Annotated in this window: 56 protein-coding genes, 2 tRNA genes and 1 pseudogene (1 of these 59 only partly in view); 33 read left to right on the forward strand and 26 right to left on the reverse strand. The window is 61.5% G+C overall.

Going from position 1 to position 56,451, the window contains the following annotated elements:
* Positions 1–108 precede the first annotated feature (108 nt).
* A complete protein-coding gene (locus tag HZR20_RS12650; protein ID WP_181687105.1) occupies positions 109–882 on the forward strand; it encodes a hypothetical protein in 774 nt (257 codons plus the stop codon).
* A gap of 581 nt (positions 883–1,463) precedes the next feature.
* On the opposite strand, the gene HZR20_RS12655 is transcribed toward HZR20_RS12650, so the two are convergent.
* Entirely contained in the window at positions 1,464–2,471 is a 1,008-nt protein-coding gene (locus tag HZR20_RS12655) for an NAD(P)/FAD-dependent oxidoreductase (RefSeq protein WP_181687106.1), read from the reverse strand.
* A 266-nt stretch (positions 2,472–2,737) separates the two neighbouring features.
* Between HZR20_RS12655 and HZR20_RS12660 the strand changes: the two genes are divergently transcribed.
* Together HZR20_RS12660 and HZR20_RS12665 are read left to right on the forward strand one after the other, a co-directional pair.
* Positions 2,738–2,950 (forward strand): hypothetical protein, encoded by a 213-nt coding sequence (locus tag HZR20_RS12660; RefSeq protein WP_181687107.1) that lies wholly within the window; start codon positions 2,738–2,740, stop codon positions 2,948–2,950.
* Between the two features lie 203 nt (positions 2,951–3,153).
* Positions 3,154–3,543, forward strand: a complete 390-nt coding sequence (locus HZR20_RS12665; protein ID WP_181687108.1) for a response regulator — start codon at positions 3,154–3,156, stop codon at positions 3,541–3,543.
* Positions 3,544–3,673: 130 nt separating this feature from the next.
* Here the strand turns inward: HZR20_RS12665 and HZR20_RS12670 are convergent.
* A pseudogene (locus HZR20_RS12670) lies at positions 3,674–5,616 on the reverse strand (3-hydroxyacyl-CoA dehydrogenase NAD-binding domain-containing protein).
* A gap of 207 nt (positions 5,617–5,823) precedes the next feature.
* Between HZR20_RS12670 and cysE the strand changes: the two are divergent.
* The 3 genes from cysE (at position 5,824) to HZR20_RS12685 (ending at position 9,483) form a co-directional block, all read left to right on the forward strand.
* Entirely contained in the window at positions 5,824–6,378 is a 555-nt protein-coding gene (gene cysE / locus HZR20_RS12675) for a serine O-acetyltransferase (protein WP_181687109.1), read from the forward strand.
* Positions 6,379–6,415: 37 nt separating this feature from the next.
* Positions 6,416–6,988, forward strand: coding sequence for a DNA-3-methyladenine glycosylase family protein (locus HZR20_RS12680; RefSeq protein WP_181687110.1), 573 nt, complete (start codon positions 6,416–6,418; stop codon positions 6,986–6,988).
* A 236-nt stretch (positions 6,989–7,224) separates the two neighbouring features.
* Positions 7,225–9,483: a beta-glucosidase gene (locus HZR20_RS12685; RefSeq protein WP_258560445.1), complete on the forward strand. Its 2,259-nt coding sequence runs from the start codon at positions 7,225–7,227 to the stop codon at positions 9,481–9,483.
* Positions 9,484–10,143: 660 nt separating this feature from the next.
* Here HZR20_RS12685 and dnaJ read toward each other — a convergent pair.
* From dnaJ to HZR20_RS12720, 7 genes are all read right to left on the reverse strand, one after another.
* Complete coding sequence (gene dnaJ / locus HZR20_RS12690; RefSeq protein WP_181687111.1) at positions 10,144–11,313, reverse strand: molecular chaperone DnaJ; 1,170 nt, start codon at positions 11,311–11,313, stop codon at positions 10,144–10,146.
* Positions 11,314–11,595: 282 nt separating this feature from the next.
* Positions 11,596–12,294: a competence/damage-inducible protein A gene (locus HZR20_RS12695; RefSeq protein ID WP_181687112.1), complete on the reverse strand. Its 699-nt coding sequence runs from the start codon at positions 12,292–12,294 to the stop codon at positions 11,596–11,598.
* A 67-nt stretch (positions 12,295–12,361) separates the two neighbouring features.
* Entirely contained in the window at positions 12,362–13,117 is a 756-nt protein-coding gene (locus HZR20_RS12700) for a DUF5803 family protein (protein ID WP_181687113.1), read from the reverse strand.
* Complete coding sequence (locus tag HZR20_RS12705) at positions 13,114–13,800, reverse strand: DUF2110 family protein (protein WP_181687114.1); 687 nt, start codon at positions 13,798–13,800, stop codon at positions 13,114–13,116. The genes HZR20_RS12700 and HZR20_RS12705 overlap by 4 nt, the downstream gene beginning before the upstream one ends.
* Positions 13,800–14,324, reverse strand: a complete 525-nt coding sequence (locus HZR20_RS12710; protein ID WP_181687115.1) for a transcription factor — start codon at positions 14,322–14,324, stop codon at positions 13,800–13,802. Before HZR20_RS12710 ends, HZR20_RS12705 begins: the two co-directional genes overlap by 1 nt.
* A gap of 55 nt (positions 14,325–14,379) precedes the next feature.
* Complete coding sequence (locus tag HZR20_RS12715) at positions 14,380–14,931, reverse strand: tRNA (cytidine(56)-2'-O)-methyltransferase (RefSeq protein ID WP_181687116.1); 552 nt, start codon at positions 14,929–14,931, stop codon at positions 14,380–14,382.
* Positions 14,932–14,954: 23 nt separating this feature from the next.
* A complete protein-coding gene (locus HZR20_RS12720; RefSeq protein ID WP_181687117.1) occupies positions 14,955–15,644 on the reverse strand; it encodes a DsbA family protein in 690 nt (229 codons plus the stop codon).
* 91 nt (positions 15,645–15,735) lie between these two features.
* On the opposite strand from HZR20_RS12720, the gene HZR20_RS12725 reads away from it, so the two are divergent.
* From HZR20_RS12725 to HZR20_RS12745, 5 genes are all read left to right on the forward strand, one after another.
* Positions 15,736–16,494 (forward strand): DUF2797 domain-containing protein, encoded by a 759-nt coding sequence (locus HZR20_RS12725; RefSeq protein ID WP_309484934.1) that lies wholly within the window; start codon positions 15,736–15,738, stop codon positions 16,492–16,494.
* A gap of 85 nt (positions 16,495–16,579) precedes the next feature.
* Entirely contained in the window at positions 16,580–17,569 is a 990-nt protein-coding gene (locus HZR20_RS12730; protein ID WP_181687119.1) for a DUF7490 domain-containing protein, read from the forward strand.
* On the forward strand, positions 17,566–17,898 hold the full coding sequence (locus HZR20_RS12735; protein WP_181687120.1) for a hypothetical protein: 333 nt from the start codon (positions 17,566–17,568) through the stop codon (positions 17,896–17,898). Before HZR20_RS12730 ends, HZR20_RS12735 begins: the two co-directional genes overlap by 4 nt.
* Before the next feature lie 43 nt (positions 17,899–17,941).
* The gene (locus tag HZR20_RS12740; protein WP_181687121.1) at positions 17,942–18,343 is read left to right on the forward strand and encodes a hypothetical protein; all 402 of its coding nucleotides are present in this window, start codon (positions 17,942–17,944) and stop codon (positions 18,341–18,343) included.
* A gap of 134 nt (positions 18,344–18,477) precedes the next feature.
* Positions 18,478–19,608 carry an outer membrane lipoprotein carrier protein LolA gene (locus HZR20_RS12745; RefSeq protein ID WP_309484935.1) on the forward strand — a complete coding sequence of 377 codons (1,131 nt, stop codon included), beginning with the start codon at positions 18,478–18,480 and terminating at the stop codon, positions 19,606–19,608.
* Positions 19,609–19,663: 55 nt separating this feature from the next.
* Here HZR20_RS12745 and HZR20_RS12750 read toward each other — a convergent pair whose 3' ends face one another.
* The 6 genes from HZR20_RS12750 to HZR20_RS12775 form a co-directional block, all read right to left on the reverse strand.
* Positions 19,664–20,011, reverse strand: coding sequence for a helix-turn-helix transcriptional regulator (locus HZR20_RS12750; protein WP_181687123.1), 348 nt, complete (start codon positions 20,009–20,011; stop codon positions 19,664–19,666).
* A 25-nt stretch (positions 20,012–20,036) separates the two neighbouring features.
* Positions 20,037–20,777 carry an NRDE family protein gene (locus HZR20_RS12755; RefSeq protein ID WP_181687124.1) on the reverse strand — a complete coding sequence of 247 codons (741 nt, stop codon included), beginning with the start codon at positions 20,775–20,777 and terminating at the stop codon, positions 20,037–20,039.
* A gap of 42 nt (positions 20,778–20,819) precedes the next feature.
* Positions 20,820–22,316, reverse strand: coding sequence for an o-succinylbenzoate--CoA ligase (menE, locus tag HZR20_RS12760; RefSeq protein WP_181687125.1), 1,497 nt, complete (start codon positions 22,314–22,316; stop codon positions 20,820–20,822).
* Between the two features lie 45 nt (positions 22,317–22,361).
* Complete coding sequence (locus HZR20_RS12765) at positions 22,362–23,402, reverse strand: mandelate racemase/muconate lactonizing enzyme family protein (protein WP_181687126.1); 1,041 nt, start codon at positions 23,400–23,402, stop codon at positions 22,362–22,364.
* On the reverse strand, positions 23,402–24,358 hold the full coding sequence (locus tag HZR20_RS12770) for a 1,4-dihydroxy-2-naphthoate polyprenyltransferase (RefSeq protein ID WP_181687127.1): 957 nt from the start codon (positions 24,356–24,358) through the stop codon (positions 23,402–23,404). The genes HZR20_RS12765 and HZR20_RS12770 overlap by 1 nt, the downstream gene beginning before the upstream one ends.
* A 270-nt stretch (positions 24,359–24,628) precedes the next feature.
* Positions 24,629–25,519: a 1,4-dihydroxy-2-naphthoyl-CoA synthase gene (locus HZR20_RS12775; RefSeq protein WP_181687128.1), complete on the reverse strand. Its 891-nt coding sequence runs from the start codon at positions 25,517–25,519 to the stop codon at positions 24,629–24,631.
* Between the two features lie 108 nt (positions 25,520–25,627).
* Between HZR20_RS12775 and HZR20_RS12780 the strand changes: the two genes are divergently transcribed.
* Entirely contained in the window at positions 25,628–25,939 is a 312-nt protein-coding gene (locus HZR20_RS12780) for a PRC-barrel domain-containing protein (protein ID WP_181687129.1), read from the forward strand.
* Here the strand turns inward: HZR20_RS12780 and HZR20_RS12785 are convergent.
* A complete protein-coding gene (locus tag HZR20_RS12785; protein WP_181687130.1) occupies positions 25,936–27,393 on the reverse strand; it encodes a DHH family phosphoesterase in 1,458 nt (485 codons plus the stop codon). The two genes, HZR20_RS12780 and HZR20_RS12785, sit on opposite strands and share 4 nt — an antisense overlap.
* Positions 27,394–27,514: 121 nt before the next feature.
* Between HZR20_RS12785 and HZR20_RS12790 the strand changes: the two genes are divergently transcribed.
* Positions 27,515–27,588, forward strand: a tRNA-Lys gene (locus tag HZR20_RS12790).
* Between the two features lie 440 nt (positions 27,589–28,028).
* Positions 28,029–29,378 carry a DEAD/DEAH box helicase gene (locus tag HZR20_RS12795; RefSeq protein WP_309484936.1) on the forward strand — a complete coding sequence of 450 codons (1,350 nt, stop codon included), beginning with the start codon at positions 28,029–28,031 and terminating at the stop codon, positions 29,376–29,378.
* Positions 29,379–29,396: 18 nt separating this feature from the next.
* Here the strand turns inward: HZR20_RS12795 and HZR20_RS12800 are convergent, their stop codons facing one another.
* Positions 29,397–29,798, reverse strand: a complete 402-nt coding sequence (locus tag HZR20_RS12800) for a hypothetical protein (protein ID WP_181687132.1) — start codon at positions 29,796–29,798, stop codon at positions 29,397–29,399.
* 103 nt (positions 29,799–29,901) lie between these two features.
* Between HZR20_RS12800 and HZR20_RS12805 the strand changes: the two genes are divergently transcribed.
* From HZR20_RS12805 to HZR20_RS12815, 3 genes are all read left to right on the forward strand, one after another.
* Complete coding sequence (locus tag HZR20_RS12805; protein WP_181687163.1) at positions 29,902–31,416, forward strand: DUF790 family protein; 1,515 nt, start codon at positions 29,902–29,904, stop codon at positions 31,414–31,416.
* 130 nt (positions 31,417–31,546) lie between these two features.
* Positions 31,547–31,801: a hypothetical protein gene (locus HZR20_RS12810; RefSeq protein WP_181687133.1), complete on the forward strand. Its 255-nt coding sequence runs from the start codon at positions 31,547–31,549 to the stop codon at positions 31,799–31,801.
* Between the two features lie 345 nt (positions 31,802–32,146).
* Complete coding sequence (locus HZR20_RS12815) at positions 32,147–33,832, forward strand: hypothetical protein (RefSeq protein WP_181687134.1); 1,686 nt, start codon at positions 32,147–32,149, stop codon at positions 33,830–33,832.
* Positions 33,833–33,989: 157 nt separating this feature from the next.
* Here HZR20_RS12815 and HZR20_RS12820 read toward each other — a convergent pair whose 3' ends face one another.
* The gene (locus HZR20_RS12820) at positions 33,990–34,553 is read right to left on the reverse strand and encodes a DUF7122 family protein (RefSeq protein ID WP_181687135.1); all 564 of its coding nucleotides are present in this window, start codon (positions 34,551–34,553) and stop codon (positions 33,990–33,992) included.
* Positions 34,550–35,458 carry an RsmB/NOP family class I SAM-dependent RNA methyltransferase gene (locus HZR20_RS12825; protein WP_181687136.1) on the reverse strand — a complete coding sequence of 303 codons (909 nt, stop codon included), beginning with the start codon at positions 35,456–35,458 and terminating at the stop codon, positions 34,550–34,552. Before HZR20_RS12825 ends, HZR20_RS12820 begins: the two co-directional genes overlap by 4 nt.
* Before the next feature lie 95 nt (positions 35,459–35,553).
* Here HZR20_RS12825 and HZR20_RS12830 point away from each other — a divergent pair, with 95 nt between their 5' ends.
* Positions 35,554–36,291, forward strand: coding sequence for a proteasome assembly chaperone family protein (locus tag HZR20_RS12830; RefSeq protein WP_181687137.1), 738 nt, complete (start codon positions 35,554–35,556; stop codon positions 36,289–36,291).
* Positions 36,292–36,379: 88 nt separating this feature from the next.
* On the forward strand, positions 36,380–37,036 hold the full coding sequence (locus tag HZR20_RS12835) for a LysE family translocator (RefSeq protein WP_181687164.1): 657 nt from the start codon (positions 36,380–36,382) through the stop codon (positions 37,034–37,036).
* A gap of 25 nt (positions 37,037–37,061) precedes the next feature.
* Here the strand turns inward: HZR20_RS12835 and HZR20_RS12840 are convergent, their stop codons facing one another.
* Positions 37,062–37,748 (reverse strand): HD domain-containing protein, encoded by a 687-nt coding sequence (locus tag HZR20_RS12840; RefSeq protein ID WP_181687138.1) that lies wholly within the window; start codon positions 37,746–37,748, stop codon positions 37,062–37,064.
* Positions 37,749–37,976: 228 nt separating this feature from the next.
* On the opposite strand from HZR20_RS12840, the gene HZR20_RS12845 reads away from it, so the two are divergent.
* Positions 37,977–38,732: a GNAT family N-acetyltransferase gene (locus HZR20_RS12845; protein WP_181687139.1), complete on the forward strand. Its 756-nt coding sequence runs from the start codon at positions 37,977–37,979 to the stop codon at positions 38,730–38,732.
* Positions 38,733–38,878: 146 nt separating this feature from the next.
* On the opposite strand, the gene HZR20_RS12850 is transcribed toward HZR20_RS12845, so the two are convergent.
* The 3 genes from HZR20_RS12850 to HZR20_RS12860 all read right to left on the reverse strand — a co-directional run bounded on the left by HZR20_RS12850 (position 38,879) and on the right by HZR20_RS12860 (position 41,432).
* Positions 38,879–38,953: transfer RNA gene (locus HZR20_RS12850), tRNA-Val, on the reverse strand.
* A 140-nt stretch (positions 38,954–39,093) separates the two neighbouring features.
* Positions 39,094–40,545: a response regulator gene (locus HZR20_RS12855; protein WP_181687140.1), complete on the reverse strand. Its 1,452-nt coding sequence runs from the start codon at positions 40,543–40,545 to the stop codon at positions 39,094–39,096.
* Between the two features lie 350 nt (positions 40,546–40,895).
* Positions 40,896–41,432 (reverse strand): cob(I)yrinic acid a,c-diamide adenosyltransferase, encoded by a 537-nt coding sequence (locus HZR20_RS12860; protein ID WP_181687141.1) that lies wholly within the window; start codon positions 41,430–41,432, stop codon positions 40,896–40,898.
* A gap of 387 nt (positions 41,433–41,819) precedes the next feature.
* On the opposite strand from HZR20_RS12860, the gene HZR20_RS12865 reads away from it, so the two are divergent.
* The 8 genes from HZR20_RS12865 to HZR20_RS12900 all read left to right on the forward strand — a co-directional run bounded on the left by HZR20_RS12865 (position 41,820) and on the right by HZR20_RS12900 (position 48,935).
* Positions 41,820–42,545 (forward strand): nucleotide exchange factor GrpE, encoded by a 726-nt coding sequence (locus HZR20_RS12865; protein ID WP_181687142.1) that lies wholly within the window; start codon positions 41,820–41,822, stop codon positions 42,543–42,545.
* 139 nt (positions 42,546–42,684) lie between these two features.
* Positions 42,685–44,619 carry a molecular chaperone DnaK gene (dnaK, locus tag HZR20_RS12870; protein ID WP_181687143.1) on the forward strand — a complete coding sequence of 645 codons (1,935 nt, stop codon included), beginning with the start codon at positions 42,685–42,687 and terminating at the stop codon, positions 44,617–44,619.
* Positions 44,620–44,839: 220 nt separating this feature from the next.
* Positions 44,840–45,643 (forward strand): aldo/keto reductase, encoded by an 804-nt coding sequence (locus HZR20_RS12875; RefSeq protein WP_181687144.1) that lies wholly within the window; start codon positions 44,840–44,842, stop codon positions 45,641–45,643.
* A gap of 50 nt (positions 45,644–45,693) precedes the next feature.
* The gene (locus HZR20_RS12880) at positions 45,694–46,773 is read left to right on the forward strand and encodes an ATP-NAD kinase family protein (protein ID WP_181687145.1); all 1,080 of its coding nucleotides are present in this window, start codon (positions 45,694–45,696) and stop codon (positions 46,771–46,773) included.
* A gap of 159 nt (positions 46,774–46,932) precedes the next feature.
* Complete coding sequence (locus HZR20_RS12885) at positions 46,933–47,967, forward strand: PhoU domain-containing protein (protein ID WP_181687146.1); 1,035 nt, start codon at positions 46,933–46,935, stop codon at positions 47,965–47,967.
* A gap of 56 nt (positions 47,968–48,023) precedes the next feature.
* On the forward strand, positions 48,024–48,206 hold the full coding sequence (locus HZR20_RS12890) for a DUF7525 family protein (protein ID WP_181687147.1): 183 nt from the start codon (positions 48,024–48,026) through the stop codon (positions 48,204–48,206).
* Positions 48,207–48,245: 39 nt separating this feature from the next.
* Positions 48,246–48,470 (forward strand): DUF7123 family protein, encoded by a 225-nt coding sequence (locus HZR20_RS12895; protein ID WP_181687148.1) that lies wholly within the window; start codon positions 48,246–48,248, stop codon positions 48,468–48,470.
* Between the two features lie 36 nt (positions 48,471–48,506).
* Positions 48,507–48,935 (forward strand): SRPBCC family protein, encoded by a 429-nt coding sequence (locus HZR20_RS12900; RefSeq protein ID WP_181687149.1) that lies wholly within the window; start codon positions 48,507–48,509, stop codon positions 48,933–48,935.
* 484 nt (positions 48,936–49,419) lie between these two features.
* Here HZR20_RS12900 and HZR20_RS12905 read toward each other — a convergent pair whose 3' ends face one another.
* Positions 49,420–51,525 (reverse strand): AAA family ATPase, encoded by a 2,106-nt coding sequence (locus HZR20_RS12905; RefSeq protein ID WP_181687150.1) that lies wholly within the window; start codon positions 51,523–51,525, stop codon positions 49,420–49,422.
* Between the two features lie 123 nt (positions 51,526–51,648).
* On the opposite strand from HZR20_RS12905, the gene HZR20_RS14655 reads away from it, so the two are divergent.
* Positions 51,649–51,783, forward strand: a complete 135-nt coding sequence (locus tag HZR20_RS14655) for a DUF7128 family protein (RefSeq protein WP_258560446.1) — start codon at positions 51,649–51,651, stop codon at positions 51,781–51,783.
* 1 nt (position 51,784) lies between these two features.
* Here HZR20_RS14655 and HZR20_RS12910 read toward each other — a convergent pair whose 3' ends face one another.
* Positions 51,785–52,213 (reverse strand): DUF5796 family protein, encoded by a 429-nt coding sequence (locus HZR20_RS12910; protein ID WP_181687151.1) that lies wholly within the window; start codon positions 52,211–52,213, stop codon positions 51,785–51,787.
* 91 nt (positions 52,214–52,304) lie between these two features.
* Between HZR20_RS12910 and HZR20_RS12915 the strand changes: the two genes are divergently transcribed.
* Together HZR20_RS12915 and HZR20_RS12920 are read left to right on the forward strand one after the other, a co-directional pair.
* Positions 52,305–53,156 carry a shikimate kinase gene (locus tag HZR20_RS12915; protein WP_181687152.1) on the forward strand — a complete coding sequence of 284 codons (852 nt, stop codon included), beginning with the start codon at positions 52,305–52,307 and terminating at the stop codon, positions 53,154–53,156.
* Positions 53,153–53,458, forward strand: a complete 306-nt coding sequence (locus tag HZR20_RS12920) for a chorismate mutase (RefSeq protein ID WP_181687153.1) — start codon at positions 53,153–53,155, stop codon at positions 53,456–53,458. The genes HZR20_RS12915 and HZR20_RS12920 overlap by 4 nt, the downstream gene beginning before the upstream one ends.
* Positions 53,459–53,473: 15 nt before the next feature.
* Here HZR20_RS12920 and HZR20_RS12925 read toward each other — a convergent pair whose 3' ends face one another.
* The gene (locus tag HZR20_RS12925) at positions 53,474–54,154 is read right to left on the reverse strand and encodes a carbonic anhydrase (RefSeq protein WP_181687154.1); all 681 of its coding nucleotides are present in this window, start codon (positions 54,152–54,154) and stop codon (positions 53,474–53,476) included.
* A gap of 178 nt (positions 54,155–54,332) precedes the next feature.
* Between HZR20_RS12925 and HZR20_RS12930 the strand changes: the two genes are divergently transcribed.
* Both HZR20_RS12930 and HZR20_RS12935 read left to right on the forward strand, forming a co-directional pair.
* On the forward strand, positions 54,333–54,818 hold the full coding sequence (locus tag HZR20_RS12930) for an Lrp/AsnC family transcriptional regulator (protein WP_181687155.1): 486 nt from the start codon (positions 54,333–54,335) through the stop codon (positions 54,816–54,818).
* A gap of 352 nt (positions 54,819–55,170) precedes the next feature.
* Positions 55,171–56,451: the 5' portion of a proton-conducting transporter transmembrane domain-containing protein gene (locus HZR20_RS12935; RefSeq protein WP_181687156.1), read on the forward strand. The gene runs 204 nt beyond the window's last position; the window shows 1,281 of its 1,485 coding nt (coding positions 1–1,281); it begins with the start codon at positions 55,171–55,173; the stop codon falls past the right edge of the window.

Consider the following 56,451-nt stretch of genomic DNA (forward strand, 5'->3'; position numbering starts at 1 on the left):
GTGCTGAAATGTGCCGTCAGAAACGTCGAACTAGCGCTTGACGCCTCTACCCGTGGAAATTAAGCATCTAAACAAGGCCCAGCCACTGTAATAGGCGGAAGCCTAACTGTGGCTGGCATTGCGAGTGGATCACAAAGTCACACACTGAGTGAATTCAAAGAAGACCTAAATAATGCGTTTGAAATTAGGGACCAAGGAGGCTCAATTGAGGAGTGGAGAAGCTATCTTGTGAATCAGGGTTACTCTGTAGGCGACGCTGTTTACAGCTACCCAGAAGATCATCCCGATGGGGTCACTAATATTATTGAGCCTGACCACTTAGCAAATAAGAAGGATTTGGATATCCATATTTCTTTAGTAGGCCCGAAAGATCTCTCGGATTATGGAGAGACATATGCTGCGTCACTCGATATGAAATATATTGAAGACGGCGATCTAATACATGACACACAGGGAGAACCTCCGGTTGATCTCGCTGGATTTGGTTACCATGACCCGCATTGGGAATTAATCACTAATGATCTCTCAGAGGCCACAGAGACCTCCGAAAATATAAATTATCGAGATGGGTCCTATTCAACCGGAGGGTTAGCGTTTGATGTATATGACGAAGACCTAACTATAGTTACTAATGGCTCACCTACAGAGCAGTGTACAGTGTTTTTGAACCCAACTGGTGACGCAGACCCGGAAGAACGGATTGTCCATGGTGACTACCATCATACTTGGAATGAGATAGAAATTCAAGGTGTTTCTATTAATCCGTCAGGTTTGTCAGTAGTTGTAAGCGATGAAGCTCAAGAATGGGAAACAGATACTACAAGGTACGGTGAAGAAATTCTTAAACTTTCTCAAGCAGACGCAACTCCGCCACTGTTTTAGAAGTCTCTGTTTTTGCTTGAACCGTTTGAATTTCATCTGTCAGTTGACCCATCATCATTTAATACCCGCTCTTGTCCTCACTGTTGCATCCGGTCGCTTCTCAGTCGTCGATGTCGGTCACGTAAAGCCGCGTGCAGACGACATCCCTAACAGACGCTCCACTTATTCGAGTGCCTCGACAACCGTTTCCCAGGGCATGGCAGGTCTGTGTTCCGGGGTCACCGGGCGGAGGACCTCGCCATTTTCGTCGATCGCCGTCGTTCTGGCGACGTGTCCCTGGTAACCGGCCTGAATCACCCATGAATAGCCGACCAAAGCCTCCCATTCAATACACGCCGAGACCCGGATCCGTTCCGGGGGTCATAAGCTGGGCTCGACAGAAAATCTTGGCGACCGTCCGATCGGACGGCTACGCCGCGTTCGCACACGCTGGACTGCAGTAGCCCCGTTCGGCAGCGTTCGAATCGGGGTGTGCCTTGAACGATTCGCCACAGCCGTTGCAGGTGTACGTTTCGAAGTCCGACATGCCATTCGGTGGGTGACAGCCCGGAAACCAAGATAGTTTTGGACGTCTCAGTTCGTCACTGGAGCGCGCGACCGGCTTTGAGGCCACTCCGGAGAGCGGCCCGCGTCCGCCCGATGCCTTCGACCCAGTCGCCAGCGAGTGCAAGATCCGCGTCGAGAGCGTCCTCGACCAGCGATTCGTCCGGTCCACGAGTCGGGACCGCTGCTCCCCATCGCTGGTACTCCCACCAGGTCGGCTCGTCGAGTCGGTCGTCATCGAGCAGTTCCACCGCACGCTGACTCGCGATCTCGGCGGCGGCGGCCGGTGACGTCTGGGGATGGGTCACCGCCCACCCCGGGCCGAACTGGACGATGACCATTCCTTCGCCGTCTGGCACGTGGCCCGGCTTGTGCCCTTCGTTCGAGACCCATGCGACGTCGTAGACACCCTCCTCGCTGACGAGACCGAAGAATTCGGTATCGACCTCGAACGGATAGTGCAACGCAACGGTATCCATCGTCCGGTAGGGAATCTCGTCTGCGGTCGTCGCTAATCGACCCCGGAGCGGATCGTCCCAATCGGCCGTCTCGAACAGCACTGAGGCCGATGCGCCCGGTACTGCCAAGACGACTGCATCGAAGTCCTCTTCGCCGTCTTCGGTCGTCACTCGCCAGCCGTCCGAGAGTCGCTCGAGTCGGGTGACCCCGACGCCGACTTCGAGATCCGCTTCACTTTCTTCGATCATGCCACGGACGATCCCATCGAGGCCGTCACGCGTCGTCCAGCGTGGATTCTGCGGCGTCTGTCCGGGGGCGATCTCCCCGTCGGCGTCGAAGCGCCAGACTGGAGTCTCAATCTCGACGAGGACATCGCTTGCTGCCGTCTCGATGACGGATTGTAAGTTCTCGTCCCCGACTTCGAGGTAGTTCGCACCGAAGTCGAAGATACAGCCGTTCCGGCGTCGACTCGCCATGCGACCTCCAACAGTGTCCATTTCGTAGACTGTCGTGTCGGCGTCATCGAGTGCGTGGGCCGCCCCAGCCCCGGCGATCCCGCCGCCAACGATACAGATGCGTTTAGTCATGCCCACACTTCGATGGGTGGCACCTAAAGAGCCGCCTTGGAGGCAGGTTCTGTGACAATTTCGGGGAGACTGCTCTGGAATGGGCCAGTGAGGGCCGTCTTGTTTGCTCTTGGGGCCACATACGGAGAGATTTTCTGCCCCGAAATGGGTCGACCTCGGCATTTTCGCGGGGCCGGCGACGAGTTGCTTTCACTACCGACGCTGGCTACTGTGCGTAATTATATCTAATTACTTTTTTGTGTCTCCGGTGTTGAGGTGGTCAGTACATGCTGCCGATCGAACGACTGCGGTCGAGGCTCCGGGCTGGCACGCGAACTGATGCCGTGCTCGTCGGGTTGCCGCTCGCGTTTATCGGGATCTTCGCCGTTTCAAACGGCGTGTGGGCGTCGACCGATAATGCGCTCATGCTGGCTTCGATCGTCTGCGCCTCACTTATCCTCGACAGCTTGTTTGTCCATCCGCCGACCGAATCGGGGTGAGTCTGACCGTCGTCTCAGTAGCTGTGACTCGGGTGGATACATCTACCAGACAGATCTGGCTAGTACCGACGAATACCTGTTGGCGATGAGCACTTGTGCCGACAAATGGCTACGAAGTGTACTGTTGTGACTTGGTGTGTCCAGCTATGCCCAAAACTAACTCAACGTTCAAGGGAGGGAAGGCCCAATCTCTACGTATCCAAATGACGGAGACGATCACAGTCTTGCTGGTCGACGAGGATCAGGACATCCTCGACATCACGGCCACGTTTCTCGAACGGGAAGACGAAGCACTGGACGTACTGCCAGTGACTGAGACAGCGACAGCGCTCGAAACAGTCCAAGAGCAGCCAGAGCGCGTCGATTGTGTGATCAGTGACTACAGCATGCCCGAGATGACTGGCGTCGAGTTTTTCCAGTCTGTCCGGGAGGTTGATCCGGACGTTCCGTTCTTCTTTTTCACCGGTCGTGACCGTCAGCAGATCGAAGCCGAACTCGGTGAGCAGTCAGTCACCGGCTACGTCCAGAAGGGGACTGGTACCGAACGATATGCCGACCTGGCGACAGAGATTCGTGACGCGGTTGACGCCTGATCAGGCTCTGGTAGACGCGAGATCAGTTCGTTCTCTACTGTGCCCGGTCGGTGTTGGCGAGCCATCGATCGGCAATCGACCGATCCGAACACTCGCCGTTGCAAAACCCAGTCGCCCCAGGATCTGGTGTTTATCTTCCGTCGAACGTGGGTTCGCGATCTTCCTGGAACGCGTCGATTCCTTCCATGAGGTCGTCCGTGTCCCGGAGCAACCCGAAGGCGCGTGATTCGATTTCAAGCCCGGCCTCGATATCGTCCTGGCCCTTGTGCATCGCACGCTTGGTCAGTCCCTGGGCGATCGGTGGCCCCGCTGCGAGGTCGGCCGCGAGTTCGTCGACCCGCGCCTCGAACTCGTCGGGATCGTGGACCTCGTTGACGAACCCGTACTCGGCCATCGATTCGGCGTCGAAGTGGTCGGCCGTGAAGATGATCTCCTTGGCCCGGCCTTCGCCGACGATCCGCTGGAGACGCTGGGTCCCGCCCCACCCGGGCATCAGCCCGAGATTGTGTTCGGTCTGTCCGAAGCGAGCGTCACTCGTGGCAATCCGGAGATCGGCGTGGGTCGCCAGTTCCATGCCACCGCCGAGACAGAAGCCGTCGATTGCCGCGAGGACTGGCATCGAACTCTCCTTGACCGCGCCGAATATTTCCTGGCCCTTCTGGGAGAGTTCCGCGACGTCGACCGCGTTCCCCTCGGTGATCGAGGAGAGGTCTGCGCCTGCCGAGAATGCGCGATCGCCTGCGCCTGCGAGAACCACCACGCGAACCGCGTCGTCATCGTCGAGGGTTTCGATCGCGTCAGCGAGTTCCTCGAGGAGGGTCGGGCTGATCGCGTTCATCCGCTCGGGTCGATCGATCGTGAGTCGGCCGATCCCGTCCTCGCGGTCGACCAGTAGTGTTTCGTAGTCGCTCATCGGTCAGTGAACCCTCCGGCGTCGGCTGCGGTCCGCAGATAATCGGCTACGTTGTACCGCTCGGCCCCGGACTCCTCGTAGGCTGCATCGAGTGTCTCGACGAGCGTTTCCAGCCCGGCCGCATCCGCCAGGGTGACTGCCCCTTCGGGAAAACCAGCGCCCAGCTGCATCGCCTGGTCGATCGCCTCGATCGTGGCGACGTCGTCTGCAAGCAGGTTCGCCGTCTCGTTGGCCATCACACCCAGTAGGTGGTGTTCGACTTCTGTACTGACGGGGGCTCCCTCATAATCCGTGCCGTCGTCGTAATCGTAGAAGCCCTCGCCGGTCTTGCGGCCGAGACGATCGTCATCGACGGCTGTCTCGAGCAAGGGGGCCGGTTCGTAGGCGTCGCCCAGGACCTCGTGGAGATAGTCCATGATGTGCAACGTGACGTCGTTACCGATCGTGTCGCTCAACTCGAAGGCACCCATCGGCAGGCCGATCGATGCCGTCGCGGTCGAATCGACTTCCTCGACGGTTGCAACCCCCTCCTCGACTAGCCAGGCAGCCTCGTTGAGCATCGGGATGAGGATCCGGTTGACGATGAAGCCCGGACTGTCCTTTTGCACCCGGACGGGCGTTTTCCCGAGATCCTCGGCAAGTGCCTCGACTGTGTCGAGGATCTCGTCGTCGGTGTGGGCCCCGCGAATGACCTCGACGAGATCCATCCGGGTCGGTGGATTGAAGAAGTGCATCCCGCAGAACTGGCCCGGACGATCGGTCAACTCCGAGAGATCGGTAATCGAGAGGCTGGAGGTGTTCGTGCCATAAATCGCCTGTTCGGGCGCGTATTCGTCGACTTCAGTGTAGACGGCTTCCTTGATGTCCATGTCTTCCGGGACGGCCTCAATGACGACGTCGGCGTCACTGACAGCGTCCTCGACCGGGACGACCGGATCGATCCGGTCGCGTGCCGCGTCGGCGTCGGCCTCGGTGATGTACTCCCGATCGGCCATCTTCGCCAGGCTCGAGTCAATCTGGTCGTAGCCGTTCTGGACAAGGTCCTCGTTGATGTCGCGCAACCGGACCTGGTAGCCCGACAGAGACGCGACTTGCGCGATGCCGTGGCCCATCGTTCCCGCACCCAGTACCGCAATCGTGTCGATATCGTTGATGGTCATACGTTCGTTCGGGAAGACGACTGGCAGGCTGTTTAAACTTCGCTTCCGACAACAATTCGTCAATTTACGCAGTTACATCGCACTCGCGTTGATCGAACGGGTTTAAATACGAGAGTCGGCTAGCCGGTATATACACGGTCGACTGTCCGGCCGGTGTTCTTCACTGGACCACCCAGCACGGACGGCGACCCGCTTCAGCCCCTATCCATGTTTGAGCACATCCGCGAGGACGTTCGTACAGCGAAGGCAAAGGATCCGGCGGCTCAATCCACACTGGAAGTATTTCTCACCTATCCCGGCCTGCACGCGGTCTGGCTGTATCGTGTGGCACACGTCCTGTGGGGGGACGGGTATCGACTCACGGCCCGCCTCATCTCCCATTTGAGCAGGCTCCTGACTGGCGTCGAAATCCATCCGGCTGCCGATATCGGCGACCGGGTGTTCATTGACCACGGCATGGGCGTCGTAATCGGTGAGACGGCCGATATCGGTGACGACGTGATGATGTATCACGGCGTGACGCTGGGCGGCAACTCAATGCGGCGGACCAAGCGCCATCCGACCGTCGAAGACGGCGCAACATTGGGCGTCAACGCGACGTTGATCGGCAATATCACGATCGGCGAGAACGCCACAGTCGGCGCAGGGGCGACAGTCATCGAGGACGTACCCGCGGGTGAGACAGTCGCCGGCGTCCCTGCCGAACCCATCGACGGGACGGCGACGCTAGAAGCACCTGTCGCCGGCGAGGACGACGACTGACCACAATCTTTTTCGGCCCAGAATTTGCCGATTGTCCATGGCGGACCCATATGATTCACTCCGGGACGATCCGGCGATGGCAGCGCTCGTGGACGAGCATGGCGAACTCTCTATCGAACCGGCCGCGGACCCCTTCGAGCGTATCGTCATTTCAGTGGTCCGTCAACAACTGGCGATTGCCGCCGCCGACGCGATTGAGGAAGCGCTCTTTGACCACTTCGAGGTGACGCCGACGGCCTTACGGAACGCACCCGTCGAAGAGCTACGGGAAGTCGGTGTGTCCGAACGGAAAGCGGAGACGATCCGCAACCTCGGGAAAGCGTTCGCCGACCGTGACTATTCGCGCGAGGCGTTCGCCGAACGATCCGACGAGGCGGTGATCGACGAACTGACCGAAATTTCCGGAATCGGACCCTGGACAGCGAAGATGTTCTGCATGTTCGCGCTTGGTCGAGAGGATGTCTTCCCGGTCGAAGACCTCGGCATCCGACGCGGGATGCAGACAGTGTATGGGAACGAGATGACGCGCTCTGCGATGGTCGATCACGCCGAAGTGTGGCGCCCGTATCGGTCTGTCGCATCGCTGTACCTCTGGCAGGTCGTCGACTGAGCCGACCTGCTGGCAGGAGAGAGCGTCCACCTCTCGTTGAAATCTATGATGCATCTTTTCAGCAACGGTTATTACGGTAGAGGATAACGTTCGGATCGACGCTGACCCACACGTGTAGACTGGCTGCTCGTCGCGGGTTACATCGACCGGGCGGCTTGGCCGTTTGGCACTCGTTGCGGATCTGCTCGATGGGCACCCGTGACGCGGGGTCTAGCAACGATCGAGAGACATACATCATGACATCCGAACAGATGACCGCTGACTCGGGCACTGACGTGGCCAGTGATCGGGTCGAGAACCTGGTGAATCGACTGACGCTCGAAGAGAAGATCGACATCGTCCACGGGGACGTCGATCCGGATGGGATCGCGACGGGATACGTCCCGCCGAACGAACGACTCGACATTCCGTCACTGTCGTTGATCGACGGGCCGCTGGGCGTCCGTGCCGGTGATGGAACGGCGGCGACTGCGTTTCCGGCGTCGGTCGCGCTGGCCTCGGCCTGGGATCCGGACCTCGCCCGAGAGATGGGCGAGACGATGGCGGCCGAAGCGCGCGCACTGGATCAAGATGTGCTGTTGGCTCCCGGATTCAACATCATGCGGGTGCCCCAGTGTGGTCGCCTCTTCGAATACTACTCCGAAGACCCGCACCTGAACAGTCGGATCGCAGTCGGGTCCGTCGAGGGAATCCAAGCAGGCGACGTCGCTGCCTGTGGGAAACACTACGTGGCGAACAACCAGGAGACTGCTCGGATGGAAATGAACGCCAACGTCGGCGACCGGGCGCTCCGGGAACTCTATCTGCGCGCCTTCGAGGCCGTCGTCAAAGAGGCCGACGTCGCCTCGATCATGGCTGCCTACAATCACGTTAATGGCACTCACGCGACCGAGAATCGGCGACTGCTTACTAACATTCTCAAAGACGAGTTCGGGTTCGACGGCTTTGTCGTCTCGGACTGGTGGGCGACGACGGATGGTCCCGCGGCCGCCAGGGCGGGACTCGATCTCGATATGCCGGGGGCCACGATCGCTGAGATGGCAACCGACAGGAACGTCCTCTATCGGGCGATCAACACTTTCTCGACGTTCGACTGGTTCTCTCAGGACGATGCGACGGAACTGATCACCTCGATCGTCGGCCTCGAATCGAGCGAGTGCCGAGTACATCGCTCAGAGAAGTTCGACGGCGACCTTCTGGAGGCAGTCGAAGATGGTCGGATCGACGAGTCGGTCCTCGACGAGAAGGTCCGCCGAATCCTCGGGCAGATGGATCGGTTCGGTCTACTCGACGGCGAACAGCCGGACGGTGAGATCGACACCCCGGCCCACCACGAACGATCCCGTGACGTCGCCCAGCGTGGGACCGTCCTCCTGCAAAACGAGGACGACATGTTGCCACTCTCGACCGATGACCTCGACGAGCTCGCGTTGATCGGCCCGCACGCCGACGAACCGAAGGTCGGTGGCGGCGGCAGTTCCGAGGTCGATCCCTCCTCGAAGATCGGGCCGCTCGACGGCATCAAGTACCGCGTCAGCGGTGACGTCGACGTGACCTTCGAGCGCGGTGGCCCACCTGTCCAGGGCGGCGACGACCGGGACGTCACCGTCTGGAACCTCTCTGCGGAGACCGTCGTCGACTCGGTGTTCGGTGACGACGACGACCCTGCAGACCCCCCGATGGGCCCGGCAGTCGAGGCTGCCAAGGACGCTGATGTCGCTGTCCTCGTAGTTCAAGACGCCGCGACGGAGGACTTCGACCGCCCGCTGTCGCTGCCGAACAATCAGGACGAACTCGTCTCGACGGTTGCTGAGGCCGCCGAGGAAACAGTCGTCGTCCTTCGGACGGCAGGCCCCGTCGAAATGCCCTGGTCCGACGAGGTCGAGGCCATCGTCGAAGCCTGGTACCCCGGCCAGGAGGACGGTCGCGTCATCGCGTCGCTCCTGTTCGGCGATGCCGAACCGTCCGGTCGACTGCCGGTCACGTTCGGCGAGCGCCCCGGCGATTACTCCGTGAACACCCGCCGGCAACACCCCGGTATCGAAATGGATGCGGAATACTCCGAGGGAATTTTCGTCGGCTACCGACACTTCGACGCCGAGGACATCGAGCCGCTGTTCCCGTTCGGCCATGGCCTGAGCTACACTGACTTCGAGTACGACGAGGTGACCGTTGAGGCAGGTGACGGCCCCGAAGCGACGGTGGAGGTCACCGTCGAGAACGTCGGCGACCGCGACGGCTACGAGGTCGTCCAGGCGTATCTCGGCCAGGATGACCCATCGGTCGAACGCCCGCCCAAAGAGCTGGCTGCCTTCGAGTCGGTCGAACTTGCTGCCGGCGAGGCCCAGACAGTCACGCTCTCGATCGAAGAGCGTGACTTCGCCTACTACGACGAAGACGAGGCAGCCTGGACGGTCGAAGACGGCGACTATACGGTGTCGGTTGGTCGCTCTTCCCGGGATATCGTCACGACCGAGACCGTTACCGTCGAGTAAGAGTCTCTCAGGTCTTGCTCGAGTGTGGCGTGGTATAGAACGCGTCCCTCAGTCTATTTGTCCAAGTCTTGTCGAGATCTCTGTCCAAGATGGAGGGCGCGTATCTGGGACTGTCTGATTTGTCGCTGTGTGACCAGTCGCTGAGTCATCGGGGAACGAGTATCCGAATCACGTCTTCTCCACGTTCGTGAGCTGTTTCTTGACAGAATTCAGCAGTCACTCGTGAAAGTGCACCCAATTCTCAGTTCGGATAAACTCTGTTTCACCACAGGCACCGCACGATTCCGGAGCCTCGAAATTGTGATTGGCCGGTGACTCATGAACTGGCGTTCCAGCATGCGTCACGTGACAGTTCGTACAGACGAATTCTTCTACTTTCTCAGGACTGTGGGCCATATAATAAAAAACACAACTTAGATATATAAAACTATTGTCCTTTTTCGACATTCTCGCAAGCGCGTCCGTACAGCGAAGCCGTCCAAATTACGTCACGAAACGAAGTTTCAGTATTGACTACAGACGCTATCTCTTCCCTTGTTCTCCGAACCCTACTCTCCAGACATTTCTCCCCGGGCCATCCTGCAGTGGCTCGGCAGTGCACGATTCTATGACACGCGACGGGGTTCGTCCGATCCTCGCTGTTTTGTAAGCTCGTCGCGGTTACAACGAACTTTTCAGCCGGTCGAAAAAGCCCTGCTCGACGTCGATCTCTTCGCCGCTGGCCTCGGCAAACTGTTCGAGTGCATCGCGCTGTTCGTCGGAGAGCGATTCGGGCGTATACACCTGGGCTGTCACGAGTAAGTCGCCGTGACCGCGCCGGCGCAGTCGCGGCATGCCTTTGTCTTGCAGGCGGAACGTCTCGCCGCTCTGGGTTCCCGCCGGCACGTCGAGTTCGACGGGGCCGTCCAGGGTCGGCACTTCGATCGTATCGCCGAGGGCGGCCTGCGGGAACGTGATCGGTGCCGTGTGATGCAGGTCCGCCCCATCGCGTTCGAATTCTTCGTGATCTTCGATTTCTATTTCGATCAGCAGGTCGCCGTTCGGGCCGTTGTTCTCACCGGGCGCACCCTCCCGGTCCATACGAAGGGACTGGCCAGCTTGGATCCCGGCCGGCACTTCAACGGAGAGTGTTGCTTCGTTGCGGACCTGGCCATTGCCACTACAAGTCGAACACGTTTCGGTGTGGAGTGATCCTTCACCGTCACAGCGCGGACAGGTTGTCGTCTGTTGGACGCGACCCATCGGCGTCCGCTGGACGCGAGTTACCTGGCCACGCCCCTCACATTCGGGGCAGTCTCGACTGTCCGCACTCGGCGGGTGCCCGCTGCCGCCACAATCTGAACACGTCTCCGGGCGCGTGACGCTAAACTGTTTTTCGACACCCTCGTGGGCATCTTCGAGATCGATCGTCAATCTGGTTTTGAGGTCTTGACCCTGCTGTGGCCGGTTCGATTGGCGGCGACCACCGCCACCGAAGAACTGGTCGAAGATGTCACCCATATCGCCAAAGGGCCCGCCACCGCCAAAGGGGTCACCGCCGGCGCGTCGCTGTCCACCGGCGCGCCCCCCGCCACGACCGCTATCGTCGAAGCCACCACGCTTTTCGGCTTGCTCGAAACGATCGTGGCCCAGGCGGTCGTAGGCCTGGCGCTTTTCGTCATCGGTCAGGACTTCTTTGGCTTTCTTGACTTGCTTGAACTTCTCTTCGGCGTCCGGATCGTCACTGACGTCGGGGTGATACTCGCGTGCCTTCTCGCGATAGGCTTCTTGGATGTCCTCGTCGCTCGCGTCCCGTGAGACCCCCAGTACGTCGTAGAAATCCTCGCTCATTCGTTATCCCGAGGTAGGCGATTGAGACACTTCAAAAGCCCGGGTCGATGACGGTCGTACGCAACTGCTCTCTGCCGCCACCCAAACTGCGCCGGTGGCACTGATTTCTGCGGGACGATGATTTAAGCCCGACGGTACCAATCACCAATATATGTTCGTTCCATTGGCGGCCGGCGTCGATGCGGCGGTGATCAATGCGGCCGGGGCTATCGTCACTATCGGCAGTATCGTTCTCGCCTTGGCCTGGTGGCGGCACCTCGCACGCTGAGCCTGGGTGTGCGGTCACGCCTGGTCTTCCGGGCGGTCGACGCGTTCGCGAAGCCACGCGGCGGCCGCCTCGACTTCCGTTTTGTCTGGGCCGGAGAGTTTGAGCCGAACGGTCTCACCGGGATAACTCCCGATCGTCACGTCGAATCGTTTGCCTGCGGTTTCGATGCGATCGAGGAGTGCGCTTTCGGGTTCGGCTGCGTAGACCGTTTCGACGTGGATCGTTTCGCCGGCGAACTCCTCGGCGACTTCTGCAAACATCGCCTTCATTTCTTCGGGCACGCCCGGCAGGACGTAGACGTTCGCCAGCACGCACCCGGGCGCGACTCCCTCGTGGTTTCGAATCATCCGCGCCCCCTCGGGTATCTTGGCGGTCCCCTCCGTGAGATCGTCACGGGCGTAGCCGTGGTGGGATTCGATCCACTCCAGTGCGTCCTGGCTCGCTTCGAGGTCGACCCCGAACGTCTCAGCCACGGCATCCATCGTCACGTCGTCGTGTGTCGGGCCGACGCCTCCGGTCGTAATTACGGCGTCGTAGCGTCTGCGGTAGTCATCGACGACGGTGGCGATTTCGTCGATCTGATCGCGAATGACTGTCACCCGTTCGAGCCGGACGCCACGGTCGGCCAGCTGGCGGCCGAGCCAGGCGGCGTTCGTGTTGACCGTCTCCCCGGCCAGCAACTCGTCACCGATCGTGACCAGCGCCACGCGCATACGCTCTCTCGGGCCCTGGGGGACATAGCAGTGACGCACTCACGAGAACGGTTTCCTTCCGTGTCAGCTAGCCCATCCCCGGCGGCGGCCCACGATCCCGGGGGTCGTCCTCGGTGTCGACATCGAGCCCTAGCTCCTCCCGCTGGCCTTCGAGCTTCGAAATCTGTCGACGATAGTACGCCAGGCCGACCAGGCCAATCGTCAGCACGATCCCGCCCAGGCCGCCAAATAGCAACACGTCACGGTTCCGATAGAACGACACGAGGATCGTGTCCCGATCGACCGATTCCCACCTGACGACGACGCGTTCGTCTGCCGTCCGCGTGGTGTAGTTTCCGGGGACGGCACGCGAGACGAACGGAAGCGCGATTGCCCGTCCCGGTGGGAGGTGAACCTCGTGGGACCCGGAAACGACGACAGGCGTCCGGACATCGGGACCCGAACGGGCGACGGTGAACGCCGCAGTCCCGTTCCGTGCCGGGGGCTCGAGCGTCACCTTCGATCGACCTGTCTCGACTGCGAAAGCCGAATTGTTGACGACGGTCCCGTTCGGATAGCGAAACTTCAGTGCGGAGATCGGCAACGCCTGATTCGAGCCGAAGGCGTCTTCGAGGAACAACTCGATCGACGAGCGGTTGTTCACGTCCAGTACCGCCGTGTAGTTGTTCGTGTAGATGTGATAGGTCGCTGATGCGTTCGTCTCCCAGTCGTAGGTCGCGTTCTCCTCCAGATCGGCGTCGCTGACTGGCGAGAGACAGCCCGAAATCGCGAGTAGCACGAACAGGCCGACAACCGCGAGTGCGAGACGTCGCCGCCCGGTCATGGCACGATGGCTAGTAGTTCTGATGGGAGATACTGCCCGATACTGGCAAGTAACCCCGGCGGATCTGTCTCCTCCCGGCAGACGATACTCTGTTCGAGTAGTCCCAGTCGCTCGACGGTGACAATGTCTTCGGCGTGGCCAGCGCGGTTGACCGTCGCGCGCACTTCCGCCCGCGTGGCACTATTGACGGTGACCCGTCCTTCGCCCCGCGTCCACGCAAAGAGGCGATCGCGCTCGGCATCTGCCAGACGGCCGACTGCGGTGCCGTCGTCGGTGTCGCCCTCGTAGACGAACCGTATCGGGAGATGTTGGACGAGGCCGAACCGCGTCCGGAGCTGTGCTGGGGTCCCCTGGCCGAGACCGATGCTATCGGTTGGAATTCGGACCGTCCGGCCGGCATCAAGCACGAAGCCCTCGTCGTCCCAGGCTTCGAGCGTCCCGATGTATTCATCGCCGGCCTCGAGATGGGGCGTGATCGCGCCCCAGCGGTCGGCCAGGACGTTCCGGGCGACCGTGGCGTCGTCGCCGCTGATCGTTACCGACGGGAAATCGTCGTCACGGACACCGACATCGTAGGTTACGTCCAGTTCACCGAGATCGTCCGCCAACAGCGATTCGAGCGAATCGAGCGTTCGCTCGCGGGCCTCTCCCTCGACGTAGCACTTGGTAGCGAGAACGACCATCAGGCGTTGACGTCGATGTTGAGTTCGTCGACGAGCGCGTCGATGCGGTCGTCCATCGCATCAACCAGCGCCGTATTCTCCATGGACTCCAGTTGTGACCCACAGTCGGGACACTCGAAGTCGAAGTCCATCGCCTCCTCGAACTCGAAGCGGATACCACAGGCCTCACACAGGTAGAACTGGTGATCGAGTTCGTACTCGCGTCGATCGGTCAGTCCCTCGTAGAGTTCGTACATCTCACCTTCGAGTTGCTCGGGGATGTTGTCGTACTCGAACGTCCAGAGGTAAGTCAGCCACCCCGAGTCTTCGTCCCGAAGCCGGCGATAACTCGCCAGGTCGTTCTCGTAGAGAATGAACAGCGCTCGGCGGACGTCGTTGAGTTCCAACCCGAGTTCCTCGGCGAGTTCCTCGTCGGTCACCTCGCCCTCGGGCGGCGCAGCGGCGACGGGCATGCCCTTCGGTCCCACCAGCTCGTGGAGGTATTTCTGGATGACGGGATCCTCAAGGTATTCCTCAAAAGCCATTGTGTGCCCCTGGGGCCGTGAGTCGTTTAAATTCACCGAACCGCCGGTGGCGACATCACTCCTGTGGGTCGGCCTTCGAGTCGACGACCCGCTTGCCAGTCTCTTTGGGGATCACACGCTTCTCGGCGTCTTCGAACTCGCGGTCGAGTTCGCGCCCCTCGAACAATCGGTCGAGAAAGACAGCCAGCGCGGCGATCTCGGAGTGGGGCTGGTTGGTCACGCCCACATTCCAATCGGCGTGCTCGTACACTTCGAAGGGCACCTTCTCGGCACCGACGACGACCAGCAGCGGCCCGTCGTGGTGACGGGCCTGGATATCTTCGGTGACAGCCTGTACTGGCTCGCCGTACATCGTGAGGTGGGCGATCGCCCCGTCCCAGTTGCGTATCTGGCCGAGTGGTGCGTCCGTCACCGTTACCTCGAAGGGGCCACCGAAGCGATCGGTGATATCCGCAACTGTGTCCCGGCGGCCTGCCGCGACGTCTTCGAGGATGAGTCGGTCGGCACCCAATGCTCGTGCCGTTAGCCCGACGTGTGTCGTCGTCCGTTCGTCGCGACCAGGTCGATGTCCGAGGCGCAGCACCGTGACCGGTGGTCGTTCGTTCATGTATCTCTCTCGGATTCAGGCGGTTAGCTGGTTTCGATCGCTTCGTCGATCAGCGAGCGAACCTGGTCGGTCTGGAGTGCGTTGACTGCCTGGCCGCCGACGACGATCGCAGGCGTCCCACGAACACCGGCGTCTGAGGCAGCCTGCGTCGTCTTTCGAACTGCCTGATCGTACTCGCCGTCCTCCAGTGCCGTTCTGATCGATTCCGAGTCGTCGACGCCGGCCTCTTTGGCAAATCGTACCAGCTTGTCAGTCGTCGCCCACTGCTCGCTCTCGGGTGGCTGTGACCGCATGACGTGTTCGTGGAACGTCCAGTACCGGTCCGGGTCGGTATGCCAGACTGCCAGCCCTGCTCGTGCCGCCCGCGGTGCGTCGGGACCGAGGAACGGGCCGCGTGACGTGTAAGAGAGCGTTCTATACCGCAGGTCGATCGAACCCGGTTCGACGTAATCGGAAACGAGCGTGCCCAGCGAGCCAGTCGAGAAATCCGCACAGTAGGGACACTTCCAGTTGCCGATGTACGTAACGGTCACTGGCGCGTCGCCGGACCCCATCATAGCGTACGTGTACTCGTCGGGATTCGACGGGATCGGTGCATTGGTGACGGGACTGTCGATCGAGACGGTCGTCACGGCATCCGTCGAACTCCCACACCCCGCCAACGCCACGCCACATGCCGCGAGTACCCCACGTCGCGTCGCAGTACGTTTCATGCCGCTTCGTTGCAGGCACCTGCATATATGTCGTTCGTCACTCCGTTACTGTCCCGGCAACGCTAAGAACACCCTTCTCCAAGGGGATCGCGTGCAAGTTGTCGGGTACGAAACTGACGTCGGGGACGGCAGTCCCGCCCTCATCGTCGGTGAGGACGGATCGATCCGCCGGGAGTCACTCGATACCGGACGTGACCTCGCGTACACGCTTGAGACGCGCCATTGTGCCGGGACGATCGACGACGGCGGTCACCTGGCCTGCGAGGCACCGGAGACCCCATACTGCCCGCACCATACCGATCGGTGGCCCTGTGCGCGCTGTCGGGGCGACTGTGATCTCCCGCTTGAAAGTTGTCGCGAGGAACACGCGATCTATCTGGCGGCCTTTGCCCCGGACGTGTTCAAGGTCGGTGTGACGCGGTCCTGGCGGCTCGAAACCCGGCTTCGCGAACAGGGGGCCGAACGTGGGGCACACGTTCGGACTGTCGAGAACGGCCGGATCGCCCGCCAGATCGAAGCAGACATCGCCGAGACAGTCGGCGATAGCGTTCGCGTCGATCGCAAACGATCCGGTCTCCATCGAACTGTCGATCGAGATGTCTGGGAACAGCTTCTTGCTGAATTCGATATTCGGGACCGGTTCGTCTTCGAGTACGGGCTGGAACTTTCAGCCCAGCCCATTGCGGAGACGCTGTTGACGGGCACCGTTCGTGGCACGAAGGGGCGATTGCTCGTCCTGCAGCGACACGGCACCGTCTATGCTGTTGACATGCGCGATATCGTGGGCTATGAGGTCACCTCGACAGCATCGGATCAGGACGTCCAGGCCAGTCTCGGATCCTTCGAGTGAGGGCTGTCGAGTCGCCGCCGGACATAATCCAACAGTGTAAATACGTACCAAAAAACACTTATTGGCCACCGACGCTCCGGACAGTATGCGACGTGAGGGGTATCTCGCCGCCGCGATTGCGCTCCTGTCGGTCCTCGCTGTAGCCACGTTCCTCCTCGTTCCAGGGGCAGTTGCAACACACGAGACGACCGATCCCAGTAGCATCGGCATCGAAGAGGTGACTGTCGCCCCGGGGACAGTCACCGGTAACGCCGTGACCGTCCAGTTCGGGGTGGCACTCGATCATCGGGGTGGGCCAGCCGAAAACATCTCGCTCACTGTTCGGGCCATCGACGCCGAATCCGGGCTGGTCGCCGCTGAAACGTCGACGCAGGTCGCCGAGATCGTCGGCGATCGCGAACATCGGGCGAGAGCGAATCTGACGGTCGCTCGCGAGGGCGGGTACGACCTCGTGGCGATCCTCTACAGCGACGGTGAACGAATCGGCGTCGAGCGTGGATCGATCAGCGGCGTCGCGGGACTCTCCCCGACGACGATCGATTTCAAGCGCTTTGAGACGTCGATCCCGACTATCGACTACACGATCGAATCGGCTGGGGACGACCAGACAAGCCTGGCCGTTCGGACACGGCTCTGGAACAAAGGTGTCGAGCCAGCCGAGGGCGCGACCCTGGAGGTGGTCGCTCGGCAGTCGGATTCGAACGTCATCGCGGATCGGGCAACGATCGATGTCGATCGACTCGACTCCGGACAGACTGTCGCGCCGGACGCAGGACTGACAGTTCCCAGCGGCTACGGGTATCATCTGGATGCAATCCTGAAACACGACGGCGTGGTCGTCAGTTCCGCGTCCTCGATCGCGGATCTGGACCCGGAGCGGGAGATTGAAGCCGACACCACTTTCGAGAGTGTCCCATTCGAGGCTTCGGACTTCACCGAGGCCGAGGACGTGGGTGACTCGGACAGTCCGTCCCGACACACAACAGTGTCCGGACCGGGATTGGGGCCACTTTCGGCCCTGCTTGCCATGGCTGGCATCGCTCTCGTCTCGCGGCGATACGGAGGTGACCAATGACAACAGAATCAATCGGCGAACCTGACGGTACCGACGACGAGGGGGGACAAGACACTGACCGCGAAACGACCGAAGACAAAGCCAGGCAGCCATTGCCCGACGAACGGACTAGCAAGATCGTCGAGTATCTCGAACTCGGCGCGCTTTCCGTCCTCGCGTTGCTCGGTATCATCGCCGTCTTCGGGGCGTACACGAGTGCAATGGGCGCGATCGACACCTGGGTCGCCAGGGAATACGACTCGATCTTCAGGACGGTGTTCAACCTCGTCGTGCTCGGGTTGGTCGGGATCGGTCTCTCTGTACTCGTCCGTCGTCGGTTCGAATCCTGAATTGTTCGGAACGCTTTTCCACCGCGCGACGTTTCTCAGCCACATGGCAGACGACAACGAACGCGAGCAGGGCGAACCAGCGGAAGACGCTAACGGCGACGAGGACGAACAATCGTTCCGCGAGCGCGTCGAGGAGATCCGTCAGGAACGCGCCGAAGAGGGAGAGGACCGAGACATGGAAGATCGCCGCGAGCGCATGGAGGAGGCCATGGGTGGCGGTCCGGGCATGGGCGGCGGTGGCAATCCGTTTGCACAGATGATGAGTGGGATGATGGGTGGCGGCCCGGGCGGTCCGGGTGGCCGCGGTCCAGGCCAGATGGGACCGGAGGGCGAGGAGAGCGACAGCGGCAACGAGGAACTCTCCCGCGAGATGCGAAAGCTTCGTGACGAAGTCCACGACGTACGACGCGAACTCGAACGGATCGCGGACGCCCTCGAAGAATAAGTTCGCGTCGCGCCTCGTCGACGTTGTGCTGTGGGGCGACCGAAACAGCTATCATCGTCTCGATGGTGTTCCCGAACAGTTGGATGGATAGACTGCGTTCGAGGTCCACGATTCTGATCGCTGTGGTGATCGGCGTGGTCCTTCTTGGGAGTCTTGCGATCGGCGTCTGGGTCGCGGCTGAACCACCCGATTCCACCCCATCGTTCGACGATGTCCAACAGCAGCGAGGCAGTGTCAATGGACTCGTTGGCGTCCGAAAGACGGTATACAAGCGAGGCAACACGACGAGTGAGTCGGTCGAACGCGTCTGGTTACGACCGGGCACTGGTCAGTATCGTATCGAGGATATCCACGATGATCCCCAGTGGCCTGAACGGAAAGTGGCAAATGGGAGCAGTCTATGGCTGTACGACGATGATGCACAAACGGCGATACAGATCGACATTTCACAGACAGACCGCTCGTCGAGCGGCGATCGGATTGCTCGGTTGCTTGCCGTCGTGAGAGCGGCAGATGGACCGGTGACGGCGGGGAGTGTTGATCCGCTCCCTGTCGTCCCCGTCGCTAGCGAGCGTGATGGGACCACCAGGGGCATTGCTGGGCAAATTACTGTCGCGTACACTGGGACGGCGACCGTCGCCGGCCGGGATACGTACGTCCTGTCCCTTCGATCGACGGCGAACGCGGCCGGGGTGGTGTCGAACTTCTCACAGACGGTCTGGCTCGATCAGGAGTGGTACGTGCCGCTGAAGCGAACGACTGAATATCATCGTGACGGGACCCCTGTCAAGATCACGGTCAGCTACGAGAACGTCACGTTCAACCCCGGACTGTCCGACGAGCGTTTCCAGTTCGATCTGCCACCCAATGGGACTGTCAAAACCAACGAGACGCCAACACAGCAGCAGTTCGTCGATATCGCACAGCTACAGGCCGTCGCCAACTACTCCGTCCCGGAGCCGATACTCCCGGATTCGTTCGACCTTCGTGAGACGACCCGAACAGTCGGGAACGTCCGGAGTATTGGCCTGCGATACGCAAACGAGACGGCGACCGTGGCCGTCTCGAAAAGCAATCTAACCTGGTACCAGCCCCACACGGAGGGCCGGAATGTGTCCATTGGCTCTGAAACCGCAACGCTTCGGAACATCGGGACGGAACTCCGTATCTCCTGGACGTGTGCGGACGCTCGCTATTCTGTCGCTGGAACCGGCCTCTCAGCCGATCCGTTGATCGAAATCGCCAGGTCAGTCGCGTGTCGCTGATCGGGGATTCGGCCACGCACCACTCTCGTCAGATACCCTGCCGGAGTCTCGGCGGTCATTCCTCGTAAGCGAGGTTCATCAACCATTGCGTGAACTGGTCGCTGTGCATGTTGACCTCTTCGTCGCCGACGAACGGCGAGAGCATGTCGCCGGCCATCAACAGCGAGAAATCGAGGTCCTTCGCGGTTGGTGTTAGCAAGTACGTGTTGTGTCCCTCGTAGACCGCCTCATTGCGGTTGATGAGGTCTTGCTCGGCCAGGGAGTCGACGATGCGCGATCCCTTGCGTGAACTCACGTCCAGTTCTTTCCAGAAGTCACTCTGATGGATACCACCGGACTCTCGGACGAGTTCGAGGCCCCGGCGTTCGTCCTCTGAGAGGTCCAGTTCCGACTCGGCGCTCATACACACACTTGGGGCAGGTTGCCGCTTAAACTTGACCTTCGACACGTTGGTATTCGGTCTCACAGGGCGGCCCGCCGGCATACCAGTACGTCCGCCCGCCGTCACCGAGTTGTACCAATGACGACGAACGTGTGCCAAACCCGTCCCCATGCACGCAGACGCCGTACTCGTGATCGGCGATGACGCTCGCTGCTCGATCGAGCCATTCGTCGCCGGACTCGCCGGGGGTTGGTTGCAATGCTGTTTGTAGCTTATTCGCGTTTTCGGCCTGTTCACGCCCAGATGTCGCCCGAAATGCCGGTATCTGGTAGCGACCGTCAGCCCCGACGTTGACCACGACGTGGACACCAGGGTCGAGGGTCCTGACCGAGAGCGATCCGTCCCATTCGAGCAGTAGCGCCGCTCGGTCGTCAGCCACGACGAGATTGAACCCATCGTAACTGGTTCGATCGACAGCGCGTTCGACCGTTCGAGCCGCCTTCTCGGCGGTTTCGGTGTCGAGGGCGTCCTTGACCAGCAATCCACGTGAGCGCTCAGCGGGTGGCCCATCGTCGAGCCAGCGGTTCGTGATCGCGGCAAGGACGCCGTGCTCGTTGTATCCGAACCACGTGCCGCCCGCTGACTCGTCACGCGGTGCGAGTATCGCCGGGTTTGTCCCCCAGACGGTCGGGGGCTGGGCGGGACGGTCAGTGGCTTCGTCGCGGTTCGCGGCGACTGCAACTGGCACGTCGGCGAAGACCTGCCAGGCGAGGACCAGCGTACACACGCGGTTGGATTCGGTCTGGACCGGCGTAAAATTCTCGACTGTTCAGCTGTGCCGGATTTTCTCGACGACAGCTGCCCGATCGACGGTGCCCGAGACGGTCCGTGGAATGGCTTCGCCAATTTCGATCGACTTGGGGACCTTGTAGGGTGCCAATTCGTCCCGACAGGTCCTTTCGATCGTTTCGGTCGATAGCTCTGCACTCCCGTTTGGCACGACCAGTGCGGCGACACGCTCGCCCCAGTCGTCGTCCGGCACCCCCACGACCACCGCTTCGGCGACATCAGTACGGGATTCGAGTACGTTGACGACCTCCCCTGGCTCGACGTTTTCACCGCCTGTGACGATGCGATCGTCCTGTCGCCCGACAACGTACAGACGGCCGTCCTCGTCGCGATAGCCAAGGTCGCCGGTGTGGAGGCCGCGTTGGTCGAACACCGCCTCGGTTTCCTCGTCGTCGAGATAGCCCGGAGTGACTGTCGGCCCCTCGATGACGATCTCGCCGGTCGCTCCGGGCGGGACTGACTCGCCGTCGTCGATGACGGCCACCTGCGTAAACAACAGTGGCTGGCCGACTGTCCCGGGATTGTCGAAGGACTGGCTGGGGGTTGCGGTGGCGACCTGTGACGCCGTTTCGGTCATGCCGTAGGTAGGGTAGACGGGAACGTTCTCCCGCTCACAACGGTCGATCAGATCCCGGGACGCTGACGCGCCGCCAAGCAACACGAACCGAAGCGAGTCCGGCCGGTCCCAACCGGCATCGAGCAGTCGCGACAGCATCGTCGGGACAAACGAGACGCCCGTCACGTCGTAGTCGGCCATCGCTGCGGCGGTCCGAGCTGGCTCGAATTCACGCTGGAGGATCACCGACGTGCCATAGAGTGTCGATCTGACGAGTGGAGCGAACCCGCCCATGTGGGCCATCGGGATCGAGACGAGCCACCGATCGGATCGAGTGACTCCGAGTCTGAACGCCGAGGCGATCGCGCTTGCAAATAGATTCGTGAGCGTGAGTTGCACGCCCGCCGGTTCGCCCGTCGATCCAGAGGTAAACATCACGAGGTGGGTCTCGGAGGGATATCGTGCCCTGGGTGTGATGCCGCCAGTCGCTGATGGGAGCGTCGGTACTGCCTCGGTAGGGGATGTATCGACACTGAACAGCGCAACGTCGGCGAGATCGCTGACCGCCTCCGCCGTCTGTTCGGTACAGAGGACAGCATCTACTTCGGCTTTGGTGGCGAGTGTCTCCAGTTGGTCGACCGGCTCGCGGACGTCGAGGGGGACGACCGCTGCGCCCAGTCGCCAGGCGGCGTGGGTCGCCCTGACGAAATGGATACTGGTCTCCATGGCGATCCCCACTCGCTGGGGGCGTCCATCACAGGCCGCCTGAAGCCGACCCGCGAGTCGATCGGCCTCGTCGAACAGCTCCTCGTAGGTCCAGGTGGCCCCCGTTTCCGCCTCGACGACCGCCGTGCGATCGGGCGTCGAACTCGCTCTGGCGGTCAACGGATCGATCTGGGGCCAGGCGTCGAGTGTTCGCATTGGGGAAAATTCGGCCCGGCCCCTACTTGAGTGGCCCCCCGATTCTCACCAACTTACAGGCCCGCCGTCCGGACGATCAAGGCTCACACCGATCCCCGGTGCCACCGGGACGCCCATTCGGCCCTCTCGCACGGGTGCTGGGTCCTTACCGAGGTCTTCAACCAACAGATCGCCGGTCGCCAACCCACAGGCACGATCGATCCCGAGGCTTGCAGCCAGATGGAGCGCTGCCGTCCGAGCAACGGCACCGTCGATCGTTGTCGTTACGATCGGTTCGATCGCATGCTTGCGTGCTGTCCGTGCCACGGCCGCGGCCTGGTCGAGGCCACCGAGTACCATCGGCTTGAGGACGACTACGTCTGCGGCGTCGGCACTTCTGATTGCGTCGATTCCACGCTCTCTGAGTGATTCGTCAAGGGCAATGTCGACGCCGTGATCTCGAAGTTCGGCATGCCCGTCAAGATTGTCCGGAGGCAGTGGTTGTTCGATGAGACTGACGTGCAGGTCGGTGATACCTTCCAGGGCGTCCTCAGCGTCTGCACGAGTCCAACTGCCGTTGGCGTCGAGACGAATCGAAGCCTCACGTTCTCTGCGCCGGATCGCTCGCAGTCTCTCGAGATCATCCGCGAGTGGTCTGGCACCGACTTTGACTTTCAGACACTCGAAGCCGGCCTCGACGGCTGCCGTGGCTGCCTGGGCAGTTGCGTCCGGGTCGGCGTCACCGATCGTCGCGTTGACCGGGACCGAGTCGGCGACGGTAGCGGTGTCGGCCGCAAGCCACCGCGCCAAGGAGACGCCTGCGTCCCGAGCAGCAGCGTCGGCTTCAGCCAGTGCAATGCCGTGTCTGGCCGCTGGTGTCTCGACGGGATCGACAGACGCCGGCGCTCGATCGCCGTCGGCGACTGCCCGAAGCGTTTCCTGACACGCATCGAGCGATTCCGTCCAGCCCGGAAGCGGCGTCGCCTCGCCGACGCCACGGACGCCATCGCGTTCGACGACGACCAGAAAGCCGTCACGGGACTCGATCGGGCCGGTGGCCGTTCTGAGTGGGGACGCGAGCGGGAGGTTGAACGGTGCTATCTTCATCAGATCACCGTCGGAAGCGCCAGTCCGACCGTGAACAGCAGTCCGTGAGCAGCCATCAGTTGGCCAGTGCGTTCAAGCGCCGGGTTCAACGCTTCGCCGCTCTGTTCGGTCAGGACCGTCCGCGTGACCGAGATTGCCAGCGGAATCGTCACCAGCGGCAGCAGGACGAACAGGCCGAAGTCGGCACGCTGCCACAGGACAACCGGGACGAGATACGCCAGCGCGACCAGGGCCACGTATTCGAGGCGACTCCATCGGTATCCCAGCAGTACAGCCAGCGTTCGCTTACCCGCCTCGCGATCGCTCTCGATATCTCGAATGTTGTTCACGACGAGGATGGCCGTCGAGAGCCCTGCGGCTGCCAGACTGGCGATGACGACCGCGCTCGGGACGGTTCCCCCGGGCAGCCACGTCGGGAACAGCCCAACATCGAGAGTGGCAACAGCCTGGACGTAGTACGTACCCGTCACTGCGATCACGCCGAAGTAGACGAACACGAACAGGTCGCCAAGGCCGTAGTAGCCGTAGGGATACGGCCCGCCCGTGTACAGCAATCCGGCGACGATACTCGAGAGGCCGATAACGAGAATTGGGACGCCACCAATAGCGACGAGATAGAGGCCAACGAGTAGCGCGAGCGTGTAGGTCCCCGCCATGGCGGCTTTGACCTGTCTCGGAGGGATCAATCCGCCAGCGGTGACGCGAGTGAACCCTTCACGATCGGCGGTATCCGTTCCTTTCACGGCGTCAAAATAGTCGTTGGCGAAGTTCGTCCCGATTTGAATGAGGAGTGCGCCGACGAAGGCTGCAAGCGCAGGGAGTGGCGCAAGAACGTTTTCGTGGACCGCTAGCCCGACGCCGACGATCACCGGCGCTGACCCCGCCGGAAGCGTCTGTGGCCGCGCGGCCATCAGCCACGCTTTCGTCTTCGAAACGTCTGCCGCTGCCGTACTCATTACGATCAGTTCGGGGCTGGATCCGTGTTAAGGTACCGGAGCAAGCCGGTCGAGCCGGTGTAAATACACACTCTTGAATTACCCCGAACCAGGTAAGTTGGTTCACCGTGATATTTTCGCTCTGATGAGGTCTCGTTCGTAGTCGCTTACTAAACCACTGCTGGCGAGTGCAGCGAGCCAGCAGGAGTTTTTGGTCCAGCTTTTTGCAAGGTGCCTTCCCGCAGGCCGCTGAGGGCGGCCGAGGAAAGGCACCGCAGTAAAAAGGTGGTCTCAGTAGTGCCAGGGGTAGTCGTCGAAATTGGGCTCCCGGCCTTCGTTGAAGGCGTCTCGACCTTCGTGAGCTTCGTCGGTCATGTATGCGAGGCGGGTCGCCTCGCCGGAGAAAACCTGCTGACCGACCATCCCGTCTTCGGGGAGATTGAAGGCGTACTTGAGCATCCGCATCGCCGTCGGGGATTTGCCGTTGATCCGTGCGGCCCACTCTAGGGCAGTCTCCTCCAGTTCCTCGTGGGGGACGGCTTCGTTGACCATGCCCATCTCTTCGGCCTCCTCAGCATCGTAGGTCTTCCCGAGGAAGAACACCTCGCGGGCCTTTTTCTGGCCGATCTGGCGGGCGAGATATGCCGAGCCGAAGCCACCGTCGAAACTCCCCACGTCGGGATCAGTCTGGAGGAATTTCGCATGTTCCTCGCTGGCGAGCGTGAGATCACAGATCACGTGCAGGGAGTGGCCACCGCCGACGGCCCATCCGGGGACGACCGCGATCACGGGTTTTGGCATGTGGCGGATCTGGCGCTGGACTTCCAGAATGTGCAGGCGTGGGCCGTCCCCTTCGCCGTCTGCGTCCTCGTCTTCATATTCGTAGCCAGCATCGCCGCGGATCGACTGGTCGCCCCCGGCCGAAAAGGCCCAGCCGCCGTCCTTCGAGGACGGGCCGTTGCCGGTCAGAAGGACACAGCCGACGTCAGTCTGGCGCTTGGCATGGTCAAGCGCGGCGGAGAGTTCGTCGACCGTTTCGGGACGGAAGGCGTTGCGAACGTCCGGCCTGTCGAGGGCGATCCGGACAGCGCCGACGTCGGTTGCCCGGTGATACGTGATGTCCGAGAAGTCAACAGAGTCGATCTGCTCCCAGCGATCGGCGTCGAATAGCTCCGAAACCATACCGGGGATCCGGTCGCCCGGCGGAAAAATATCTCGCAGTTGGGGGGCCTGGAGAACGCGTCTGACGCTCTGCCAAGAATTAAGGCGACCCCTCTCCAGAAATCCAGTATGGCAATTGATCGTGATGCGAGCCCCCAGGAAATCACGTCACTGGTGGGTCGAGAAGTGTACTCGAACAACGGCGTATACGTGGGTGAAGTCGAAGATCTCCGACTCGATCTCGACGCTGAGGGCGTGACCGGCCTGGCGCTTCACCAACTCAACACGGAACTGTTCGATGCTGAGACGGCAAGCGCTCGCGGTGTCATCGTTCCCTATCGATGGGTGCAGGCTGTTGGTGACGTTGTCCTGATTAACAACATTGTCGAGCGTCTGCACGAAGACGACGGTGAAATCGGCGAAGACGACGTTGTGGCTTAATTTCCGTTGCTATCGGAGTTCTCGACGCCCATCGCTGCGAACAGCTTCGAGCGAACGGCTTCTTCGGTCAGTTCGAGCAGCGTATCGCGGTTGTCTTCACTCGTTTCGATGCCGGTGAAGATACCGAGCGGAATCTCGACGCTGGCGTCCGTCGAGTGGCCGGCCGTCTCGCCGATCTGTCCGAACGCCTCTTCGAGGACGTTGCCGATGTTCATCCGGATGTCTTTCGACCGCGCCGCGAGGTAGATCGTGTCGTCGGCGATCGCAAAAACGGCCGTGGTGGTGATGCCTTCGAGATTGAGCAACTGTTGGGCGGCCTGGGCCAGGGCGTCCCGATCACGGATGAATCCCGCATTTGAGACAAGGTGACTGCCCCGGACCTGGCGGTTGCGGATCGCCTCGGCGAGGACGTCCAGCGTTTCGGGGCTCATACTCGGCGATTCGACCTGCTCGAGCGTGTCGTGATCGGCGAATGGATAGAGATAGGCTGCTGCCGTCAAGTCTGCGGGCGTCGTGTCGCGCTTGAAGTCGAGCGTTTCCGCCCGGATTCCGTACAGGAGCGCGGTCGCAACCTCGTGATCGAGGCTGAGGTCGAGTTCCTGGATGTATTTCGTCAGAATCGTCGAGGTCGCCGAGACGTTCGGTCTGACGTCGGTGAATTCCGCCTCTGACCCCATCTCGACCTCGTAGTGGTCGATGACGATGTCGATCCGATCTTCGACGTCTTCGGCCGGCGGGCCGCCACTCTTGGCGAAGTCGACCAGCGCGAACGTATCGTAGTCATCCAGATCGACCGCGGATCGGGATGTCAGTTCGAGGCCGAGGAGGTTGACGAACGCCCGGTTCTCGTGGTGGCCAATGTCTCCTTCGTAGATGATGTCCGCGTCGATGTCGCGACTGTCGGCGATTGCCCGGAGCGCTGCGGCGCTGGCGATCGAGTCCGGATCGGGGCCACGGTGGATGAGAATGGCCAGTCGTTCGTCGGTATTGTCGACAACGGCGGCCAATTGATTGGCCTTGTGTTCGATTTCACCCGTCTCGAGCGCTCGAAGCGCTGAATCAGCAATGACTGCAGAGGGATTGATCACCACGTTCGCCCCGAGTTCCGAGAGGTCGTCGGCCGAGACGGGATCGGATGCCCGCGCGACGATGAATTGGTCTTCGTCACGATCCCGAAGGTGTTCAACGGCGGCTGCGTTGGCCTCAACGTCCGGCGAGAGGATCAAGACGACGTCCCGATCGTCGAGTTCGGCAGCGATGGACTCGTCTCGAATGTCTGCCGTCCGCGCATTCAGATCCTGATCGCGCAGGGCTTCGACGCGCCCTTCGTCCTTATCGAGGATGAGAACGTCTTTGTTTTCCTCGACGAGTGCCTCTGCGACGGCATGGCCCACGCTCCCACACCCCAAAATAGCGTACGTAGACATCGAGGCCATCGTAATGTCGCTGCTCATGGTGTCGGCAATGTTTACGCGCCAGCCCTTAAACCGTCGCGGTTGTCGCCGGAGACTGAAGATACGCCCCGCGGTCGAAAGGAAACGTATTTGAATCGCCCGACGAAACCCTGGATTGTCTGGGCCGGTAGCTCAGTCCGGCAGAGCGTCTGACTCTTAATCAGACGGTCAGGGGTTCAAATCCCTTCCGGCCCGCTAAACTTTTCTCGTCGGGTTCGTGCGTGGCGCGAACCACTCCTCAAAAACTTTAGTATCCAAAAGCCGGACGCGCACTTCGTTCGCGTCCGGAGAAACGGCTCGCTTCGCTCGCCGTATGATCACTCTTTGCTTAGATCCGAGAAGTTGTAGCCCCGCAAATACAATCAAAATGGCCACACACGTTCGTAATATCTTCACTCGGTTCAAATGCTGATAGACTCACTCCATTCGTCTATCAGCGTGTGCTTCGCAACGCTCAGCACACTCCCTTCCGGCCCGCTCACTCTGGCGCTCGCAAACTCGCGAGCGTAGCGAGGTTCGAACGGAGTGACGGACCTCGAATGCGAGCGGTGAAACCGCGAGCGCCTGCTGTGCGTTGGGAACTCCTCGACCCATCCCCGGCAGACTTTTGCTGGCAGACGGTCGACCTCGAAGCAGTGACTCGGGTCACGTTGACCTACGAGGACGGGACAGTCCGGATCGAAGGGGACCTCCCGGAGCGGATCGCGTCGCTCTCATACGTCGAGCGTGACGAGCGATCGAAGACGTGGCGGACGCCGGCATATCGGTACGACGCGTTGGGGCGGGCACTGTCAGAATCATCAGTCACCGTCGACGATCACGCACTGGACGCACCAACGATCGACGTCTCCTCGACCTACAGACTGCGTGACTACCAGCGTAAATCCCTCGAAGCATGGCAAGCGGCTGGCGAACGCGGCGTTCTCGAACTTCCGACTGGCAGCGGCAAGACGGTGATCGGCATCGCAGCCATCGAAGCCTTGGGGAGGACGACGCTGATCGTCGTCCCGACGATCGATCTCCTCGAACAGTGGCGAAGAGAACTACAGACGGAGTTCGACGTGCCGATCGGCCAACTCGGCGGGGGCGAGCAGCGAATCGAGGCGATCACCGTCTCGACGTACGACTCGGCATACTTGCAGGCCGAGGAGATCGGCGACCGATTCGGACTCGTCATCTTCGATGAATGTCACCATCTCGGCGGGGAAGGGTATCGAGACATCGCTCGACTGCTCGCTGCACCTGCGCGACTGGGACTGACAGCGACGTTCGAACGCCCGGACGACGCCCACGAGGTCGTCGCCACATTGGTCGGCGAGCCGGTGTACCGACTCGATCCCGACGATTTGGCCGGCGAGCATCTCGCGGCATACGATATCAAGCGCCTCGATGTCGATCTCACAGCCGAAGAGCGAGTCGAATACGAGCACAATCAGGAGACGTTCACCGAGTATTTGGCCAGCTCGGATCTGAATCTCACTAGCGGGGCCGACTACCAGGAGTTGGTCATTCGTTCGGGATCTGATCCGCGTGCCCGCGAAGCCTTGCTCGCCAAAGAGCGCGCCCGCGAGATCGTACGAACGGCTGACCAGAAGGTCGCGACCCTCGCCACGTTACTCGACCGCCACGCGGACGACCGCGTCATCGTCTTCGCCGCAACGACGGATTTCGTCTATCGACTCTCCGAACGGTTCCTTCGCCCGGCGATCACCCACGAGACAGGGACCGACGAACGGCGGGAGATTCTGCGGGGCTTCCGCTCGGGGACCTACTCGACGGTCATCACGGCGAACGTCCTCGACGAGGGTGTCGACGTCCCGGACGCCAACGTGGCGGTCCTCCTCGCCGGCAGCGGAAGCCAGCGGGAGTTCACCCAGCGACTGGGTCGCATCTTGCGACCAACGGACGATGGGAGTCGGGCACTGTTGTACGAGGTCGTCTGTGCCGAGACGGCCGAACAACGGGTCGCTCGACGGCGGCGATAACGAGGCCAGCGCTACGGGTCAGGACGCCGTCTCGAAGTCGATGCCCTGGAGATTGCGGTCCGCGTAGGCGATCGGCAGCGTCACGCGGACCGTCGTCTGTACACCCCCACGAAGTTCGATCGATTCTGTCACCGATTCCGTAGCACCGTCGTTGCTGTAGCGGACAATCATCTCGCCCTGACGGGACTCCTCCCGGCTATTTTCGATAGTCGCCACGAGCACCGCGTTTCCATCCGGTCCTTCCTCGAACTCGAATTCCGGGACCACGAAGACGTCTTCGGGCGTTGTCGTCGTCTCGGTTTGGGTCTGGTCAGTGGTTCCTCCGGGTGGTGTCTGTGGACCGGACTCGTACTCCCCACAGCCTGCCAGCGAGACGAGTCCCACGGCCCCGAGTCGACGCAGTAGCGCCCGACGTTGCATGTCTGAGTCCTTCGCCCGCCGCGCCAAGAATCTTCCCGTCGCCATCGTTCCCGGTCTTCCCATGACCCGCGGTTTTTCGGTCCTCCCGCGTCGATGGACGACTGTGCTGACGAAGGACCTGCTGCGCGTCTCGCGGGCCGGCGGTGGCTACCAGCCACAGTTCACCGACGAGGCGGACCGCGAGACGGCTGCCAGGGTGATCGGCATCTATCAGGGTCACGTCGGCGAAACTCGTGAGACGCTACAGGCCGCGCTCGTGGACGTCGAGCGGAGGGCGTCGGACTTCAAACTCGTTCGCGGGTTCGCGAAGCTTCTCGACCGTGACTCGATGTTCGAGACGCAAGCCCCATTGCCTCCAGCACGGACCCGACGCGCGACCTTCGAGGCGGCCGAGACTGTCGGCGTGGTCACCACAGACGACAGACAGCGGGCGATCGAGCAGGCAGCCGATCGGCTCGGTGCAAACCCGGACGAAGTCGAGGCATCGCTGTACGCGGATCTTGACGATCGTCAGATACTCACGAGTCTCGACAGGCAATGGATGCCGTCGGAACTGCTGGCCCAGTACGATCTGTCCCTGGCCCAGACAGCGTTGTTCGACGCGACCGAGGTCCGCGTACGATCGAGCGATCCGCGGCAATTGGTCACTGCCGTCAAGCGACTCGGCTTGCTCTATGAAGTCCGTCGGACAGACGAGGGCCGAGAACTTGTCGTGACCGGGCCGGACGCGCTCTTCGAGAACACGCGCCGCTACGGCACGCGATTCGCCCGGTTGCTTCGAAGCGTCGCCGAAACGGCATCCTGGCGAGTGACGGCCACGATCGACGACGACGGGACTGAGCGGACGATGACGCTGACTGATGCGGATCTCTCGGTGCCTGGCGTCGAGCCCGTCGTGGAGATGTCCTTCGACAGCGGCGTCGAGGCCGACTTCGCCACGCGCTTCCAGTCGCTCGGTCTCCCCTGGGAGTTAGTGCGTGAACCCGAACCGCTCGAAGCCGGGGTGAGTGTCGCGATCCCGGACTTTGCGTTCGACTATCGGTACGCTGAGTTCCGGGTGTTCTTCGAGATAATGGGCTTTTGGACCGAAGAGTACGTCAAGAAGAAACTCGACCAGTTCGAGGCTATCGAGGGGGTGGAACTGCTCGTCGCCTACGACGAGACCTTGGGCGTCGGCGAGGCCATCGAAGCGCGCGAGCAGCGTGCGATTCCCTATTCGAAGACGGTTAGTGTAAAAGCCGTCCGAGACGCACTCAGACGCTACGAGGCCGATCTGGTGAACGAAGCGGCAGCCGGTCTCCCCGAAGAACTCACGCCAGATTCTGACGTGATCACACTGACAGCACTGGCCGAGGCGCACGGCGTCAGCGAAGACGCCATCGAGCAAGTGACGGTTCCCGATCACGAGCGTGTCGGGCGCACACTCCTCAGGCCAGCCGTTCTCGAGGCGCTGGAACAGGAAATCGAGGGTGGCATGACCCTCGAGGACACGGAAGCGGTACTGGCGACGTACGGAATCGACGACGTGAGTGCCATCCTCTCGCGACTGGGATATCGCGTCGAATGGGAGGGGTTGGGCGGCGGGACGCTTCGAGAATCGAGTGGCCCCCGTTCGTGACCGCCAGACCAATATCGCAGCAGACCATCCGACGCCCCCATCGCACGGGCAAACTGGGTCGGACTGCACGACTGCTCGGCGACGTGGGGTCACAAAACTGAAGCGGTGTCAGCAGCTACGAACGATCGACATGGCCGAGAAAACGTGGTTCGACAGGACGTTCGACGACCATTTGCTCTTCCGAGATCTGGTGCTCATCGCGTTCCTGGTCTTTGGGTTCGGTATTCCGATGGGGCTTTTCCTGGAGAGTCACGTCTTCTGGGGGATCGCCTCTGGCGTCGCCTTCGCTGTCCTCTATCTCGCGGGAATGGAAATCATCTCTCGCCGAAAGGGCGACTCGATGTTCCGGTACTTTTTCGGTGGGGACCCGCTGGCCGAGGAGTAGATCGGCAGGGTGTCATCGGCCGAACCAGTCGTTCCTGTCGACGGAAATTGAGTCGCCCTCGTTTCGTGGTCGGGATCCAACACGACCAGCGTGTCAGAGACCCATTCACACAGCCAATTTGCTGCGGTGTAACCTGGATAGTACACGTTCTGCCGGCTCGCTACTCGGTGTGGACGACACAGTCACCAGGGTCAAGATTTCCCGGTAGAACAAGTAGATCCTAAGCACGGGCTGGGGCGGTGCTGGGACACTTCATTGAGACCGTTCGGTGGTCCGAGTACCATGTGTTTATCTTTTTAGATTTCCCAGCAAAGAGTTATTCATCTCTGTCCCTGCCGACTCTACGTGAACAGTGAACCCTTGTCAGACCAACCGAACAGACGAGCGCTGCTCGCCTCCATCGGCGCGCTCGGCAGTTGTGCACTCGCCGGGTGCTCGGGCGACGGCGGCGGCGAACCAAGCGAGACGGCACCCAACACGTCAGAGATGACCGAGACAGCTACCGAGACGACCACCGAGACGGCTACCGAGACGACCACCGAGACAGCCACCGAGACAGCCACTGAGATGCCGGCGGGTCACGACCACTACGTGGCCAACGACGGCTCGGACGACGACCCTGGCACGCGTGACGCACCGCTTGCAACCATCGCGGCGGCTGTCGAGGGGGTCACTGCCGGCGAATCAATCTACGTGCAGTCGGGCGAGTACCAGGAGTACCTGCAGGTTCGGGCTAGTGGCACGACAGACCAACCCATCGAAATCACTGGACCGGCGGACGCTGTCTTGCGGCGGCAGGCGGACAGAAACGTGGCGATGATTATCGGCGGCAACCACGTCCACGTCACGGGTCTCTCGATCACAGGGGTGTCGGACCCTTCGCGGCGGACGGACCCCGAGGCCTACGCTGACGCACCGCTGGTGCTGGTTACAGCGTTGCCCCCCTTTGATGAGTACAATCGGGGTGCCGTCATCGCACCCCACCGCATCGGTTACTCCGGTGCCCAACTGGTCAAGTTCCGGCTCTGTCGAGAGGCCGAGGCAGGCCCGTTCCGGGTATCCGGCCGGGCCGGCGCAGCCTGGCAGTTGACCGAGTCCGGCCACCCCTCTGGAGAAATCGTCTACGTCGGGACTTCGCCGTCGACGATCGAAAAGACCGCACAGTTGAACAAGTGGGACAACACGCGGAACGTCCGCGTCCACCACGTCGACAACTCCGCCGGGCATCCGCACAATCAACTAGTCGATATCAAACCCGGGACCGAGAACATCACCGTCGAGTACTGCACCGACGGCGGGGGCTCCCACAACAACAAGGACTGGGCCGCCCGGTCGATTGCCGTCCGCGGCCACGCCGCGACGGTGCGCTGGAACCGCCTCCAAGACGGCGTAGACACCGGCATCGGCCTGGGGTCAAGTCATAACAACGACCCGGAGAACGACCTTCAGAAGCGTGCCGGCGAGGATAACGAAATCTACGGCAACGAAATTATCGGCTTCGGGGGGAACGCGATTGCGTTCCCATGGACGTCTGACGGGCCGGGGCAAGCCCCCGAAGACCAGGCAATTCTCTGTGGCAACGAGTTCGACGGCCCCGTCGACGGGAATCCCGGACAGGAATGTAGTCCTGACATCCCTGAGGCTGACGAGATTGGACACGTCGGCGGCGATAGCCCCTGGGCAGAAGAATCCCTCCCGGAGAGCACCGGCCCGGACGAGGCCGACAGAGACGACGACGGAACACCGCCGCCCGAGTTCTCCATATCAGGGACGCTGGAGACCGAAACGGTGACCGTCGGCGACCGTGCCACGATTCTCGCGACCGTGGGAAATTCGGGTGGCGAGGGCTCAATCGACGTGACCGTTGAGGCGGATGGAACCGTCGGCGGCGAAGAGCTGGTGCAGGTCCCCGCCGATTCAAAAGTGACGACAGAGGTGAAAACCGGGCCCGTGCCACAATCCGGGACATACATGATTACACTCAACGGCCAAGAGGTCGGCGAGCTAACCGCCGAGCCGGACGACGAGTAGTCGGCAATTCCGGGTGACTCGGGCCCCAGTTGGCTGTTTGGCCGGTCTGCAGACACGCTGTACTGACAAAACTTGGATGGGGAGTGTGTGCAAAAACACCCTCACACGATACCAGCTCACGGGCCGGAGTGATAGAACGTCGGCCCCGAACCGCAACTCAGTCCCGCAAGTCCCGCCGGCGTCCTTTCGGTACCTGGGAACGGAGTTCGTCGTAGACGTACAGACCAACACCGAGCGGTTCGCGCTCTCCGGCCAGTTCGTGCGTGACGATCAGATACCCCCAGTCGCCGTCCCACGCGAGTTCTTGATCTTCGCCGGCGAGAAACGTCTGGGCTTGCTCACGAGTGAGGTCGATCACGTTGTCACTCGCAGCGTCGCCGAACCGCTGGATGGCCGACAGCGTCGGCTTCCAGTGTTCCTGGCGCGTCCGCAAGAACGTCATCCCGAGGGCCTCGATCTCGACTGGCGAGGGCAATTCGCCCCGAAAGGCCCAGATCTTCCCCGATCCACGCTCCCAGAACGTGTAGTCCGCGAACGTGTCTGCGGGGACGCCAAAGCGGTCCGTCCAGAAGTCGAGGACTGCTTCCCGGCTCGGTCGACCGGCCACTTCGCGATCGCCCTCAGTTGCCGGGAGACGCCCGAACCGCTGGCCGTCGTTGTCCCGGAGTTGCTCGTCGTCGTTCCGGAGTTTGTCGTCACTGTCGCTTGGCTGGTCAGTCATGCTGTCACCTCCAGTTTTGCGACGAAAAAGCCGCCCGTGTCGTTGAAGTGTGGATAGATCCGCCTGGCTTTCCGAACACTCGGATCGAATGTGTCGCCTTCCCACTCCGTGATACCAGGTCGACTGTCGAGGGGCAAATCGACGTCAACCAACCGAGCGTCTGTCTCTTCGACCGCGTCATCGAGGATGGCCTCGTTTTCTTCTGGGGCGAAGGTACACGTCGAATAGACGACAGTGCCGCCCTCGCGGGTCGCCTCGATCGCGCGCCGGAGGATCCCTTTTTGGACGCCGGCGATTCCCTGAACGTGTTCGAACGTCCACTCCGCCAGGGCATCCGGATTCTTCCGGATCGTCCCCTCACAGGAGCAAGGAACGTCGACCAGGGCTCGATCGTATTCCCGTCCGTCGAAGGGTTTCAGCGAGTGGTTGCGTGCGTCTTCGTTGGTCACCGCGAGATTCGTCACGCCGAGTCGTTCGGCGTTCGACCGGAGCGCGGACAGTCGCCCCAGGTTGTTGTCCGTGGCCACGACCATGCCGTCGTCGTCCATGAGCGCCGCCAGTTGGGTCGTCTTACTCCCCGGTGCCGCGGCTGCGTCCCAGACGCGCTCGCCTGGCTGGGGATCGAGGACCAGCGGCGGGAGTGCCGAGACTTCTTCCTGGCCGTGCAGCCACCCCTGGACGTACGGCCAGTTCGAACCGGGGTTGCCGTCAGGCAGCGCCAGCAACCCGTCGTGCCAGTCGATCGGTTCGGCGGTGATTCCTTCCGCCGCAAGTGCCTCCGTTGCTCGATCGACCGACGTTTTGATCGTATTGACGCGAACGACCGAGGGAAGCGATCGCTCACACGCCGCGAGGAACGCCTCGAAGTCGTCGACGATCGATTCGTACCGCTCCAGAACCTCCATTGGCCCCGAATTGCCGAGACAGGGCTTTGTCGGTTTCGAACGCCGGCGCTGTTCCCGCCCCGCACGCTTATTGTGGTAGCGTGTCACGTTCACGTATGGCACACGTTGCGGTTCACGACGCAGAGCTGCGTCTCGAAGAACCGATTCTTGTCGAGGGATTTCCGGGTGTCGGCCTCGTCGGGAAGATCGCTGCTGACCATCTCGTCGATCGATACGAGATGACCCACTACGCGACCTGCCATTGTGAGGGGCTCCCTGAGGTCGCCGTCTACCACGAGAACGAGACGTCGATCGCCGGCCCGGTCAGGATCTACGCCGACGAAAACCGAGATCTGCTCGTCCTTCAGAGCGACGTGCCCGTCTCACCAGCGGCTGCCGAGGAGTTTGCCGGGTGTGTGACAGCTTGGCTCGACGAGCATGACATCTTACCCATCTACCTCAGTGGGATCCCTGTCGATCCCCAGGACCGTCGCGCACTGTACGGTGTCGCGACGGGCGATGCCCAGGCGCTACTGGGCGATCACGACATCGACCCACCCGACGAACGCGGCGCGATCAGCGGGCCGACCGGGGCGCTGTTGTACGAAGCGACTCGGCAGGATCTGGACTGCGTTGGCCTGCTCGTCGAGGCGTCCTCGCAGTTCCCCGACCCTGCCGCCGCCAAGCTCTTGATCGAGGACGGGATCGCCACACTCGCCCAACTCGACGTCACGACGGCGACGCTCGTCGAACAGGCCGAGGAGATCCGAACTGCCCGCAAGAAACTGGCAACACAGATGCAACAGGCTAGCGAAGAGAGTTCCAAGGCCGAGCCAGTCGGGATGTACCAGTAGCGGCGTCTCGACACGTTTTTCGCCAGGTGGCGGGTAACTGCATTCCATGGCCGTCGTCGACGTCATCGCAACGGGGCTGGCCGGCGGGTTGTTCGGTCTCGCGCTGGCAGCGCCGCCAGGCCCGATGAATGCCGTCATCGCCGAAGAGAGCGTCGTCCGCGGGCTTCGGGCGGGCGTCATTGCCGGGTGTGGCGCGATGGTCGCCGACGCGACCTTTTTCATCCTCGCGGCACTTGGAGCTGTTTCGATCGTCAAGCGGATGACGTACGTACAGGGTGTGATGGTCGCCATCGGCGGCATCCTCATGCTGTATTTTGCCGTCGACGCCGTCCGGGAACTCGATCAGACGTTCACGGATTTCGAGTCCGATGAGACGCGGACGGACGCGCGCGGCTTCCGGCGGGCATTTCTCCTGGCGCTGACCAACCCCTACCAGATCATCTTCTGGCTAACGGTTGGGGTCGGGCTGTTGACGCCCGGGACCGTCGATGTCCTCGCTCACATGCCCTACGTCGGGGAGAGTCTGGTTGGGCTGTTGGTCGTTCACACTGGCGACCCATCGCTTATTGTTGGCTTTTTCGTCGGTATTGGCGTCTGGGTCGTGGGATTTCCGGCGCTACTGGTTGGAGCCGGCCGGCGGATCGACCAGTTTGCACCCGCCGTGGCAGTGACGAGTGCGCTCTTTCTTTCCGGGTTTGGCGTCTTGTTTCTCACGGACGCTCTCTCGACGTTCGGGGTACTCTAATCCCGCTCTCTGGGCAACCGAACGGCTACTCCGTGGGTTCGGCGTCGATCGCTGCGACTTCTTCCTGTAGCCACTCCTTGAACCAGCGCACGCGTTTTAGTCGCCGATGGAGGTGGCTCTCAGCCGTATCAGAAGCGATCCGCTCACGTGCGTCTTCACCCCGCTCGATCACACGCTCGACCATTTCACCGGCATCGGTGTGGTCGCGTGACTCATAGCCCATCCGCAACAACAGGAGCGCCGTGCCGTTGGCCCCGACCTTGTCGAGGACGTCTGCCTCGATGAGACATTGTGTCTCCAGAGGAAGGTCCGTCAGGTCGCCCTGATAGGAGTGATCGCGAATCGACCCGATGACGGCATCGATGAACGATTGCGGGAATTCGCCGTGCGTCGTGAGGTATTCTTTGGCAATTCGGGCCCCGGCCTCGGCGTGTTTGTCCTGTTCGGCTTCGAGTTTGGCGACGTCGTGAAACACTGCTGCGACTCGGGTCACTTCGACGTCAGCACCCTCTTTTCGGGCGATCTCTGCCGCCAGTTCGACCACGTTCAGGATGTGGTTGTACCGGTACTTTGCCGAGTGCCATGGGTACCACCGCATTCGGCCCCCCGCTTCCTCGTTTTCGACGCTTGCGCTCAGGTAATCGTGCACGAACCGCTTCATCTCCGCGAATTCCGCGTCGGAAACCGGCGACTCCTGGATCTCAACACCCACAGAACCACCTCCGAAACTGATGCGTAACGTTCATCTTGCCCGGAAAGACGTGGTTTCGACTCTTTAGCGTTACGACCCCGACAGGAGCGTGCGAACACCCCTGTCGTTGCCCCTGCCACCTCGCCCATCTGCTGTGTTATTTGATACTTCTAGGTGAGACGATCTGCGGTATTCCTCACGCTTGAGCGCGCCGGTTGGCTTAAGAGGGAACGTCCCACAATGACTACCATGGAGATCCGTACCGCGAGAGAAGCTGACAAGCCAGCGATTCGCGACGTCGCACGCCGATCGTTGCAGGCGTCCTATTCGTTGCGTCCCCAGACAATCACGAGCGGCATCGAAGAGTGGTACAACGAAGCCCAGTTGACCAAAAGCGTCACGTCAGACGAGCGAATGTTGTTGGTCGCCGACCGGGATGGCCAAATCGTCGGGTTTTCCGAAAGTACGCTGACTGCTGACCGGCCCTGGGTGACGGACAAAGAAGATCGCGGCCGTGACGCGCTGTTACTTTGGTTGCACATCGATCCTGAGTATCGGGGGGAAGGCATCGGCTCCGCGCTGTTCGAAACGACGCTTGACCGCCTCGATGCAGCCGACGCCGCCAGTGTCCAGGGGCGCGTGCTGGCGAACAACCAGGATGGGACGCAGTTTTTCGAATCACACGGCTTTGAACGAGTCGGCCGAACCGAAATCGACATCGGGGGCCGCAGTCACGTCGAATATCGCTACGTCGCTGAAGCAACTGGCCTGGAACCGCTCGAATCCGGCGAGCAGACGGTCTACGTCGATCACGACGAATCGGAAGGTGGGTCGGAAGCACCATTCCATATCGTCTACTCCGACCCAGATCGGTCAGCCCGATACGGCTACTACTGCGATAACTGTGGTCGCCTCGCGAACGCGATGGACGCGATGGGCCGCATCGAGTGTGAGGCTTGTGGGAATACACGAAAACCTACCCGTTGGGACGCGGCCTATCTTTGAGCGTCGTAACACTCAGTGGGTTGGGGCGGATTTGAACCGCAGTCGCTCCCATTCGCTCGCTCCGCTCGCTCACCTCCCGCTCCTTGCTTCAAATCAGCCCCAACAGACAAACTTGCGCCTCACGGTATTGTTCGGCGCAAAATTAGTGGGTTAGGGCGGATTTGAACCGCCGACTTCCTCCGTGTGAAGGAGGTATCATAACCGGACTAGATCACCAACCCGGACATGCCAGCCTTATCCAGCACCCAACTTAACAGTTGTTTTCCGATCCCGACGGGTATCGTTGGTTCGAAGCGGCGACGATACGGCCTTCGCCAGCAATTCCTGCAACAAGGTCTACCTTCCCTCCCACACCGAGGACTCAGGCTTGCTTTGGGAGAGCAACCGTGAACACACAGCCTGTCGAACCGTCGTCTCCAGTCACATCCCTGGACTCGGGCCGATCCGCCGCATTCTCGACGTCGACGTGTCCGCCAAAGCGATCGACGATGGTGTGGACCAGGTAGAGACCGATCCCGGTTCCGGGACTCGCAGGCCCCATCTCACCTTTGCCGAAGATTCCCTCGATATTCGCCTCGGGGATACCGGGGCCGTTGTCAGCGACGTGGACCTCCACGTCCGTCTCCCTGTCTTCGACGCGGATGTTTACCCGTGGTTCGTTCCCGTCGTTGTGACGGACAGCGTTGCTCAGGAGATTGCCGAACACCGACGACAGAAGTTCATTCCCCTTGACGGAGACGTTCGGAACCTCGCCGTCGAACGAGACGGCGAGTCGCTCGTGTCGCCGCTCGGCCTTCTGGACTTCAGACTCGAGAACGTGGCTCAGATTCACGCTTGAGTACTCCAAATCAGTGTCGCTCCCGATCGACTCGACGAAGTCTCGCGCAATCGTCGTCAACTCTGAAATGTGGTCGCACGTGTGCTGGATGCGCGCCAAGTAATGCTGGCCTTCGTCGTCGACGTGGTCGGTGAGACCATCAGCCCACCCGATGAGCAACTGGATGTCGTTGTTGATGTCGTGACGGACCAGCCGATTGATGACCGCTAACTTCTCGGTCCGTGCCTCGAGTTCCTGCTCATGCCGTTTTTGTTGCGTAATATCCCGCGTAATCAACTGAAACGAATCCGTGTCGCTGCCGACGCTCACTGGCACGGCAATATTGTGGAAATACCGATACCCGACACTGTCCTGGAATGTCACTGCCGAACTGATCGTGAGGGCCTTTCGGCCCTCTTCTAAGCGCCCGGCTGCGGTCTCTTTGGGCAGGATCTCCGTCAGGTGTTGCCCGACCAGCGCAGATTGTGTCGTATCGAACGACCGTGCTGTCGCCTCGTTGGCTGCCAGAATCGTCCCGTCGTTACCGACCTGTGAAATCTCGTCGGGCGTGTTGTTCACCAGCAGTTCGTACTTCTGGCGTGCCTGGCGCTGTGCGACGACGTTGCGGATCCGATTTACGAGCAGGTCCAGTTGTCCGCCCTCTGCGATCTCTTCTTTCCGCAAGTAGTCGTCGACGCCGGCCCCGATTGCCAGGCTAGCGGTCTCTTCGTCGCCCTGGCCCGTGAGTAACACGAAAGGCAACCCGTACTTCGATTCGACGCGTTCGTACAGTTCGAGACCAGTCATCTCCGGCATTTCGAAGTCACTCACAACGCAGTCGACAGCTTCTTGCTCCAACACCTTCAGGGCCTCCGGCCCGGAACTGGCCTTTCGAACCGATAGCGTCTCCGAATCAGCGAGTCTATCCGAAACGATAGTCCGAAAGAATCCACTGTCGTCGACGAGCAACACGTCGATCGACGATGATTCTATCATACACTATGTCGGTCTGAAGCGGTAATATATCTGCCTCTGGTTTGAGAATTCGAGAATCTCTCGTCTTTCGGGGCCCAGTTGCCCTCTCAATGAACGGCGCGAACGGGCAGGAGCAACGACCCCCCGTTGTTCGCTCGAGCGCCTTCGATCTTCCGTTGGACCACGATGATCGCTTCTTTGGATTTTGTCCCCGGCTTGTGCCAGGATCCCTTCGAGACTTATCGAGGTCTTCCTCGACGCCTTTCGTTGCTGTCTCGCCGGCGCGTGTGAGTGGTACTGTGTGTCTTCGAAGTGCTCAGTCATCGCTGACTGTCCGAGAACAACGAATATAGCCGTTGTGGCGGTACCAGTCAGTAGGTCGGCGACGCTTCGGGGACATCGTCCCGGTGGTTGACGAGTCGAGCGAGGGTAAATAGCAAGTCTGAGAGGCGATTTAGGTACGTCATTGCTTCGCTACTCACCGCGGCGAACTCTCCTGTCAGCGCCACAGTACGCCGCTCGGCCCGGCGGCAAACAGTGCGTGCGTGGTGTAAGCTGCTGCCGGCCGGTGACCCGCCGGGCAGGATGAACGATTCTAGCGGGGGCACTTCCTCGTCGGCGTCGTCGATCTTCGTTTCCAAAGCAGTCACGAGCTCGGCGTCGATCGTCGGACCGTCCACCCCAGCAGCGGGGTTTGCGAGTTCCGCCTGGAGGACGTGCAAGTGGTTTTGTATCTCGGCGAGTGTGTCGTCGACGTCGTCGTAGCCGGTCGGGCGAACCATCCCGAGCGTCGCGTTGAGTTCATCGACAGTCCCATAGGCTTCGATCCGCGGATCGGTTTTCGAGACGCGCTCGCCGGTTCGCAGGTCGGTGTCGCCGTCGTCGCCGCGGCCCGTGTACAGTGACATTGGGAATCCCAGGGGCTGCGTCGCCATTAATTTCCGGGCGACGGTGATCAACGTCTGAACGCTGAGAAGCGTGACAGCCCACAGCAGCAATCTGTCAGACGCGGCCGACCGCTACGATCCACACTGTGACAGAACCAGCGAGTTCACCAGGGCTGCCCACACGGTCATCGATCCCGGCAGCAAGGCGAAGTAGCGCTGTCAGGGCTGTGTCCTTGCCGTCGTGAAGATCGATCCGGATGTCGGGGCGGAACTGACACACTGTGTGGGCTAAGAGTCTCGTTCTGTTGGAATTCACAGCGCCTTCGAACAGTCGTCCCGAGGGGAGAGCAACAGGCTGGCAAGCGGAAATTCTCAACCCTTTTATCCGCAGACAGGCACGTATTTCACATGACTCAGCCCGAGCAGGACCCCGACGAAACGACAACAGGAGACGCCGATCCCGCCGATGAAGCGAGCGGGGACGATGCCACTAGCCCGGAAGACGACGAACCGACGGTCGCCTCACTTCGTGAGGAACTGCTCGAAGAAGTACAGGACGCCACCGCAGACCAACTGGCAGACGAACTTGCGGCGTCCAGACTCACCATCGAAAATCTCCGTGAGGAGACCGAGGCGCTGACTGAAACTGTTGCGGACAAAGACGCGGAAATTGAAGATCTAACCTCTCGGCTCAAACGCAAGCAGGCGGATTTCCAGAACTTCAAGAAGCGCATGGAGCGCAAACGCGAGGAGGAAAAACAGCGGGCCACCGAGGACCTCGTCAGCCGATTGCTCGACGTCCGTGACAACCTTCGGCGCGCACTCGAGCAGGACGACTCCGAGGCTCTTCGGGACGGCGTTGCGTCGACGCTCACCCAGTTCGAGACTGAACTCGACCGGGAAAACGTCGAACCGATCGAACCCGAACCCGGCGACGAAGTCGATCCCGAACACCACGAGGTACTGGCCCGGATCGATGCAGACCTCCCCGAAGACACGATCGCAGACGTCCATCGACCCGGCTATGTGATGGCCGAGAAAGTTTTGCGACCCGCCCAGGTAGCCGTCAGCGACGGTTCGGACAACGAAACCGAAGCACACGACGACACCACCAATTCGAGCGACCAGGGGTAGGGTGGAACTTCTGTATAAAACCCCCGACTGCAAACGCCCCTCTCGTCCCTAATCGCACGACTGCGAAGGGATGAATTAGGAACGTGGTTCGGCCTGTCTAGTAATGTTTAACCGGGACAAGCCGGTAGATGCTCCCAACATGGCGAGCAACAAGATCCTTGGCATCGACCTGGGGACGACGAACAGCGCATTTGCAGTGATGGAGGGTGGCGACCCGGAGATCATCGTCAACAGCGAGGGCGACCGGACGACGGCCTCTGTCGTCGCGTTTGACGACGGCGAGCAACTCGTCGGCAAGCCGGCGAAAAATCAGGCCGTCAAGAACCCTGACGAAACCATCCAGTCCATCAAGCGTCACATGGGCGAGGAGGACTACACCGTCGAACTCGACGGCGAGGCGTACACGCCCGAGCAGGTCTCGGCCATGATCCTCCAGAAGATCAAACGCGACGCCGAGGAGTACCTCGGTGAGGACGTCGAGAAGGCCGTCATCACGGTGCCGGCGTATTTCAACGACCGCCAGCGCCAGGCCACGAAAGACGCCGGCGAGATCGCCGGCTTCGAGGTCGAGCGGATCATCAACGAGCCGACCGCGGCGTCGATGGCCTATGGCCTGGACGACGAGTCCGACCAGACCGTCCTCGTCTACGACCTCGGTGGGGGAACCTTCGACGTCTCGATCCTCGATCTCGGTGGCGGGGTCTACGAGGTCGTCGCGACGAACGGGGACAACAACCTCGGTGGCGACGACTGGGACCAGGCAGTTATCGACTGGCTCGCAGAGGACTTCGAAGACGAACACGGGATCGATCTCCGCGAGGACCGCCAGGCCCTCCAGCGGCTAAAAGACGCCGCCGAGGAGGCCAAGATCGAACTCTCCTCGCGGAAAGAGACGGAGATCAACCTGCCGTTCATCACGGCGACCGACGACGGGCCGGTCCACTTGGAGAAGGATATTACCCGGGCGACCTTCGAAAGCCTGACCGAAGACCTCATCGAGCGGACCGTCGAACCGACCGAACAGGCCCTGGCAGATGCCGACTATTCGAAATCCGATATCGACGAGGTGCTGCTCGTGGGTGGTTCGACCCGGATGCCACAAGTTCAAGAGCAAGTCGAGGAACTCACCGGCAAAGAGCCAAAGAAGAACGTCAACCCCGACGAGGCCGTCGCACTGGGCGCAGCGATCCAGGGTGGGGTCCTCTCAGGAGATGTCGACGACATCGTCTTGCTCGACGTGACGCCCCTGTCGCTTGGTGTCGAGGTCAAGGGGGGGCTCTTCGAGCGACTCATCGAAAAGAACACCACGATCCCGACCGAGGAGTCGAAGATTTTCACCACGGCCGCAGCAAACCAGACCTCGGTCCAGATCCGCGTCTTCCAGGGTGAACGCGAGATCGCCGAAGAGAACGAGCTCTTGGGTGAGTTCATGCTTTCGGGGATTCCGCCGGCGCCGGCCGGCACGCCCCAGATCGAAGTCACGTTCTCCATCGACGAGAACGGCATCGTCAACGTGAGTGCCCAAGACCAGGGCTCGGGCAATTCCGAAGAGATCACCATCGAAGGCGGCGTCGGTCTCTCAGACGAGGAGATCGAAGAGATGCAGGAAGAAGCCGAGGAACACGCCGAGGAAGACCAGCAGCGCCGCGAGCGCATCGAGGCCCGCAACGAGGCCGAGGCCGCGATCCGGCGGGCCGAGACGTTGCTCGAGGAGAACGAGGACGACATCGACGACGACCTCCGGGAGGACATTGAAGCCCAGATCGAGACCGTCGAGGAGACCCTCGAAGACGACGACGCGACGAAAGAGGACTACGAGAGCGCCACGGAGGAACTGACCGAGGCCCTGCAGGAGATCGGCAAGCAGATGTACCAGGAACAGGCCGCTGAAGGCGCGGCTGGTGCTGGTGGACCGGGCGGCGCGGCCGGCCCCGGCGGCATGGGTGGCATGGGCGGTGCCGCTGGTGGCCCCGCTGGTGCCGGCGGTCCCGCCGGCGCGGGTGCTGGCGACGACGAGGAGTACGTCGACGCTGACTTCGAAGAGGTCCAAGACGAAGACGACGAGGACGAGTGAAACGAGTGTAAGTCGTCTTCGTCTTGGGCTCGCGAATCTCCGATTCGCGGTGTCTCGAAGTCCGAGCATAGCGAGGACTTCGAGTTTGACGAAAGTGAGAACGACGAGGACGACAAGTAACGCTGTCGACCTGGGGAGAGATTGTCGAAGGTTGTTATTTGTGACGTAATTTCTCGACGTAGATAGAAACATCCAAACCACTCCATCACTAGGTTTTTCTATGACAGAGCTACCCGACATCGGACTCGGAACCTGGCAGAACGAAGATCCCGAGCAGTGTGCACAGAGCGTTCGAACGGCCCTGGAGATGGGCTATCGGCACATCGACACGGCCGAAATTTACGGCAACGAGGAAGCCGTCGGCGAGGGAATCGCACAGGCAGATGTCGACCGTGAGAACTTCTTCCTGGCGACGAAAGTCCACGCCTCCTCGACGAGTCTGACCTACGATGGCGTCATCGAGACGGCACACAACAGCCTCGAACGGCTCGGTGTCGATTACGTGGACCTGCTGTACGTCCACTGGCCGACTGGCGATTACGACCCCGAGGATACGCTGCCCGCCTACGACGACCTGTACGACGAAGGCCTTATTCGGAACGTCGGCGTCTCGAACTTCGAGCCGTTCAACGTCGAGGCGGCCCTGGAGATCCTTGACGCACCGCTGTTCGCCAACCAGGTCGAGATGCACCCGCTCCTTCAGCAAGACGAGTTGCAGGCTCACGCCGACGAACACGACTACAACCTCGTGGCCTACTCGCCGCTGGCGCGCGGTGACGTCTTCGACGTGCCTGAGGTCGTCGAGGTGGCCGAGAAACACGACGTCAGCCCGGCTCAGGTCAGCCTTGCGTGGCTGCGCGAGACGGGTGCCTACCCGATTCCGAAGGCCACCAGCGAGAGTCACATTCGGGACAACTTCGAGAGTCTCGATCTCGACCTCGACGCCGAGGACGTCGCGACGATCGATGCGATCGAGCGGGAGGACCGACACCTCGACTTCGACGTTGCCCCCTGGAACCAGTAACACCGTCTCGACCCGCGCGCTTTTCTCGCTGACTCCCGTAATCCCAGTCGATGCGACGCGTCGGCTTTCTGATTAACCCGATCGCCGGCATGGGTGGCCGTGTGGGGTTGAAGGGGACTGATGAGAAATTTGTGGCCGCCCGAGAGCGCGGCGCAGTGCCACGGGCACCGGACCGCGCCCGCCAGGCTCTTGATGTACTGGCTTCTCACGACGTGGAAGTCGTCACTGTCGAGGGAGTGATGGGTGCCGACGTGGCCCGAAACGCGGGCTTGGATCCCATCGTCGTCTCTCACCCGGCAGCAGGACAGTTGGCGGGCATTGGCGAGACGACGGCGGCGGATACGCGTCGAGCAGTCGCCGCGTTCGTCGCCGCCGAGGTTGACGTCGTTCTCTTTGTGGGCGGTGACGGCACAGCAGTCGACGTGGCCGAAACCCTCGCGGGGCTGGAAGCGGATGTCCCCTTACTCGGCGTCCCCGCCGGGGTAAAAGTCTACTCGGGCGTCTTTGCTGTCGATCCACCGGTGGCCGGCGAGATCGCGGCGACGTTCACGGCGGTCGAGCGAGCTGACCTGCAGGATCTCGACGAAGACGCCTTCAGACGCGGGGAGGTCGTCCCTGAACTGCGAACCACCGCGCTGACGCCGGTCGCCGAGTTACGCCAGTCACCAAAGGAACGGGCCGGTGGGACAGTCGACACGCTGGCGGCGGGCGTCGCCGAGGAGGTCGATCCGGGAACGACCTACGTCTTTGGCCCGGGCAGTACCCTCGGAGCGATCGAACGAGCACTTGACATCGATCCGTCGCCGCTCGGTGTCGACGTCTGGCGTGACGGGACGGTCCTCGTCCGCGATGGCGGCCAGTCGGCAATTCTGAATGCACTTGGCGACCGCAATGTCGTGATCGTCTCACCGATCGGCGGCCAGGGATTCGTCTTCGGGCGGGGCAACCAGCAACTTTCGCCCGATGTCCTTCGAGCGTGTGACATCGAACTCGTTGCCTCGCGCCGGAAGCTGGACGGCCTGGGCGTGTTACGTGTCGACACGGGTGATCCCGAACTTGACAAGACGCTTCGTGGGTGGCAGCGTGTCCGTGTCGGGCGACGCGAGCGCCGATTTATACAGATTGTCTAAGTGTGTCTCACGTCTTGGCGCTCGGTCCGCGAGAGCCTCCATTATGGATTTGACTAGCCGGCTTGACAACCACTCTTCCTAATAGATTCTCTGACTTGATCTAGCCCATCCAAATTACTATTCACAAACTTAAGGAAGTGTGAATGCCTACAGATGTGTATGGATACACGCAAAGTCCAGCAACTCGGGCCATCGACGCTGGCGATGACGCTCCCGGCGGCCTGGACGAGCGACACCGATGTCCAGAAAGGCGACGAGCTGTCGCTTCGTGTCGGTGATAACGGAACGCTGACAGTTCTTCCGGATTCCGTTTCCTCGGGAGGATCAGAGGCCACAATTCATGCCTCGTCGCTGGATGCCGATGCAGTCGAGCGGGCAATCGTCGCCCAGTACGTCCTCGGTCGCCGGGTCATCAACGTCGAAGCCGACGAGGGCGAGACGCTCGCCAGTGCACACATCAACGCAGTCTACAACGCCGAGACACAGTTGATGGGCCTTGGCGTCATCGAGGAGACGCCCGAACGGATCTCGATTCGCTGCTCGGTCGACCCGAGCGACTTCACGATAGATAACTTGCTCGAACGGTTAGAGAGTACGGGCTCGACGATGCGAAACGAGGCTGTCAAAGCCCTGACGCTGGGGAATCCGGATCTCGCCCAGCGGGCGCTTAACCGCGAACGGCAGGCTAACAAGATTTTCGTCCTCGTATTGCGGTTGATCTTTACCGCCTATCAGAACCCGAACTTTGCTCAGGCGATCGGCTTAGACGACAGCTTTCCGCTGATTGGGTACCGATCGATCGCGAAGAATCTAGAACTGACGGCGGACAACGCCGAAGACATCGCAGATATCGCAATGGAAACAGAGGGCCACAGCCTCAGCGTCGATGCCGACACCATGGAGCAGATTCGTGATCTTACCGAGCAGGTCGACGACTTGACCGCACTGGCAGTGCAGGCAGCGATCGGTCGCGACCACACGACGGCCATCGACGTCCGAGAACAGTTTCGTGAGATCGATGCCCTCGAAGACGACTTGCTCGACGGCCTGGCCGAGATGAGCAATGAAGATGTCCTCGCTGTACGGGAAGTTCTCGTGTCTCTGCAGGAGACGGCCCAGTACGCCGTCCGGAACGCCGAGATTGCCACGAATCTCGCGCTCAAAGACGACTCCGAGCACGTACGCATCGAATGACGGGGCTCCCCGCCGGCAGGCAAACTTACAAGCCAGTTCCGACCGATCGCTGGGATATGGCCGCGTCGAACGCATCTGAGAAGGGCATCGGGTTGACGGTTTTGTTCGTGGTTCTCGCGCTTGGGGGCGCACTGACAATGGGGCTCGGTGCCGAGGACCATCTCGTTGCTGGCGTGGGCTTTGCCGTGGCCGTTGGGGCGGGATCTCTAGCTGTTGCTGCTCGGCACGTCTACGTCTGAACGGACGAGTTTTTATCGCTGGACGGCCTACATACGCCTATGGCGGAGTTCAGTGACGAAGAACGAGCAATCATAGAGTACCTCCGGGACCGCGTCGGCGGTGGCGAAGGGTACTTCCGTGCGAAGGGGATCGCCGAGAGTATCGGTCTCTCGGCCAAGCAGGTCGGCGTCCGACTCCCAAAGCTCGCCGAAAAGGCCGACGAGGTCGACATCGAGAAGTGGGGACGCGCCCGTTCGACAACCTGGCGCGTTACTCGCAGCTAGCGGCGGGTTTTTGCCGCCCGCACTCGGAAGGGTTCTATGGCGATTCGCCTGGAGCGGGTGCTTGACGTGCCAGCCGAACCGGCGGACGTGTGGGCATTCATTGCCGATCCGAAACACCGCGCACGCCACGTGAGTGTCGTCGACGACTTCGACCTCGGTGGTGACGGGAGTGCAACCTGGTACCTCTCGTTGCCGATCCCGGTAATCGATCAGACGATTGCTATCGAGACTGAGGATGTCGAACGACGACCGCCGGAGTTTGTCAAGTTCATTGGCCGCTCACGAGCGATGCGCGTCGTGGGCGAACACGAACTCGAAGCGACGGCGACCGGCACGCGACTTACGAACCACTTCACGGTCGAGGGCCGGATCCCCGGCATCGAACGATTCTTTCGGGACAACCTCGAGGCGGAGTTCGACAACCTCGAAGCGGGTCTCCGTGAATATCTCGACACCCTATCATAACACTAACACTCGGACGACTCGATACCGAACCTGGCGCTGTCGAGACGAACGTCGAGCCGGACTGTGAGGGCACCCGATGGACAATCTCCGACCTGTGGGGATCCCAATCGCCGCCGCTGGTGCGGTACCCACAACAGGTGTTCGGACACTCGACCCAAGCGAAATCGATCGTGTCCGGAAGTCGGTCCTCGCTCTCACGGACCGCCGGACGTGACCAGTGGCCCAGTCAAGACTATCCGTCATACAGGGGTTTATATAGGGCAGTAACAAACGCCCAGTTGCCGGCTTGACGCTTTTCTCGTCATCCCGGCAGAACGCCCGACCCACACAACTGACGTGCAGGCCCCGTCGTCGTCCGGACGACTGATCCCGCGTCTCGGACATCCGGTCCCGTCCTCGTTTCGTTGCAGCGTCGAACCGAACTACAAAGTTGCAACCTCGGTTCCGTCGCCACTCGACGCTACTGAAGCGCACACGCCGACCGTCACCGGCTCGACGGATCGACCCGTTCACGCGCTGCCTGGAGATGATCCGCCGTGATCGTCACATCAGCAGCCAAGTCGTTAGCGGCGGCCGGGTCGTGTTCGCCGGCTACCTCGCGGATGGCCGCGAGCGAGGCCTCCCGGAGAATCGCCGCCAGATCGGCACCGGAGTACCCCTCGGTGTCGGCGGCGAGGGTGTCCAGATCGACCGACTCGCCGAGCGGCTTCCCGTCGGCGTGGACGGCTAAGATCGCGTGCCTGGCCTCGGGGTCCGGTGGCGGCACTTCGACGTGAGACTCCAGTCGCCCGGGCCGCAACAGCGCAGGATCGAGTGCGTCACGGCGATTCGTCGCCGCGAGGACAACCAGATTTGGGTCTTCGGCGGCGGCGTCAAGCTCCGTCAGCAACTGGGAAACGACGCGCTCGGTCACCTCGTGGCCGTCACCGCGTCGGGACGCGATCGCATCGATCTCGTCCAGGAAGACGATCGCGGGGGCGGTCTGGCGCGCTCGCTCGAATACCTCCCGGACGGCCTCCTCACTCTCGCCGACGTATCGATCCAGTAGCTCGGGGCCCGCAACCCGGATGAAGTTGACGCCAGTTTCGCCGGCTAGTGCCCGCGCCAGGAGGGTTTTCCCCGTTCCTGGTGGCCCATACAGGAGGATGCCCGACGGCGGATCGGTGTTCGTTGCCTCGAACAGCGGTCCGTACGCTAACGGCCACTCGACGGCTTCTTCGAGTGTCGCCTTTGCCTCATCGAGACCGCCCACGTCCGTGAAGTCGACAGTCGGGGACTCGGCGACGTACTCTCGCATCGCCGACGGATCGACGCTCGCCAACGCGCGGTCGAAGTCCGTGCGCGTGACTTCTGGCTCGTCGCGTTCCCGTCTGAGTGCAGCCATTGCAGCTTCCGTTGTGACTGTCGCGACGTCGGCCCCGACGAACCCGTGCATCGTCCCCGCGAGTGCATCAAGATCGACGTCCCCTCCCAGCGGCATGCCCCGCGTGTGGACCTCCAGAATCTCACGGCGCCCCGTCTGATCGGGGACGCCGATCTCGATCTCCCGGTCGAAGCGACCACCACGCCGCAACGCTGAATCGACCGTGTCGACCCGGTTTGTCGCGCCGACGACCGCGACCCGCCCGCGTTCTTCCAGGCCGTCAAGCAGCGTGAGCAACTGGGCGACCACCCGGTTTTCCATGTCGCTGTCCTCGTCACGCGCGCCGGCGATCGAATCGATCTCGTCGATGAACAGGATCGACGGGGCGTTGTCCTCGGCCCGCTCGAAGGCGTCCCTGAGTTGCTGTTCGCTTTCGCCTTTGTACTTCGAGACGATTTCCGGCCCCGAGATGGCCTCGAAGTACGCATCGACCTCGTTGGCGACCGCTTTGGCGATCAGCGTCTTTCCGGTCCCGGGCGGTCCGTATAGGAGAACACCCTTCGGCGGCGTAATGGCGAGGCGATCGAAGATATCCGGGTCAGACAGCGGCAGTTCGATCATCTCCCTGATCCGGTCGAGTTCGTCATCGAGCCCACCGATATCTTCGTAGGTGACGCCCTGGGACCCGGTCGAGTCGGTCGCCACTGTTTCCTCGTCGCCGGCGGGGTCGGTTGGTTCAGATTCGACCGGCTGGCCGACGCGCACGGTGGTGTCATCTTCGATCCGGACGGTCCCCGCCGGGTCAACGTCGGCGACGCTGAAGGTGCCGATTTCGGGAACAGTGACGCGATCGCCGTCCCTGACCGGCGTGTTTCTGAGTCGATCGCCGATCGACTGGCCAGCGTCCCCCTCGACGCTGGCATCGATCGGGCGAAGCGTCACCTGGCTTGCCGCGTCGAGATCGGCTGTCCGGAGTGTGACCGCCGAGCCGATCGTGACCTCGGCGTTCTGTCTGGTGTCGGCGTCGATCCGAACGTACTCGCCGTCCTCGTCTGCCGGCCAAACCTTTGCGACTGTTGTCCGCTCTCCCTCGATGACGACTGAGTCACCGCTCAGAACGCCCAGTCGGTCCCGGACGGATTCGGGGAGCCGGGCGATTCCGCGGCCGGCATCGCGCTTGTGCGCGCCCTCGACACTGACGTCGACCCCCTCCTCAACAGCGACCATGGGTCCCGTAACAGCGTCTCGCCCTTGAGAATTCCCACCGATATCGGCCGCTCAGCACCGTATCGTGTCACGCTATCTAATGTCACGAAAACACATTTATTCACGGCCGCCGGACGAGTAGGTATGGTCCAGCAAACCCAGCGCGACGACATGACGTGGTATCAGTGCGAGCAGTGTGGAATGTTGTTCGACGAACGGGAGGATGCCCGAAAGCACGAGGACAATTGCGACGCCGAAGATCCCTCGTATATCCAGTAGCTCACTCCTCAGGGACAACTTCGAAGGAGCGTTCGCCCATTTCGTCCTCCTCGAAGACGAACACGCGGCCATCGACGGTGTCGAACTCGGCCTCGACGCGGACGCGGTGGGATTCACTCGTTGCCCTGACGCCTGGGAAGACCGTTGTCGTTTCGCCTGGATCGAGGAGGACGCGCCCGACGCCGGTCGATTCGAGGATGTCCTCGTGTGTGACCCGATCGTTGACGTAGACGAGGACGCCGTTTGTTTCGGTTGCATCGGTCACGAGCACGTGAGCCTGTTTGCCTGGGGCGGTCGTGACTGCCCCTTCCTTGCGAGTTGGGACGCCGTGATAGAACGCTTCTCGCCCGTCGAGATACTCGACGACGACCCCCTCCTCGGTCAGTTCGACGCCGATGGTGTCGGGTGGCACGTCCTCGCGGATGCTCATGGCAGGCCTTCGGCCGAACGGGGGAAAAACGCCGCGCTTGCTCGGCGGCGTAACCACCACATCTATATGCGCCCTCGGCCACCCTCGCGCCATGAACGGAACGGCTGTGGCTCCCGCGGCGGGGACCGTCCTGAACGCCCTCGCGACGGGCACGGGCTCGGCCTTTGCCATCGACACCGAGCTTCGCGCCGAGGTACAGCTGACTGGCGAGGACAGCGTTACGGGGACGATTGCCGACGATCCCGACGCTGATACAGCCCTGATCGAGCGCTGTGTCGAACGCGTGACGAGCGAATTCGGCGACGGCGAGGGTGGGACAGTCCGGACCGAGAGTGACATCCCGCTCGCCTCGGGGTTGAAAAGTTCGAGCGCCGCTGCGAACGCGACCGTGCTGGCGACGCTGTCGGCACTCGATGTGACTGACGAGGTCTCGAAGGCTGACGCCGCCCGCATCGGTGTCCAGGCAGCCAGGGACGTCGGCGTGACGGTCACCGGCGCGTTCGACGACGCCAGCGCAAGCATGCTCGGCGGTGTCACGGTGACGGACAATACCGGCGACGAACTCCTGGCTCACGAGCCCGTCGAGTGGGACGTCCTCGTCTGGACGCCACCGGAACGGGCCTACAGCGCCGAGGCCGATGTCGATCGCTGCCAGCAGATCGCGCCGATGGCCGACCTGGTGGCCGAGATGGCTATGGAAGGCGACTATGCCCGCGCGATGACCGTCAACGGGCTGGCCTTCGCCGCCGCACTCGGCTTTTCGCCCGACCCGATTGTCGAGGCGATGGCCCACGCCGAAGGCGTCTCGCTGTCCGGGACCGGACCGAGTGTCACGGCGATCGGGAACCGGGAAGATTTAGAGCGCGCACGCGAAATCTGGGCCCAACGCGAGGGACGAACGTGGTACACAACAACACAGAACATGGGGGCCAAGCCGACATGACTCGTGAAGACGCGACCGAGCAAACACCAGAGGAGATGGATCTCGACGAACTCCGGGGTGAAATCCGTTCGATCGACGAAGAACTCGTCGAGCTGATCGCGCGACGGACCTACGTGGCCGACACCATTGCGGCCGTCAAAGACGAGCAGGGCCTGCCGACGACCGACGAAACCCAGGAACAACGCGTTATGGATCGGGCCGGCGAGAACGCCCAGCAGTTCGACGTCGACGCCAACCTCGTGAAGGCAATCTTCCGGCTGTTGATCGAGTTGAACAAAGTTGAGCAGCGGGAGCAGCGCTAATCTGGATCGCCAGGTTCAGTACGTCCACAGCCGACGGATACGTAACTCGATTTCGGGGTAGGATTCTCGAAGCGCTCTCGGGTCGGTCTCTCCATTGATGTTGATAACGTGTACTTCCCCACGCCGATCGGTATAGACGTCCTGGAAATCGTAGACGACGCCGACCAGTTCTGTTTCAGCGGGCACGTGCTCGCTCGCCTCGAGGGACTCGATCTGCCGGTCGACGTTGTACTCGACAAGGCGGTTGATCGCCCCCTCTCGATCGACCTCGGCGGGTAAGGCGTCGACGCCCGCTTCGAGGTGGTCGGCGAGGAGATCGACGCAATGTTCGATTCCTGGCGGTTCTTCGAGTCCGTCGGTCAAGTGGTCGTACGTGGCGGTGACGGCCCCACAGCCCGTATGGCCGACGACGACCGCGACATCCGTCCCGGTGTGTGCCAGCGGATAGAGAACGTCGCCGGAGACGACTGTCTCGCCGTCGGTTCGCTGGACGACGCGGTTCCCGATGTTCCCACACGTGAAGAGATGGCCGGGATCGTCGTTGCCAAAGAGGTGATCCTGCAGGACACGCGAGTCAGAACAACAGACGGTGACCGCTTCGGGGCTTTGTCCGTCCTGCAGGGTGTCGAACCGGTCGTCGAACGCCGCGGCGTGGGTTGCGTTACCGGCGAGCAGCGATTCGATGACGTCGCGCATATCCGTGAGGAACCTGCCCGGTGGTATAGTCGTTGAGATTTTATCCCGTGGAGATGGCGTGCCGGGTAGTACTGGATGACGTCGAAACGTACATGACAGATCGGCCGACCTAATATGACCGGTGGCTGGATCTTCGAGCAACGTACAAAGGTAAGTGTCTCCCTTGCACAATACCGATATGGCCGAAACGGAGATCGACGAGGTGGATGAGGCGATCCTCTATGCCCTCCAGGAGGACGCCCGGAACATGTCCTCGGGGGACATCGCCGAGCGAACCGGGACCTCCGACAGCACCGTTCGTAAGCGCATCCAGCGACTCGAAGCCGACGACGTGATCAAGGATTACAGCGCCCGCGTCGATTACCAGCAGTCAGGCTATCCGCTCCGGATGTTGCTGTACTGTACCGCGTCGATCCCCGAACGCGGGGACCTGATCCCGGAGGTTCTAGCCATCGAGGGCGTCGTCTCCGTCCAGGAATTGGTCACTGGTGAGGAGAATCTGCTTGTCACCGTAGTCGGGGAATCCGACAGCGACATCACGCCCGTTGCCCAGGAACTGCTCGACATGGGACTGACCGTGGCCGACGAGGTCCTCGTTCGAACCCACGAGACGACGCCGTTTGGCAAGTTCGACCCCGACGTCTCGACAGCGGACGAATCCTGACGTTACCGCCGGAAGTGCTGTCCCCGGCCAACGACCGTTGGTGCAAAGCACGACGTCATACGCTGACAGTCCGTTCTCTAGTGAACCGATAGCAGTCACTATCGCCAGGCCATCCGAACCATGTGGCCCCGTGGGTGAGAACAGAGGGATCATCTCGAATAGTACCTCCCGGTCCGTCACGCACTGAACGTGCCACACCCTGAAAACATAATGTTTTATAATAGAGGGTATTCGAACAGTTTGTGACTAAGACAAGATTTAATAATCAGACTGTTCTCGAAACGGTGTAGAAACGACCAGTACCGGACCAAATGTGTGGGGGGATTCCCGGAACGGTCGTGAGGGACGAACGATGTCAGGACGCACCGCGAACGCGACGGTCGGATCGCTCCCGGACACGACGGCGACGAGGTCGATCGTGCCCGCGGCACTCACGTGGCTCATGTGGTCGCTGTTCACCGCGAGTGTCGGCACGCTCGTGGCCCGACTCGGAACGAGTGATGTCTGGCGAGTGACCGAAGTGGTCGCGATCGACGGGCTGACAGTCCTGCTGTGGGTGGTCGTGACGTTCTTCAGCGGGATCGTCCACAGCTACTCGCGCCGATACATGGCCGGGAGCGCCCACGAACGGCGGTTCTTTGTCGCCGTCTTCGGCTTCACGGCGGTCGTGCTGGGGCTGGTCGCGGCCGATCACGTCCTGGCATTCGGTGTTCTGTGGCTTCTGATGGGCCTCGTGATGGCGGAACTCGTCGGGCTCGTCGATGGCTGGAAACAGGCTCGGGCGGCCGCACGCGTCGCCCGCCGGTACTTCCTGGCGAGCAGCGGGTTGCTCGGTCTCGCGCTCGGGGCCCTGTGGTGGGCGACGGGCGCGACGACGATCTCGGGGATCACCGCGGCCGCCGACGGGCTCGGCGGGTCGGTGTGGCTGCTAGCAGCCGGGGCCTTGGTCCTCGCGGCGATGATCCAGTCCGCCCTCGTTCCCTTCCACACCTGGCTGCTGGCCTCGATGACTGCTCCCACGCCGGCCTCTGCGCTGATGCACGCCGGGTTTGTCAACGCTGGCGGCATCTTACTGACCAGGTTCGCACCGGTACTCACCGTCGATCCGGCGGTCATGTTCTCGATCGTCTTGGCGGGCGCAGCCAGTGCCCTCCTCGGGAAGCTCCTCAAGTCCGTCCAGGCGGACATCAAGGGGAAACTGGCCTGCTCGACGGTCGGCCAGATGGGCTTTATGATTATGCAAGCCGGCCTCGGCTTCTTCGGGGCCGCGATCACCCATTTGATCCTCCACGGGTTCTACAAGGCCCACCACTTCCTGAGCGCCGGCGAGGAGATCGAACGGACCACGCCAGGCGACGAGTCCACGCATTCGCCGGGTATCGTCGGTATCGCGGTCACGCTCGCAACCGGGCTGGCCGGCGGCGCGCTGTTCGCGATCCTGACGGGCAAAGGCCGCCACCTCGACAGCGGCCTCGTCCTCGTGTTGATCGTCGTCGTCACGACGCTGCAGGCGACCCGTAGCGTCGTCGGGAACTCGTCGCTGTCGGCCCTGTTCCGATACGGGGCGATCCCGATCGTCTTCCTGCCGGCCATCGCCGTCTACGCGCTCGTGTACACGGCCGTTTCGGAGATG

The organism is Halorhabdus salina (assembly GCF_013839425.1).
In the GTDB taxonomy this organism is placed as follows: domain Archaea; phylum Halobacteriota; class Halobacteria; order Halobacteriales; family Haloarculaceae; genus Halorhabdus; species Halorhabdus salina.

Coding starts and splice junctions, on each gene's coding strand:
- HZR20_RS12655 (WP_181687106.1), bottom strand. CDS start 2,471: ATGACTAAACGCATCTGTATCGTTGGCGGCGGGATCGCCGGGGCTGGG.
- HZR20_RS12660 (WP_181687107.1), top strand. CDS start 2,738: ATGCTGCCGATCGAACGACTGCGGTCGAGGCTCCGGGCTGGCACGCGA.
- HZR20_RS12665 (WP_181687108.1), top strand. CDS start 3,154: ATGACGGAGACGATCACAGTCTTGCTGGTCGACGAGGATCAGGACATC.
- cysE (WP_181687109.1), top strand. CDS start 5,824: ATGTTTGAGCACATCCGCGAGGACGTTCGTACAGCGAAGGCAAAGGAT.
- HZR20_RS12680 (WP_181687110.1), top strand. CDS start 6,416: ATGGCGGACCCATATGATTCACTCCGGGACGATCCGGCGATGGCAGCG.
- HZR20_RS12685 (WP_258560445.1), top strand. CDS start 7,225: ATGACATCCGAACAGATGACCGCTGACTCGGGCACTGACGTGGCCAGT.
- dnaJ (WP_181687111.1), bottom strand. CDS start 11,313: ATGAGCGAGGATTTCTACGACGTACTGGGGGTCTCACGGGACGCGAGC.
- HZR20_RS12695 (WP_181687112.1), bottom strand. CDS start 12,294: ATGCGCGTGGCGCTGGTCACGATCGGTGACGAGTTGCTGGCCGGGGAG.
- HZR20_RS12700 (WP_181687113.1), bottom strand. CDS start 13,117: ATGACCGGGCGGCGACGTCTCGCACTCGCGGTTGTCGGCCTGTTCGTG.
- HZR20_RS12705 (WP_181687114.1), bottom strand. CDS start 13,800: ATGGTCGTTCTCGCTACCAAGTGCTACGTCGAGGGAGAGGCCCGCGAG.
- HZR20_RS12710 (WP_181687115.1), bottom strand. CDS start 14,324: ATGGCTTTTGAGGAATACCTTGAGGATCCCGTCATCCAGAAATACCTC.
- HZR20_RS12715 (WP_181687116.1), bottom strand. CDS start 14,931: ATGAACGAACGACCACCGGTCACGGTGCTGCGCCTCGGACATCGACCT.
- HZR20_RS12720 (WP_181687117.1), bottom strand. CDS start 15,644: ATGAAACGTACTGCGACGCGACGTGGGGTACTCGCGGCATGTGGCGTG.
- HZR20_RS12730 (WP_181687119.1), top strand. CDS start 16,580: ATGCGACGTGAGGGGTATCTCGCCGCCGCGATTGCGCTCCTGTCGGTC.
- HZR20_RS12735 (WP_181687120.1), top strand. CDS start 17,566: ATGACAACAGAATCAATCGGCGAACCTGACGGTACCGACGACGAGGGG.
- HZR20_RS12740 (WP_181687121.1), top strand. CDS start 17,942: ATGGCAGACGACAACGAACGCGAGCAGGGCGAACCAGCGGAAGACGCT.
- HZR20_RS12750 (WP_181687123.1), bottom strand. CDS start 20,011: ATGAGCGCCGAGTCGGAACTGGACCTCTCAGAGGACGAACGCCGGGGC.
- menE (WP_181687125.1), bottom strand. CDS start 22,316: ATGCGAACACTCGACGCCTGGCCCCAGATCGATCCGTTGACCGCCAGA.
- HZR20_RS12765 (WP_181687126.1), bottom strand. CDS start 23,402: ATGAAGATAGCACCGTTCAACCTCCCGCTCGCGTCCCCACTCAGAACG.
- HZR20_RS12770 (WP_181687127.1), bottom strand. CDS start 24,358: ATGAGTACGGCAGCGGCAGACGTTTCGAAGACGAAAGCGTGGCTGATG.
- HZR20_RS12775 (WP_181687128.1), bottom strand. CDS start 25,519: ATGGTTTCGGAGCTATTCGACGCCGATCGCTGGGAGCAGATCGACTCT.
- HZR20_RS12780 (WP_181687129.1), top strand. CDS start 25,628: ATGGCAATTGATCGTGATGCGAGCCCCCAGGAAATCACGTCACTGGTG.
- HZR20_RS12785 (WP_181687130.1), bottom strand. CDS start 27,393: ATGAGCAGCGACATTACGATGGCCTCGATGTCTACGTACGCTATTTTG.
- HZR20_RS12800 (WP_181687132.1), bottom strand. CDS start 29,798: ATGCAACGTCGGGCGCTACTGCGTCGACTCGGGGCCGTGGGACTCGTC.
- HZR20_RS12810 (WP_181687133.1), top strand. CDS start 31,547: ATGGCCGAGAAAACGTGGTTCGACAGGACGTTCGACGACCATTTGCTC.
- HZR20_RS12820 (WP_181687135.1), bottom strand. CDS start 34,553: ATGACTGACCAGCCAAGCGACAGTGACGACAAACTCCGGAACGACGAC.
- HZR20_RS12825 (WP_181687136.1), bottom strand. CDS start 35,458: ATGGAGGTTCTGGAGCGGTACGAATCGATCGTCGACGACTTCGAGGCG.
- HZR20_RS12830 (WP_181687137.1), top strand. CDS start 35,554: ATGGCACACGTTGCGGTTCACGACGCAGAGCTGCGTCTCGAAGAACCG.
- HZR20_RS12845 (WP_181687139.1), top strand. CDS start 37,977: ATGGAGATCCGTACCGCGAGAGAAGCTGACAAGCCAGCGATTCGCGAC.
- HZR20_RS12855 (WP_181687140.1), bottom strand. CDS start 40,545: ATGATAGAATCATCGTCGATCGACGTGTTGCTCGTCGACGACAGTGGA.
- HZR20_RS12860 (WP_181687141.1), bottom strand. CDS start 41,432: ATGTCACTGTACACGGGCCGCGGCGACGACGGCGACACCGACCTGCGA.
- HZR20_RS12865 (WP_181687142.1), top strand. CDS start 41,820: ATGACTCAGCCCGAGCAGGACCCCGACGAAACGACAACAGGAGACGCC.
- dnaK (WP_181687143.1), top strand. CDS start 42,685: ATGGCGAGCAACAAGATCCTTGGCATCGACCTGGGGACGACGAACAGC.
- HZR20_RS12875 (WP_181687144.1), top strand. CDS start 44,840: ATGACAGAGCTACCCGACATCGGACTCGGAACCTGGCAGAACGAAGAT.
- HZR20_RS12880 (WP_181687145.1), top strand. CDS start 45,694: ATGCGACGCGTCGGCTTTCTGATTAACCCGATCGCCGGCATGGGTGGC.
- HZR20_RS12885 (WP_181687146.1), top strand. CDS start 46,933: ATGGATACACGCAAAGTCCAGCAACTCGGGCCATCGACGCTGGCGATG.
- HZR20_RS12890 (WP_181687147.1), top strand. CDS start 48,024: ATGGCCGCGTCGAACGCATCTGAGAAGGGCATCGGGTTGACGGTTTTG.
- HZR20_RS12895 (WP_181687148.1), top strand. CDS start 48,246: ATGGCGGAGTTCAGTGACGAAGAACGAGCAATCATAGAGTACCTCCGG.
- HZR20_RS12900 (WP_181687149.1), top strand. CDS start 48,507: ATGGCGATTCGCCTGGAGCGGGTGCTTGACGTGCCAGCCGAACCGGCG.
- HZR20_RS12905 (WP_181687150.1), bottom strand. CDS start 51,525: ATGGTCGCTGTTGAGGAGGGGGTCGACGTCAGTGTCGAGGGCGCGCAC.
- HZR20_RS14655 (WP_258560446.1), top strand. CDS start 51,649: ATGGTCCAGCAAACCCAGCGCGACGACATGACGTGGTATCAGTGCGAG.
- HZR20_RS12910 (WP_181687151.1), bottom strand. CDS start 52,213: ATGAGCATCCGCGAGGACGTGCCACCCGACACCATCGGCGTCGAACTG.
- HZR20_RS12915 (WP_181687152.1), top strand. CDS start 52,305: ATGAACGGAACGGCTGTGGCTCCCGCGGCGGGGACCGTCCTGAACGCC.
- HZR20_RS12920 (WP_181687153.1), top strand. CDS start 53,153: ATGACTCGTGAAGACGCGACCGAGCAAACACCAGAGGAGATGGATCTC.
- HZR20_RS12925 (WP_181687154.1), bottom strand. CDS start 54,154: ATGCGCGACGTCATCGAATCGCTGCTCGCCGGTAACGCAACCCACGCC.
- HZR20_RS12930 (WP_181687155.1), top strand. CDS start 54,333: ATGGCCGAAACGGAGATCGACGAGGTGGATGAGGCGATCCTCTATGCC.